The organism is Hymenobacter plasmatis, assembly GCF_020711255.1.
In the GTDB taxonomy this organism is placed as follows: Bacteria; Bacteroidota; Bacteroidia; order Cytophagales; family Hymenobacteraceae; genus Hymenobacter.
This window is the reverse complement of record NZ_JAJFAW010000025.1, coordinates 1-55,482: the sequence shown is the minus strand read 5'-3', so window position 1 is coordinate 55,482 and position 55,482 is coordinate 1. Positions and strand designations below refer to the sequence as shown.

At 62.2% G+C, this 55,482-nt stretch carries 58 protein-coding genes and 1 pseudogene (1 of these 59 only partly in view); 42 read left to right on the top strand and 17 right to left on the bottom strand.

What is annotated here, in order from left to right; genetic code table 11:
• The 11 genes from LJ738_RS21350 to LJ738_RS16870 form a co-directional block, all read left to right on the top strand.
• Positions 1-698 carry the 3' portion of an efflux RND transporter permease subunit gene (locus LJ738_RS21350; protein WP_262907723.1) on the top strand. Its footprint begins 658 nt before the window's first position, so the window shows 698 of its 1,356 coding nt (coding positions 659-1,356); the start codon falls outside the window, past its left edge; the stop codon is at positions 696-698.
• Entirely contained in the window at positions 691-2,583 is a 1,893-nt protein-coding gene (locus LJ738_RS21345) for an efflux RND transporter permease subunit (RefSeq protein ID WP_262907722.1), read from the top strand. Before LJ738_RS21350 ends, LJ738_RS21345 begins: the two co-directional genes overlap by 8 nt.
• Before the next feature lie 3 nt (positions 2,584-2,586).
• Complete coding sequence (locus LJ738_RS16910) at positions 2,587-3,852, top strand: TolC family protein (RefSeq protein ID WP_227787554.1); 1,266 nt, start codon at positions 2,587-2,589, stop codon at positions 3,850-3,852.
• Positions 3,830-5,230 carry a heavy metal-binding domain-containing protein gene (locus tag LJ738_RS16905; RefSeq protein WP_227787553.1) on the top strand — a complete coding sequence of 467 codons (1,401 nt, stop codon included), beginning with the start codon at positions 3,830-3,832 and terminating at the stop codon, positions 5,228-5,230. Before LJ738_RS16910 ends, LJ738_RS16905 begins: the two co-directional genes overlap by 23 nt.
• Entirely contained in the window at positions 5,223-6,614 is a 1,392-nt protein-coding gene (locus LJ738_RS16900; RefSeq protein WP_227787552.1) for a heavy metal-binding domain-containing protein, read from the top strand. Before LJ738_RS16905 ends, LJ738_RS16900 begins: the two co-directional genes overlap by 8 nt.
• Before the next feature lie 75 nt (positions 6,615-6,689).
• Positions 6,690-6,947, top strand: a complete 258-nt coding sequence (locus LJ738_RS16895) for a heavy metal-binding domain-containing protein (RefSeq protein WP_227787551.1) — start codon at positions 6,690-6,692, stop codon at positions 6,945-6,947.
• Positions 6,948-7,294: 347 nt separating this feature from the next.
• Positions 7,295-7,936, top strand: coding sequence for a helix-turn-helix transcriptional regulator (locus tag LJ738_RS16890; RefSeq protein WP_227787550.1), 642 nt, complete (start codon positions 7,295-7,297; stop codon positions 7,934-7,936).
• 60 nt (positions 7,937-7,996) lie between these two features.
• Complete coding sequence (locus LJ738_RS16885) at positions 7,997-8,338, top strand: four-helix bundle copper-binding protein (RefSeq protein WP_227787549.1); 342 nt, start codon at positions 7,997-7,999, stop codon at positions 8,336-8,338.
• 143 nt (positions 8,339-8,481) lie between these two features.
• Positions 8,482-8,691, top strand: a complete 210-nt coding sequence (locus LJ738_RS16880) for a heavy-metal-associated domain-containing protein (protein WP_227787548.1) — start codon at positions 8,482-8,484, stop codon at positions 8,689-8,691.
• 282 nt (positions 8,692-8,973) lie between these two features.
• On the top strand, positions 8,974-9,330 hold the full coding sequence (locus LJ738_RS16875; RefSeq protein WP_227787547.1) for a DUF6799 domain-containing protein: 357 nt from the start codon (positions 8,974-8,976) through the stop codon (positions 9,328-9,330).
• A 125-nt stretch (positions 9,331-9,455) separates the two neighbouring features.
• A complete protein-coding gene (locus tag LJ738_RS16870) occupies positions 9,456-9,683 on the top strand; it encodes a hypothetical protein (protein WP_227787546.1) in 228 nt (75 codons plus the stop codon).
• A gap of 60 nt (positions 9,684-9,743) precedes the next feature.
• Here the strand turns inward: LJ738_RS16870 and LJ738_RS16865 are convergent, their stop codons facing one another.
• Both LJ738_RS16865 and LJ738_RS16860 read right to left on the bottom strand, forming a co-directional pair.
• The gene (locus tag LJ738_RS16865; RefSeq protein WP_227787545.1) at positions 9,744-12,326 is read right to left on the bottom strand and encodes a toprim domain-containing protein; all 2,583 of its coding nucleotides are present in this window, start codon (positions 12,324-12,326) and stop codon (positions 9,744-9,746) included.
• 83 nt (positions 12,327-12,409) lie between these two features.
• The gene (locus LJ738_RS16860; protein ID WP_227787544.1) at positions 12,410-12,796 is read right to left on the bottom strand and encodes a hypothetical protein; all 387 of its coding nucleotides are present in this window, start codon (positions 12,794-12,796) and stop codon (positions 12,410-12,412) included.
• 248 nt (positions 12,797-13,044) lie between these two features.
• On the opposite strand from LJ738_RS16860, the gene LJ738_RS16855 reads away from it, so the two are divergent.
• Genes LJ738_RS16855 through LJ738_RS16800 form a run of 12 tightly spaced genes read left to right on the top strand, consistent with a single transcriptional unit; the run spans position 13,045 to position 23,954 of the window.
• Positions 13,045-13,725, top strand: a complete 681-nt coding sequence (locus tag LJ738_RS16855) for a hypothetical protein (RefSeq protein ID WP_227787543.1) — start codon at positions 13,045-13,047, stop codon at positions 13,723-13,725.
• A gap of 58 nt (positions 13,726-13,783) precedes the next feature.
• Complete coding sequence (locus LJ738_RS16850; RefSeq protein WP_227787542.1) at positions 13,784-14,203, top strand: hypothetical protein; 420 nt, start codon at positions 13,784-13,786, stop codon at positions 14,201-14,203.
• A 5-nt stretch (positions 14,204-14,208) separates the two neighbouring features.
• The gene (locus LJ738_RS16845; protein ID WP_227787541.1) at positions 14,209-14,538 is read left to right on the top strand and encodes a hypothetical protein; all 330 of its coding nucleotides are present in this window, start codon (positions 14,209-14,211) and stop codon (positions 14,536-14,538) included.
• Positions 14,507-17,122 carry a TraG/VirB4 family ATPase gene (locus LJ738_RS16840; RefSeq protein WP_227787540.1) on the top strand — a complete coding sequence of 872 codons (2,616 nt, stop codon included), beginning with the start codon at positions 14,507-14,509 and terminating at the stop codon, positions 17,120-17,122. The genes LJ738_RS16845 and LJ738_RS16840 overlap by 32 nt, the downstream gene beginning before the upstream one ends.
• Before the next feature lie 14 nt (positions 17,123-17,136).
• Positions 17,137-18,267 carry a conjugal transfer protein TraG N-terminal domain-containing protein gene (locus LJ738_RS16835; protein ID WP_227787539.1) on the top strand — a complete coding sequence of 377 codons (1,131 nt, stop codon included), beginning with the start codon at positions 17,137-17,139 and terminating at the stop codon, positions 18,265-18,267.
• Positions 18,268-18,290: 23 nt separating this feature from the next.
• Positions 18,291-18,950 (top strand): hypothetical protein, encoded by a 660-nt coding sequence (locus LJ738_RS16830; protein ID WP_227787538.1) that lies wholly within the window; start codon positions 18,291-18,293, stop codon positions 18,948-18,950.
• 49 nt (positions 18,951-18,999) lie between these two features.
• Entirely contained in the window at positions 19,000-19,749 is a 750-nt protein-coding gene (locus LJ738_RS16825; RefSeq protein WP_227787537.1) for a conjugal transfer protein TraK, read from the top strand.
• A 19-nt stretch (positions 19,750-19,768) separates the two neighbouring features.
• Positions 19,769-20,668, top strand: coding sequence for a DUF4138 domain-containing protein (locus LJ738_RS16820; RefSeq protein WP_227787536.1), 900 nt, complete (start codon positions 19,769-19,771; stop codon positions 20,666-20,668).
• A gap of 17 nt (positions 20,669-20,685) precedes the next feature.
• Positions 20,686-22,080, top strand: a complete 1,395-nt coding sequence (gene traM, locus LJ738_RS16815; protein WP_227787535.1) for a conjugative transposon protein TraM — start codon at positions 20,686-20,688, stop codon at positions 22,078-22,080.
• 30 nt (positions 22,081-22,110) lie between these two features.
• Complete coding sequence (locus LJ738_RS16810; protein ID WP_227787534.1) at positions 22,111-23,001, top strand: hypothetical protein; 891 nt, start codon at positions 22,111-22,113, stop codon at positions 22,999-23,001.
• Between the two features lie 6 nt (positions 23,002-23,007).
• Complete coding sequence (locus tag LJ738_RS16805) at positions 23,008-23,547, top strand: hypothetical protein (protein WP_227787533.1); 540 nt, start codon at positions 23,008-23,010, stop codon at positions 23,545-23,547.
• A 17-nt stretch (positions 23,548-23,564) separates the two neighbouring features.
• A complete protein-coding gene (locus tag LJ738_RS16800) occupies positions 23,565-23,954 on the top strand; it encodes a hypothetical protein (RefSeq protein WP_227787532.1) in 390 nt (129 codons plus the stop codon).
• A 105-nt stretch (positions 23,955-24,059) separates the two neighbouring features.
• Here LJ738_RS16800 and LJ738_RS16795 read toward each other — a convergent pair whose 3' ends face one another.
• A complete protein-coding gene (locus tag LJ738_RS16795; RefSeq protein ID WP_227787531.1) occupies positions 24,060-24,320 on the bottom strand; it encodes a hypothetical protein in 261 nt (86 codons plus the stop codon).
• Between the two features lie 365 nt (positions 24,321-24,685).
• A complete protein-coding gene (locus tag LJ738_RS16790; RefSeq protein ID WP_227787530.1) occupies positions 24,686-25,654 on the bottom strand; it encodes a hypothetical protein in 969 nt (322 codons plus the stop codon).
• Between the two features lie 188 nt (positions 25,655-25,842).
• Here LJ738_RS16790 and LJ738_RS16785 point away from each other — a divergent pair, with 188 nt between their 5' ends.
• The 4 genes from LJ738_RS16785 (at position 25,843) to LJ738_RS16770 (ending at position 31,089) form a co-directional block, all read left to right on the top strand.
• Positions 25,843-26,802: a site-specific integrase gene (locus LJ738_RS16785; RefSeq protein WP_187455471.1), complete on the top strand. Its 960-nt coding sequence runs from the start codon at positions 25,843-25,845 to the stop codon at positions 26,800-26,802.
• Between the two features lie 895 nt (positions 26,803-27,697).
• Complete coding sequence (locus LJ738_RS16780) at positions 27,698-28,750, top strand: ABC-three component system protein (RefSeq protein ID WP_187455470.1); 1,053 nt, start codon at positions 27,698-27,700, stop codon at positions 28,748-28,750.
• A complete protein-coding gene (locus tag LJ738_RS16775) occupies positions 28,716-29,237 on the top strand; it encodes an ABC-three component system middle component 2 (protein WP_187455469.1) in 522 nt (173 codons plus the stop codon). The genes LJ738_RS16780 and LJ738_RS16775 overlap by 35 nt, the downstream gene beginning before the upstream one ends.
• Positions 29,238-29,241: 4 nt before the next feature.
• A complete protein-coding gene (locus tag LJ738_RS16770) occupies positions 29,242-31,089 on the top strand; it encodes an AAA family ATPase (RefSeq protein WP_187455468.1) in 1,848 nt (615 codons plus the stop codon).
• A 272-nt stretch (positions 31,090-31,361) separates the two neighbouring features.
• Here LJ738_RS16770 and LJ738_RS16765 read toward each other — a convergent pair whose 3' ends face one another.
• From LJ738_RS16765 to LJ738_RS16745, 5 genes are all read right to left on the bottom strand, one after another.
• The gene (locus tag LJ738_RS16765; protein ID WP_187455467.1) at positions 31,362-32,729 is read right to left on the bottom strand and encodes a Fic/DOC family protein; all 1,368 of its coding nucleotides are present in this window, start codon (positions 32,727-32,729) and stop codon (positions 31,362-31,364) included.
• The gene (locus LJ738_RS16760; protein WP_187455466.1) at positions 32,729-33,001 is read right to left on the bottom strand and encodes an antitoxin VbhA family protein; all 273 of its coding nucleotides are present in this window, start codon (positions 32,999-33,001) and stop codon (positions 32,729-32,731) included. Before LJ738_RS16760 ends, LJ738_RS16765 begins: the two co-directional genes overlap by 1 nt.
• A gap of 80 nt (positions 33,002-33,081) precedes the next feature.
• The gene (locus tag LJ738_RS16755) at positions 33,082-35,340 is read right to left on the bottom strand and encodes a TraM recognition domain-containing protein (protein ID WP_227787529.1); all 2,259 of its coding nucleotides are present in this window, start codon (positions 35,338-35,340) and stop codon (positions 33,082-33,084) included.
• Between the two features lie 35 nt (positions 35,341-35,375).
• Positions 35,376-36,410, bottom strand: a complete 1,035-nt coding sequence (locus LJ738_RS16750; protein WP_227787528.1) for a DUF5712 family protein — start codon at positions 36,408-36,410, stop codon at positions 35,376-35,378.
• 50 nt (positions 36,411-36,460) lie between these two features.
• Entirely contained in the window at positions 36,461-36,976 is a 516-nt protein-coding gene (locus LJ738_RS16745) for a BfmA/BtgA family mobilization protein (protein WP_227787527.1), read from the bottom strand.
• Positions 36,977-37,842: 866 nt separating this feature from the next.
• Between LJ738_RS16745 and LJ738_RS16740 the strand changes: the two genes are divergently transcribed.
• Both LJ738_RS16740 and LJ738_RS16735 read left to right on the top strand, forming a co-directional pair.
• Positions 37,843-38,610, top strand: a complete 768-nt coding sequence (locus LJ738_RS16740) for a ParA family protein (RefSeq protein ID WP_227787526.1) — start codon at positions 37,843-37,845, stop codon at positions 38,608-38,610.
• The gene (locus LJ738_RS16735) at positions 38,610-39,095 is read left to right on the top strand and encodes a hypothetical protein (RefSeq protein WP_227787525.1); all 486 of its coding nucleotides are present in this window, start codon (positions 38,610-38,612) and stop codon (positions 39,093-39,095) included. Before LJ738_RS16740 ends, LJ738_RS16735 begins: the two co-directional genes overlap by 1 nt.
• Positions 39,096-39,226: 131 nt before the next feature.
• On the opposite strand, the gene LJ738_RS16730 is transcribed toward LJ738_RS16735, so the two are convergent.
• The 3 genes and pseudogenes from LJ738_RS16730 to LJ738_RS21635 form a co-directional block, all read right to left on the bottom strand.
• Positions 39,227-39,724 carry an SRPBCC family protein gene (locus tag LJ738_RS16730; RefSeq protein ID WP_227787524.1) on the bottom strand — a complete coding sequence of 166 codons (498 nt, stop codon included), beginning with the start codon at positions 39,722-39,724 and terminating at the stop codon, positions 39,227-39,229.
• Positions 39,721-40,041, bottom strand: a complete 321-nt coding sequence (locus tag LJ738_RS16725; protein ID WP_227787523.1) for an ArsR/SmtB family transcription factor — start codon at positions 40,039-40,041, stop codon at positions 39,721-39,723. Before LJ738_RS16725 ends, LJ738_RS16730 begins: the two co-directional genes overlap by 4 nt.
• A 306-nt stretch (positions 40,042-40,347) precedes the next feature.
• Positions 40,348-40,683 (bottom strand): annotated as a pseudogene (locus tag LJ738_RS21635) (recombinase family protein).
• 104 nt (positions 40,684-40,787) lie between these two features.
• Between LJ738_RS21635 and LJ738_RS16715 the strand changes: the two are divergent.
• The 13 genes from LJ738_RS16715 to LJ738_RS16655 all read left to right on the top strand — a co-directional run bounded on the left by LJ738_RS16715 (position 40,788) and on the right by LJ738_RS16655 (position 50,082).
• Positions 40,788-41,699, top strand: coding sequence for a LysR substrate-binding domain-containing protein (locus tag LJ738_RS16715; protein ID WP_227787522.1), 912 nt, complete (start codon positions 40,788-40,790; stop codon positions 41,697-41,699).
• Positions 41,700-41,825: 126 nt separating this feature from the next.
• Complete coding sequence (locus LJ738_RS16710) at positions 41,826-42,227, top strand: hypothetical protein (protein ID WP_227787521.1); 402 nt, start codon at positions 41,826-41,828, stop codon at positions 42,225-42,227.
• 227 nt (positions 42,228-42,454) lie between these two features.
• The gene (locus tag LJ738_RS16705) at positions 42,455-43,525 is read left to right on the top strand and encodes a YeiH family protein (protein ID WP_227787520.1); all 1,071 of its coding nucleotides are present in this window, start codon (positions 42,455-42,457) and stop codon (positions 43,523-43,525) included.
• A 140-nt stretch (positions 43,526-43,665) separates the two neighbouring features.
• Complete coding sequence (locus tag LJ738_RS16700) at positions 43,666-44,796, top strand: c-type cytochrome (RefSeq protein ID WP_227787519.1); 1,131 nt, start codon at positions 43,666-43,668, stop codon at positions 44,794-44,796.
• 74 nt (positions 44,797-44,870) lie between these two features.
• Positions 44,871-45,365, top strand: coding sequence for a DsrE family protein (locus tag LJ738_RS16695; RefSeq protein WP_019949221.1), 495 nt, complete (start codon positions 44,871-44,873; stop codon positions 45,363-45,365).
• Positions 45,366-45,418: 53 nt separating this feature from the next.
• Positions 45,419-46,375, top strand: coding sequence for a molybdate ABC transporter substrate-binding protein (locus LJ738_RS16690; protein ID WP_019949220.1), 957 nt, complete (start codon positions 45,419-45,421; stop codon positions 46,373-46,375).
• 13 nt (positions 46,376-46,388) lie between these two features.
• A complete protein-coding gene (locus tag LJ738_RS16685) occupies positions 46,389-47,153 on the top strand; it encodes a substrate-binding domain-containing protein (RefSeq protein WP_208133678.1) in 765 nt (254 codons plus the stop codon).
• Between the two features lie 116 nt (positions 47,154-47,269).
• The gene (locus LJ738_RS16680) at positions 47,270-47,476 is read left to right on the top strand and encodes a hypothetical protein (protein WP_073112413.1); all 207 of its coding nucleotides are present in this window, start codon (positions 47,270-47,272) and stop codon (positions 47,474-47,476) included.
• A gap of 65 nt (positions 47,477-47,541) precedes the next feature.
• The gene (locus LJ738_RS16675) at positions 47,542-47,829 is read left to right on the top strand and encodes a hypothetical protein (protein WP_019949217.1); all 288 of its coding nucleotides are present in this window, start codon (positions 47,542-47,544) and stop codon (positions 47,827-47,829) included.
• Positions 47,830-47,832: 3 nt separating this feature from the next.
• A complete protein-coding gene (locus LJ738_RS16670) occupies positions 47,833-48,483 on the top strand; it encodes a TMEM175 family protein (protein WP_019949216.1) in 651 nt (216 codons plus the stop codon).
• Positions 48,484-48,566: 83 nt separating this feature from the next.
• Positions 48,567-49,040, top strand: coding sequence for a hypothetical protein (locus tag LJ738_RS16665; protein WP_227787518.1), 474 nt, complete (start codon positions 48,567-48,569; stop codon positions 49,038-49,040).
• Between the two features lie 88 nt (positions 49,041-49,128).
• Positions 49,129-49,791: an MBL fold metallo-hydrolase gene (locus LJ738_RS16660; RefSeq protein ID WP_227787517.1), complete on the top strand. Its 663-nt coding sequence runs from the start codon at positions 49,129-49,131 to the stop codon at positions 49,789-49,791.
• Between the two features lie 9 nt (positions 49,792-49,800).
• Positions 49,801-50,082, top strand: a complete 282-nt coding sequence (locus LJ738_RS16655) for a YidH family protein (protein WP_208133673.1) — start codon at positions 49,801-49,803, stop codon at positions 50,080-50,082.
• A 102-nt stretch (positions 50,083-50,184) separates the two neighbouring features.
• Here LJ738_RS16655 and LJ738_RS16650 read toward each other — a convergent pair whose 3' ends face one another.
• The 5 genes from LJ738_RS16650 to LJ738_RS16630 all read right to left on the bottom strand — a co-directional run.
• Positions 50,185-51,657 (bottom strand): YncE family protein, encoded by a 1,473-nt coding sequence (locus LJ738_RS16650; protein WP_208133672.1) that lies wholly within the window; start codon positions 51,655-51,657, stop codon positions 50,185-50,187.
• Positions 51,658-51,764: 107 nt separating this feature from the next.
• Positions 51,765-52,994: a hypothetical protein gene (locus tag LJ738_RS16645; RefSeq protein WP_227787516.1), complete on the bottom strand. Its 1,230-nt coding sequence runs from the start codon at positions 52,992-52,994 to the stop codon at positions 51,765-51,767.
• A 111-nt stretch (positions 52,995-53,105) separates the two neighbouring features.
• Positions 53,106-54,512 carry a YncE family protein gene (locus LJ738_RS16640; RefSeq protein ID WP_227787515.1) on the bottom strand — a complete coding sequence of 469 codons (1,407 nt, stop codon included), beginning with the start codon at positions 54,510-54,512 and terminating at the stop codon, positions 53,106-53,108.
• A gap of 96 nt (positions 54,513-54,608) precedes the next feature.
• Positions 54,609-55,052: a DUF305 domain-containing protein gene (locus LJ738_RS16635; protein ID WP_051166806.1), complete on the bottom strand. Its 444-nt coding sequence runs from the start codon at positions 55,050-55,052 to the stop codon at positions 54,609-54,611.
• 129 nt (positions 55,053-55,181) lie between these two features.
• A partial coding sequence (locus LJ738_RS16630) for a LytTR family DNA-binding domain-containing protein (RefSeq protein ID WP_227787514.1) occupies positions 55,182-55,482 on the bottom strand: 301 nt, incomplete at its 5' end.

Sequence of the window (55,482 nt, the reverse complement as noted above, 5' to 3'; positions counted from 1 at the left end):
TTGAGCAGGCCAGTGTCGGCTACATCATCAAGACCAGCGGCTACATCCAGGACGTGGCCACGCTGGAAAACGTGCCGGTGCTTACCCGCGCCGGCGGGGTGCCGCTGCGGCTCAAGGACCTGGGCACGGTGCAGATGACGGGCGAGAGCCGCCTGGGCATCTTCGACCACAACGGCGAGGGCGAAGTGGTGGGCGGCATCGTGGTGATGCGCTACGGCGAAAACGCCGACGACGTGATTACCCGTGTGAAGGCCAAGATGACGGAGGTAGCCAAGGGCCTGCCGGCGGGCGTGTCGTTCAACATCGTGTACGACCGCAGTGGGCTGATTGAGGAGTCGGTGGCCAACATCCAGCACACGCTGCTGGAGGAAATGGCCGTGGTGTCGCTGGTGGTGCTGGTATTCCTCTTTCACTGGCGCAGCGCCCTGAGCATCCTGCTGCAAATCCCCATTACCATCGCCGCCAGCTTCATTCTGCTCAACGCCTTTGGCATCTCTTCCAACATCATGTCGCTCACCGGCATCGCCCTGGCCATCGGGGTCATCGTCGACAACGGCATCGTGATGGCCGAGAATGCCTACCGCAACCTGGCCCTGCACCAGGCCGCCGAAGAAGCCGCCGCGGCGGGTGCTCCGCCTGATTCTTCGCCCGTTGCCGCCGCTTCTATTTCCACCCCTGAACCCGTCCGCCATGACTAACGACGAGCGCCTCGCCATCATCGAGAAGTCCAGCCAGCAGGTCTCGCGGGGCATCTTCTTCTCCACCATCATCATCGTGGCTTCCTTCCTGCCGGTATTTTTGCTCACCGGGCAGGAGGGCAAGCTGTTTCACCCGCTGGCCTACACCAAGACCTTTATCCTGCTCATCGACGCGGTGCTGGCCGTGACGCTGGCCCCGGTACTGCTGTCTTTTTTCATGAAGGGCACCTTCAAAACCGAGGAGCAGAATCCCATCAACCGGGGCCTGGAGCGGGTGTACGCCCCGCTCATCAACTGGTGCCTGACCTGGCGCAAGACCACCATCGCCATCAACCTGTTGCTGCTGGCCATCAGCATCCCGCTGCTGCTGAGTCTGGGCACCGAGTTCATGCCCCCGCTCGACGAGGGCTCGATTCTGTTCATGCCCATCACGCAGCCCGACGTGTCGAACACGGAGGTCAAGCGCATCCTGCAGGTGCAGGACAAGATTATCAAGCAGGTGCCCGAAGTAGCCGGCGTGCTCGGCAAGGCCGGCCGGGCCAGCACGGCCACCGACAACGCCCCGCTGAGCATGATTGAAACCATCATTCAGCTCAAGCCCCGCGCCGAGTGGCGGGCGGGCATGACCAAGGCCAAGCTCATTGCCGAGCTCAACGAAAAGTTGCAGATTCCGGGCGTGGTCAACGGCTGGACGCAGCCCATCATCAACCGCATCAACATGCTGAGCACCGGCGTGCGCACCGACGTGGGCGTAAAAGTCTATGGCCAGCAGCTTGATACCATTTACCAGGTATCGCAGCGGGTGCGGGCGGCGCTCACCGGCGTGCCCGGCGTGCAGGATTTGTACGTGGACCCCATTACCGGCGGCAAGTACCTGCAGATTGATATTGACCGGCCGCAGCTGGCCCGCTACGGTCTGAGCGTGGACCAAGTGAACGAAGTGGTGGAAACGGCCATCGGCGGGGCGCCCGTCGCTACTACCGTGGAAGGCCGGCGGCGCTTCAGCATCAACGTGCGCCTGGCCGAAGACTTCCGCAACAGCGTGGCCGCGCTGGGCCGCATCCCCATCCAGACCACCGCCTATGGGCCGGTGCCGCTCTCGGCCGTGGCCAAGTTGCGCTTCGTGAACGGCCCGCCGATGATTAACTCCGAGAACGCGCAGCTGCGCGGGGCGGTGCTCTTCAACGTGCGCGACCGGGACCTGGGCGGCACCGTGAAGGAAGCCATGGAGCGGGTGCAGCGCATCCAGGGCAAGCTGCCGGCCGGCTGCTACCTGGAGTGGAGCGGGCAGTACGAGAACCTGATTAGCTCGCAGCGGACACTGCTGTTCATCCTGCCCATCGTGCTTTTGGTAATATTTGGTTGCCTGTACTTCGCCTTCCACTCGGTGCGCGAGGCGCTGCTGAGCCTGGTCACCATCCCCTTCGCCCTGATTGGCGGGGCGTACATGGTGTATTTCTACGGCGTGCACCTCTCGGTGGCGGTGGCCGTGGGCTTCATCGCCCTGTTCGGGCTGGCCGTGGAAACGGGCGTCATCATGGTCATCTACCTCAACGACGCCATGCAGCAGCTGGTGGCCGCCAAGGGCAATTCCAGCGAAACCATCACGAAACAGGATTTGCGGGACGCCGTGTTTCACGGGGCGGCCAAACGGCTGCGGCCCAAGCTGATGACCGTGTCGGTGGCCCTGTTCGGGCTGGTGCCGGTGCTCTGGGCCACGGGCACGGGCTCCGACGTGATGCTGCCCATCGTGCTGCCCATGATTGGCGGGGTGTTCACCTCCTCGACCCACATTTTGCTGGTCACGCCCCTGATTTTTCTCATGACCAAGGAGTACGAGCTCCGCAAGTTCGGCAAGCTCGACGTGCTGGCCGTGAAGCATTAAGCCATGAAAGTCATGTTCGCTAAACTTAGATACTGTGTACTGCCGGCCCTGCTGCTCCTGGCCGGGCAGCCGCTTCGGGCCCAGCAGGTGCTGCCGCTGGATTCAGTGCTGCGGGCCGTGGAGCGCCGCAACCCGGCCCTGCGCCAGTACGGCTACCGCGCCCAGGCCAAGCAGGCCGCCGTGGCGGGCGCCAGCAGCTGGGAAGCGCCCAAGGTGAGCGCCGGCTACTGGATGACGCCCTACAACCAGCGCCCCATCAAGGAAATGAACAACGGCCAAGGCGAGGGCATGCAGATGGTATCGGTGGAGCAGATGATTCCCAACCCGGTGAAGCAGCGGGCCAAGCGCGAATACCTGGCCGGCCAGGCCGCCGTGGACCAGGCCGACCAAACGGCGATGTTCAACCAGATGCGGGCGCAGGCCCGCAGCCTCTACTACGGCCGCGTGCTGCTGGAGAAGAAGCTCAAAGTGCTCGATGAAAGCGAGGAGCTGCTGGCCTTTCTGCTGAAGGTGGCGCAGGCCCGCTACCCCTACAACCAGAGCACCCTGGGCAGCATCTACCAGGCGCAGGCGCGGCTGGCCATGCACGGCAACGACCACGAGCAGCTCTACGGGCAGCTGCGGCAGAACACCATTGCCCTGAACACGCTGATGGCCCGCGACCCGGAAGGCGAGTTTGCCGTGGACACGCTGCTGCCCACCGCCTTCGCCGGTCCTTATCCCGATACGGCGGCGCTGTCCCGCCGGCGCAGCGACGTGCGCAGCCTCGACCGCTCCCTGGCCGTGCTGCGCCTCAACCAGAACGTGGAAGCCAACCGCCGCCGCCCCGACTTCGGCGTGCGCTACGACCACATGAACGGCTTGGGCGTCACGCCCAACCAATTCTCCCTCATGGGCATGGTCACGCTTCCCATCGCCCCGTGGGCCTCCCGCGAGTACAAGGCCAACACCGCCGCCCTGGGCTACGAGGCCCAGGCCGTGCAGCAGCAGCGGGCCAGCCTGCTCACCGAAGCGGCCGGCCGCATCACCACGCTGCAGTCGGATTTGCGCACTAAGCGCCAGCAGGTGGAAAACTACGAAAAGGGCATCCTGCCCGCGCTGCGCAAGAATTACCAGGTGACGCTGCTGGCCTACCAGCAGAACACGGCCCAGCTGCCGGCCGTGGTCGAAGCCCTGGAGACCTGGCTGCAAACCCGCCTGCAGTACCTCGACACCCAAACCGAACTCATGAACCTACACGTGCGCTATGACCAGGAACTGGAGCAATAAACTGCGAGCCGGCGCGCAGGTAGTGCTGCTGCTCACGCTGCTGGCCGGCTGCAAAGGCAAGGCCCATGGTCCGGCCGGGCAGGCCCCCGCACAACCGGTGGGCACGGCCGCCGCGCAGCTGTACACCTGCTCGATGCACCCGCAAATCGTGCGCGACGCGCCCGGCCAGTGCCCCATCTGCGGCATGGACCTGGTGCCCAAAGCCAGCGGCGCAACCCAAGCAGCTGCCGACACGGCCGGCGCGGGTCTGAGCCACCTGGTCACGTCACCCAACGGGTCCGTGGTGTCAGCCATCGCCACCGTGCGGCCCACTTCGGGGGCCGTTGCTGATACGCTCACCCTGCCCGGCGTGGTCGACTACGACCCGCGCCGGAGCCGGGCCGTGGCCGCCCGCGTGGGAGGCCGCATTGAGCGGCTGCTCGTGCGCTTCAACTACCAGCCCGTGCGCAAAGGCCAGACGCTGCTGGAGCTCTACAGCCCCGAACTGGTGACGGCCGAGCAGGAGTACATCTTCTTATTGGGCAACGACGCCGACAACACGGTCCTGGTCAACGGGGCCCGGCAGAAGCTGCGCCTGCTGGGGTTGAGCGAAAGCCAGCTGCGCGCCCTGGCCCGCACCCGACGCCCCGACTACCGGGTGGCCGTATTCAGTCCCTACGACGGGTACGTGGTCGAAAACGCGGTGGCCGCAGCGTCACCAGCCCCGCCGTCTCCCGCCGGCATGGGCGGAGCCAGCGCCCCGGCTGGTAGTGGCATGGGTGGTGCCTCGGCCATGGGCTCGGGCGAAGCAGCCCCCGCCACCGCATCTGCTTCCCCACCAACCACGGCGCTCACGCTGCAGGAAGGCGGCTACGTAAGCGCCGGGCAGACCCTGTTTCAGGTCATGAACACCGCGCAGGTGTGGGGCCTGTTCCAGCCCGGGCCCGGCGAGCAGGCCCAGCTGCGCCCCGGCCAGACGCTGCAGGTGCTTGTGGATGGGGACCCCACCCATCCCCTGAGCGCCCGCGTGGAGCTGGTCGAGCCCACCTACCGGAACGGGGCCAGCACGCCGGCCGTGCGCGTGTCGTTGCCCAACCCCAAGGGGCTGCTGCGGCGCGGTACCCGCCTCACCGCCCGGCTGACGAGCGCGGCCACCAGCGGCTGGTGGCTGCCGCGCGCCGCCGTCGTGGACCTCGGCACCCGCCAGGTCGCCTTTGTGCGGCGCGGCCCCACGTTCGTGCCCGTCACGGTGCTGGTCGGCCAGCGCACGGGCACGCAGGTGCAAATCCGGCAGGGCCTGAGCGGCACCGAAGACGTGGCCACCAACGGCCAGTACCTGGTCGACAGCGAAAGCTTTCTGCAAACCTCATCCGCCCCAAACTCGCCCGCCCATGACTAGCCTGCAACCCTTTTGGCGGCTTGCTACTGCCCGTTGGCTACTGGTGCTGCTGGTGGCGCTCAGCAGCGCGGCCTGCCAGAAAACCAAGCCCACCGACCAAAGGGCGGTGGGGGAGAAGGTATCCTACACCTGCTCCATGCACCCGCAGATTCACGAGGATGCCCCCGGCAAGTGTCCCATCTGCGGCATGGACCTGATAGCCGTCAAAACGGGGCCAGCAGCTAAAAAGGCTGCTACCAGCGCGGCCGTGTACACCTGCCCGATGCACCCGCAGGTCCACCAGGCCAAACCCGGCTTGTGCCCCATCTGCGGCATGGACCTCGTAAAACAGGCCGGGCAGCCGACTCCGGCGGGAAGCGCCGCGGCCAGCAGCGCGGACCTGACGCTGACCGCGCAGCAGGTAACGCTGGGCAACATTCACGCGCAGGTCATCGGTGCCAGCCCGTCCGAAATGCCCGCGCCAACCGTGCTCACCGGCACCATCACCGCCGATGCCCTGCAAACGGAGAGCGTGAGCAGCCGGGTGGCCGGGCGCATCGAGCACCTGTACGTACGCCAAACCGGGCAGCCGCTGCGGAAGGGTGCGCCCCTGTTTTCCGTGTACAGCGAGCAGCTGCAGGCTCTGCAGCAGGAGTACCTGCTCGCCCTGGCCCAAAGCCGCGAGCAGGGCGGCGCCTACCGGCAATTCGCCGAGGCTACGGCTCAAAAGCTGCGTCTCTTAGGCCTGAGTGCCACGCAGCTCCGGCAGCTGGGCGCCCGGGGCCGGCCCAACCCGGTAGTCACGTACTACAGCCCGACGACTGGCACCGTGCAGACCCTCGACGTCGTGCAGGGCCAATACGTGACCGAAGGCAGCCCCCTGGTGACGCTCACCAACCTGGCCACCGTGTGGGTCGAAGCACAGCTCTATCCGCAGGACGTGGCCCGGCTGCCGTTGGGCCAGGGCGTCACGGTGCAGGTGGCCGGGGAGTCCGGCTCCCTCCGGGGCAACGTCGTCTTTCTGAGTCCCGAGCTCAACGGCAGCAGCCAGGTCACCCTGGCCCGCATCCAGCTGGCCAACCCCGGAGGCCGCCTGCTGCCGGGGGCACAGGCCAACGTCCTGCTCGATTCCCCAACGACGGCCCCTGCCGCCCAAACCGCGTTGCGCGTGCCCGTGGAGGCCCTTATCCGCGACGGCGAGAACAGCTATCTCTGGACGCAAACCGGCGCGCGGCAGTACCGCCGCGTGCGGGTCAGCACCGGCGAGGGCTCGGCCCGCAGCGTGCCCATCACGGCGGGCCTGCCGGCCGGGACCAGGGTCGTCGTGTCGGGGGCCTACCTGCTGCAAAGCGAATATTCCCTGCGCCAGGGTGCCACCGATAGCATGAACGGCATGGCCATGTAAGCCGCCGAAAACCATTTCTTAACCCGTTGTGGTGCTGCGGTTCAGCACTTTTCTTAATCACCTTTCTCAACATTCATGAAAAAGCTCCTTTTCCTCGGCCTGGTGCTCACCAGCCTTTCCACCACTCTCTCGTCCTGCTCCGACAACAAGGGCACGGCCGAAACCAGCACGGCAACCGGCACCAGCACCGCCGCCGATAGCACCGCCCAGCCGGCGGGTAACCCCGGCCCGGGCGTAGCCGCCGAAACCTATACCTGCACCATGCACCCGGAAGTCATTACCAACGCGCCCGGCAAGTGCCCCAAGTGCGGCATGGACCTGGTAAAGAAATAGAGCCCCGGACTAAGCCACTGGTGGCCTTTTCCCGGAGCTAAACAGGCCCTTACTTCGGCACCATATCGGCTCGTTAAATGCGGTCGGTACGGTGCCGAAGTATAGGAATCACATTAAGGGATTCCGGCCACGGCGGGCGGGACCTGGCCAATCTTACTTCCTTTTTCCTGGTTTTCCTCCTCAATCAGGGAGCGTGGTTGACAGTAGGCCCTGCTCTGCCTAGCCTGCATTACGCGCTGGCTGCCGTGCTATTCTGCGCGCTCAAACAGTCCGCCCCAGGGTCGAACTCTACCGAGCTCCAACCACCCTTAGGCCGGGATACCCCACCCTTACTTAAACCGTTGCCCATGCCCACCCTATCAGCTATTGCGTCGGACGAGAAGCGCTGTGTACTATACATCAAACACATGGTCTGCTCGCGGGGTATTCGGGTAGTAAGGCGAGAGTTGGAAAGCATCGGCCTGCGGGTGCTGGAGGTGCGGCTGGGCGCGGCGATAGTCGCAGGCCCAGCCGAGCAGCTGGAATGGGAGTGCATTCGCCAGGCGCTGGCCACTGCCGGCTTTGCGCTGCTGGAAAGCCCCGCGCAAGCGCTGGTTGACCGGGTGAAGCTGGCCGTGCCCGGGCTGCTGCGGCGCTCCGACACGCTGCGGCACCGCGAATTCATTCCTGCCCTGGCCCGGGAAATGAGTCTGGCCAGCCGCGACCTGCACGCGGCTTTTGCCCAGCTGCCTGGCCACGAAAGCCTCATTAGCTACATCACCGGGCAACGCCTGGCTTACGCGCAGGAATTGCTGGCTACTTCCCGGCTTGACATCGGACATATTGCCCGGCAATTGGGCTACGGTAGCCTGGCGCACTTTTCCGGCCAGTTTCGGCGGTTCGCGCAGTGCTCACCCTCGGCCTTCCGGCAGCAGCTAGGAGAGGACACTGCTTTGCTGTTAGCGCCAAATGATGCAAGCCACGGGGCAATTGATGCAAAACCAGCGTAGACTTAGGGGGTATAAGGTGGAGTTGTAAAGCATTGCCATCCACTTCTAACCCGCTGAACCATGCACGCTCAGAACCAATCCCTCCTCGACGCCCTCAACGCCTGCATCGCCGCCTGCGAGCACTGCGCCACTGCCTGCCTCAAAGAAGAAGACGTCAAAATGATGGCCCGCTGCATTAGCCTCGACCGCGACTGCGCCGATGTCTGCGCCCTGACGGCCCGCCTGATTGCCCGTGGCTCGGAGCACGGCCCGCATTTGCTGCGCGAGTGCGCCGAAGTGTGCAAGGCCTGCGGCGACGAGTGCGAAAAGCACGGTGCCCACATGCAGCATTGCAAGGAGTGCGCCGAGGCCTGCCGCCGCTGCGAAGCAGCCTGCCGCGCGGGGATGAAAGTAGCCGCCTAAGCCTATTGTTCTGCTGACGGCCGGGTGACGGGAAATCATGCAAGTCCCCTGCGCAATTCTATACCCCTGGCGTGCCACTCTGGCCGCAGCTTTGCGTGTTGTATTGGCACGAACCCGGTGCGGGTTCCTTAACTCAACTCGTCATGAAAACCCTGCAATTCAAAACCAACATCAACTGCGGTGGCTGCATCAAAGCCGTCACGCCCGCCCTCAACCAGCAAGCCGGAGCCGGCAACTGGCAGGTCGACACGGCCAACCCCGATAAGATTCTGACCGTCAGTTCCGACCAGCTCACTTCGGAACAAGTCGTGCAGGCCGTGGAAAATGCCGGCTTTAAAATTCAAGCGGCCTAATCCTTTGCTAAACCAAAAACGCCCGGCTGAGCCGGGCGTTTTTGGTTTAATGAGGTTTCACCTGCTGAATTCCATCGATTTCGCAACAAGCACCGCCGGGTCGGCTAACATGACAAAGCTCACGCATTAGCCCCGCGCTTGTCATGGCATCCCATCCAGCCCCGGCGGACCTTTGACACGGCTGGTTCCGCGCCTGCACCTTGCGCTACTCTTGGTGAACGAGTAGCTCGTGGTCCGGCCAGTTACGCACCCGTTCCCCCATAACAATCATTTCCCCCTCCCATGAAAAAGCTCCCTTATCTGCTGGCCACCCTCCTGATTGCCGGCCTGACCAATGTAACGCTCGCCCAGACTGCCCCGAAGGCCGCCCACGCGCATTCCGCCACCAAGTCGTCGCACCAGGACTGTTGTATGATGAAGGACGGCAAGATGACGATGATGAAAGGCGGCAAGATGATGCCGATGACCGCCGACATGACCATGGCCGATGGCACCGTGTGCATGACCGATGGCACCTGCAAAATGAAGGATGGCACCACCATGAAAATGAAGGACGGCCAGTGCATGATGATGAGCGGCAAGATGAAAATGCCCGCCGGCTCGAAAGGCCACCACAAAATGGACGGCATGAAAATGTAGTCGGCAGGTCCGGTTTCGGTGGTCGCGGCTAACCGCCGCGAGCGTTGAAACTACTTCTTTGACTAGCGGACTCGCGGCTGGCCGCGAGTCCGCTTTTTTTTACTCTTCGCCTAGCTCCCCACCGGATGATTCACTCCCACGACCCCGCCATGGCCCAACGCCCCCTGTCCGCGCCTGCGCCCACTACCGCAGGCGACGGCCCGCAGCCGATGGACCACAACAAAATGGACCACAGCCAGATGGACCACGGAAAAATGGACCATAGCCCGGCGGGCGGCCACGACGCTGCGCCAAAGCCGGTCGGAAACTGCGGCGCACTAAGCTGGCGGGCACCGCGTCGGCGCTACGCATAGGCTTTCAGCCCTCAAGCCAAGCCATTATCAGGCGGTCAATTCGTTGCTAGCCCACGACCATTACCGCTCCAACTGCTGCGGAGCTGGCCGACCTTCCTGACTGTGGCGGGCAGCCTCCTGCCGCTCGGCCCGGTCGCTGCCGTGCTCAAGCACGTGGTTGCCGCTCTGCCGGGCCACGGCGTCGAGCGCCTGGCTCACCTGGGCAAGCTCAGGCTGGTCGGTGCGGTAAGAGACCTTCATCTCCGAGTGCCGGATGCCTGCGGCGTCAACCGCACTATGTAGTTCGCCGGCTTTCGCGCCGCTGGCAGTAAGGGCCGCTTGCACCGCTTCGGCCTGGCCCCGCTCGCCGCGTGCTACGGCCGGCTCGTCCACTTTGATAACTACCAGCTTCTCGCTGCCCGCGGCCGCGGGGCGGGCGGCCTCCTTTTCTGCCGTCGGGGTATCGATATCGGGCTTGGCAGCCACATCCAGGCTCCGGTCCCGGTTGTGGGGCTGAATAGCGGCGGCTGCCGCGGCCTGCTGCCGGGCGGCCCGGTCCGCCTCGGACTCGACTACGTTCACGCCGGCATACTTTTCATGGCCGGCCTCCGCGCGGGCCGTGGTGTTGGTCACGATGGCGTGAATGATGGCAATATCCGGCTGGTCGTTGCGGTAGGTGATGTCAAATTCTGCCCGCCGGATGCCCTGCTCATCCACGGTGCTGCGGACCGCACTCGTTTGCATGGAGTAGCCGGAATTATCCAGAATTGCTTTCCAGGCCTCCGCGCGCCCGCTGGTGTCGGGCTGCAGCTCATCCACCTTCCACGTCACGGTTTTCTCCCCGGTGACTGCTGCCGTGGGCGAGTTGACGCCCACGGCGGCCTCGGCGTGGCGGGCGCGGGCGAGCAGCTCTTCCCGCTCGGCTTCATCGACTTTGCGGCCCGCCGGCGGGGGATTGTCGTGGATGTACTCTTTCAGCAGTACCAGGCCGGCGTCCCGGGCGTACACGAACTGCGCGGTGTGCTCCGCTGCCTCCTGCTCGCTGCGGTAGGAGCGGGTGGGGCGGTTTTCCTCGGTGGCGGCGCCCACCACCGCCTGCGTAAACCGCTGGTCAGCCTGCGCCCGCTCCTGCTGCGCTTCCGGGCTGCTTTCCCGCTCGCGCCGGGCTTGGCGCTCGGCTTCCCGCTGTTCTTTTTCCTGGCGCTGGGCCTCGGCCAGCCGCTGCTGGCGCTCCGATTCGCGCTGCTGCTCTTCGCGCTGGGCGGCGGCCCGAATCTGGTCGGCGCTCAGGCCTTGGTTGGTATACTCCAGCTCTTTGCTGAAGTCTTTGGCCAGTGGATAATCCACCCGTAGAAAGATTCCCGGCTGGCGCTCCGGCAATGGCCGCAGCTGCTCCCGTTGCCGGTAAAGCTCCTGGGCTACTACTTCCAGCTGCATGACATCGGCGCGCGCCACGCTCATTCGCACGACCGTCAGGCGGTCCGTGCTGCGCGTCACCTCAGCGGCCAGCGAAGGGCCCGCTTCCTGGGTGCTGTTGATTTTAGCGACCCGCTCGCTGAGCTGCTGCACCTGCTGGTCACCCTGCGCGGGCGTGTCGTGGTGGAAGCTCACTTTCAGACTCACGTGATACTTGTCGGAAGTGGCGTGCCACTCGATGGGCCGGGTGGGCTCCTTGTAAGCATCCTGCTCGCCCACTGGCGCGAAGGGGCGGGCCGGCTGCAACTCATTGAGGTAATTGATGTTAAACTGCCGGCCGCCGGCGTCGCGGTCATTGGCCAGCACCACCTCTTTCGGCTCCTGCTTGTCAATCACCCGCTGAATGAGCGCCACCTGCGCCTCAGTGGGCGTACCGCTGGTGGCGATGTAAAGCGTGTTCTTAGAGTCCTGTCCGTGCTTGAGCTGGAAATGCGAAAGCGAGTCAATGGCCGACTCGCTCACCACCACGCGCTCCACCGGGGTGTCCTTGCCGTCGGTGGGGTGGGACACCCAGATGCCGTTTTTAGGCAGCGGCAGCAGGCTTTTGTAGTGCTCGTTCTTCTGCTCGACGCTGGCCAGCCCGTTTTCATTATAGAGCGGAAAGGCCGTGTTCCTGTGCTCGTTCTGCTGCGCCGTGAAGATGCGCCCCTGGAAAGCCGGGCTGTCGAGCGTCGCATCGGTAATGCCGCGCCCGTGCAGGTAGCTGCGGTCGGTGAGCTCTTTTTTGACGCCCAGCACCTCGGAAATCAGGCGGGTGCGGCGCTCTTCCTCGGCCTGCCGGGCCGCCTGCTCCGGGTCGCCCACGGGCAGGTTGCTCAGCCGCGCGGTTTCGGGCGGGGTGGCGTACTGAGTCGCATACTGGCGGGCCGGGGCCGGGGCGCCGTCCAGGTACTCGCGCAGCTGCTGGCGCACCTGGCCGAGGTTGAGGCCGTGGCCGTCGCCGCCCCTGGTCTTGGCAAAGTCGATGATGGAGCCCGCGTCGCGGTCGTCGCCGGTATTCAGGTACACCTGGTGGTCGCCCTTGCGGGTGACGATGACGTGCTCGTCATCCTTGACCAGGTGGTGCCAGTCGCCGCGCCGGCTTTCCTTCTTGATGGTGTAGCCCTGGCGCTGGGCGTAGTCAACCAGGTCAATGTCGCGCTTGAAGCGGTCGAGCTCGGTGGGGTCGTTTTCCCGGGGTGCGTTCATGGGGTGGGCTGGGGGAGTGGAGCCGGACAGCTCCGACTCCTCCCCGCACCCCAAGCGGGCCCGAGCAGGAAAGCTATCCGGGGTTAGGTTGTCGGCGGCGGGGTACCGGCCCGCTGCGCGGCCGCGTCGAAGAAGGCCAGCTGCTCGCGGAACTGGGCCAGGAGCTCGGCGCTGCCGAACACGTACTGGTTGGCGCCGCTGCCAATGTCGATGCGCACGATTTCCGTGGGCAGGGCCAGGGCGCGCAGCACGCGCTGCACCAGCCGGGGCTCGTCGCGCTTGAGCTTGCCGTTCTTCAGGTTGACGACGTTGGTATAAGTCAGGCCATGCTGGGCACAAAAGGAGGTTAAATCACCCTGGGCAAGGGCTTTGAGACGGAACTGCACGTAGCGCAGGCACTCACTGTAGGGCGCGGACAGGCTAAGGTCAGGAAAGCCCAACGGGGCGGATAGGTGGTCAGAAGGTACCATGCGAAGGAGGGCACACTGCGGGGGCAGTGGGGGTGAAGTATCGGAGCAATACCCCAAAGGACGCATATCGGGCTTAGAAGCCGCAACGCCATCGGGGAAAAACTCAAATCTTCTGCCTCCCCACAAATCCGAAGAGGAAATCAGCAGGATGCTGCTTCGCTGGTAGCCGCTTCATACGACCAAGTGTTCTTTAAGTTTTCACTAACTTTTTGCTAACACTGTTGCGCTTCTTGCCGTAAGGGGCCGGTATGCGTTCCGGAATACTCTTATTGGTGGTGATACTGGCCCTGGGTGCCCTGGCCGCGCTGCTGTGGTGGCGCTTCAAGGGCAGCGGCAAGCCGGCCGCTCCGGTTGCCGTGCTGGCCACCCACAACCATCATTCCCTGCGCTCCTTCCACTACGGCACTGCCGCCACCGCCAAGCCGGCCGGGAAAGCAGCAGCTGCCACCGAAGTCGGGGAGGCCCTGGCCCGGCTCCTTCCCCGGGAAGACCTGCCTGCCCCGGAGCCCGCGCACGCTGCCGAGGAAGAGCAAGCAGCACTCCCTGCCGCGAGTCCACAGCCTGCTATTGAGGAACCAGCTGAAGTCGGCCCCGAAGCGCCAGCTGAAGAAGCGCCCCGTCCGGCCTCCATTCGCCACGCGGCCGGCGCCCTGGCCTCCCTGCTGGATGCCCAGGAAGATGCAGCGGCGCCTGCGCCAACCCCTGAGCCCTTACCGGAAGCTGATGAGGAGCCGGCGGAAGCCCTCTTCCACAACCCTATCACCGCACCGGCACCCACGCCCAACGACCAGGCCAACCGCGCCGCCGAAATCGCCCTGCGCCAGCAGCGGCGGGCCCGCATGTGTACCGATGCTTCGGCCCAGCGCGCCGCTCTGAGCGGCCTGTTTCCCGGCGCCGGCAGCCCCATCCCCACGGCCCAACCCTCCTGACTGCCACACCTGCTTCTCGGGGAGATAAGCACCCTGTTTTCACCAATTACCCCTTTCTATGATAACCAATTTGCTGTCCCGAGCCCGTACCCACGCCGCCACGGCCACTGAAACCCTGCACACGCTGGCCGCCGCCGGCCAGACCTACCAGCCTTCCAAAGCCGAGCAGCGTGCGGCCGCCCTACTAACCACCCTGGCCCTGGCCACCAGCCCGGCCCGTGCCCAGCGCGGCGGCGGGGGCGCCGCGGCCGCGCTCGAAGGCGTGCAGGAAACCGTGGTGAGCATCGTGCAGGTGATTTTCGCCATTGTGCTCATCGTGGGCCTGATTCGCGTGGTGATGAAGTTCGTGCAGGGCGCGCCGGATGCGCTGGGCTCCCTGGGCTGGCTGGTGGGCGGCGTGATTCTGTGGTTCGGCTTCCAGCTCTTCAAGGACGATTTGGTCAGCGCCGTGGGCGGTGGCGACGGAGGCGTACGCTAACGGCCATGCGCTCCTACAAATCCATCGAGCGGCCCGCGCAGGTGCTGGGCATGAACATTCAGGACCTGGGCATCATGGTCGGCCTGTTCATCGGCTCGGTGCTGCTGCTGGGCTTTCTGGGCATGGCCGTCAAGATTCCGCGCCTGGTGTACCTGCTTGTCATCGTGGTGGAGCTGGGCCTGATTCTGGGCCTGCGCTACCTGAGCAAGCGGCAGGCGCCCGGCTTTTTGATGGGCTGGCTCTCCTTCACCTTCATCCAGCCCCGCCGCCTGGCAGTGGGGCCCATTCCCACTCCTTTCACCCATGACCAAACAGCCCAAAACGGCCGCGTTTAACGCCGTGATGCCCGTGCACAGCTTCGAGGGCGACAAGGTGGTCTTCAAGGACGGCCGCGTCGCGGTGGGCTTCCGCGTGGAGCCCGCCGAGATGGAAAGCTGGACCTCGGACGACTACGAGACCTTCCAGACCGCGCTGGTGGGCGTGCTGCGCCCGCTGCCGGTAGGCACCATCGTCCAGAAAACCGACATCTACTACGACCGGCCCTACCGCGAGGACAAAACCCAGCAGACCTACTTCGAGAACAAGATGAACAAGCACTTCTTCGAGCGGCTGGTGCTGTTCCAGAAGTCCTACCTGTTCCTCTCCTTCGCGCCGGTGGCCGTCAAGTCACCCAAGACCAACGCGGTGAATGCGCTGGTGGCCCGCGCCGGCGAGGCCGTGCTCAAGAACCCCTTTGCCCAGCTCGTGCACACGCTCGAAGCCGCGGAAAGCGGTGCCGTGGAATTCATTCAGGGCATCAAGAACCTGGGCGGTGTGACGTTCGAGCGGCTGCAAAGCGCGGAGATTCACCAGCTCTACCTGCAGTACTTCAACCTGAACTTCGACGGCCAGCCCACCCGGCAGGAGCGCGAAATCGGCAACGACCTAGGCACCTTCAGCGTGGGCGAGCACAAAGTGAACGTGCTGTCGATGGTGGGGCAGGGCTCGGATGCCTACCCGGCCGTGCGCAACGGGTACGGGGTGACGGCGCCAATGCTCTACCCGCTCACCCACATCCTGCAGTGCCCGCACGTGCTTACCCAGGCCCTGCTCATTCAGGATACCCGCGCCGAGCTCAGCTCGCTCGATACCGACCGCAAGCTTAATGCCTCCCTCTCGTTTCTGGCCACCCAGGACAACCACCTGCGCGCGGCCGAAGTAGAGGAGTTCACGGCCGAGGTGCGGGCCGAAAACAAGCAGATTGTGGGCCTGCACCTCTCGTGCGTGCTCTGGGACACCAACGACACCAGCCGGCGCGAGAACGTGGAGCGGGCCACCGCCGCCTTCCGCTACATGTTCGGCACGGAAAGCGTGGTCGAAAGCTACCTGGCTTTGCCGGTGTTTTTCGGCCTGCTGCCCGGCAACGCCTGGCAGGTGCCGGACCGCTGGCTGACCAGCACCGCCGACCGCGGCTCCTGCTACACCCACTGGACGGCCACCTATAAAACCGACCCGGTGGGGGAATTCCTGACCGATAGGTTCCGCAACCTGGTGCAGGTAAACCTGTTCAACACGGCCCTGGACAACCAGAACGCCATTGTCATCGGCCCCTCGGGCTCGGGCAAGAGCTACACCTTCGGCAACCTGATTGTGCAGCGCTTCGAGAAGGGCGCCCGCCAGATTATCATGGACGTGGGCGGCACCTACCGCAACGTGCTGCAGTCGCTCAACGGCGAGGACTTCGATAACACCTACTTCGAGTACGACCCACAGCGGCCCATTGAGTTCAACCCTTTCGTGGTCCCGCGCGACGCCGCGGGCAAGTGGCTCTACAACGACGAAAAAACCAACTTCCACCTGGCCCTGCTCGCCGCGCTCTGGAAGGGCGGCAAGGACACGGCGCTGGACAAGTCGGAGCGCACCATACTCTCGCGCTTTCTGATTGAGTACTACGCCTGCCTCAACGAGAGCCCGCGCCTGAACCAGAAGGACGAGGAGTTTCCCGGCATGGAAAGCTTCTACCGCTTTGTCGAGCAATACGACCAGGAAATGCAGAAACCGGTGGCGCAGCCCGGCGACGGGGTGGAGCCGGACCCGCTGGATGGGGCCCGCCGGCAGTACCAGAAAAACCTGAAGTACATCGACATGCACCAGTTCTTCCTGGTGCTGGGCCAGTACATCACCGGCGGCCGCTACGAGCGGGTGCTCAACGCCCAGCGCGACGTGGACTTGAGCGAGTACCGGCTCATTTGCTTTGACCTAGCGAAGGTGCAGGCCGACCCCGACCTCTACCCGGTGGTGGCCATGCTCATCACCGAGCTGAGTCTGGATTTGTTCCGCAGGTTCCCCGACGACATCAAGTACATCGCCCTGGACGAGGCCTGGACCATGCTTTCGGGGGTGCTGTCAGAATTCATCGAATCGATGTACCGCACCATCCGCAAAACCAACGGCTCGGTCACCATCATCACCCAGGGCATTACCGAGATTACCAGCAGCAAAATCGGGCCGGCTATCATCAACAACTCGGCCACCAAGATTATCCTGCGCCACGTCAACCCTGACTCGCTCACCCAGCTGCAAGCCCCGCTGGGCCTGACCGGCCACGAGATGGATTTGATTAAGTCGGTGCGCTCCACCGAAGCGCTGCGGGAGTTCTTCATCAAGCAGGGCGCCAAGGGCAAGGTCTTCGCCCTGGAAGCCTCCCCGCAGCTCGATGCCATCCTGACATCCAAGCCCGTGGAGCGCAACCACCTCAACAAGCTGGTGAAGTTCTACCAGCAGACCCAGCAGCGGCCCCGGACTGACAAGAACGGGCACGTGCTGCTCAACGACGAGGGGCAGATGGAGTACGAGCCCGTGCGGGTGCAGCGCCTGGACTACGCCGTGGACCAGTTTGTGGAAGATAAACAGGCCCGGAAGGGGGCCCTGGCATCATGACTATGCTGGGGAGTATGCTCGGGATGGTCGCCTACGGCATCGACCCGGGCTTTCTGCGGGCCTGCGACCAGACCCTGCAGGTCGTGCTCACCGCCTGCCGCTTCATCACGCCCAGCCTGATGGGCATTGCCCTGCTCTACACCATCGGGCGGGGCTTCATCTCCGGCAGCGGCCTGGCCATGGACTGGGGGCCGATTATCAAGGCCACCTGGATATTCTTCCTGCTCTTCTTCTACCAGACGCTAATGGATACGCTGGGGGCGGGGCTGGCGGCCTTTACGGCCATGTTCTCCACCGACAAGTCGGCCGCCGAAGCCATCCGCGACCTGACCACGCCGGCCTCGGTGGCCGCCGCGGCGCGCAACGACTCCATGGGCATCGGCGACATCGTGGCGGGTGCCAGCTCGCTGATGACCAGCATTTCGCAGACGCTGAGCTCGTTCACGCTCTCGGGCATCCTGACCCGCCTGTTTACGGCCACGGCGGTGCTCATCATCCGCCACATCATGCAGTTTATCCAGCAGTTCATCCTGGGCTTTCTGTACGTGTGCGGGCCGATTGCCATGACGCTGTCAGTGATTCCGGCCTTTGGGCAGCTGGCCATGAAGTGGCTGCAGAACTTCCTGGCCGTGCAGCTCTGGGGCCTCACGTTCGTGCTGCTCGACACCATCTACGGCTTTTACGCCGAGACGGCGCAGGCCCCCAACGGCCTGTTCGGCGGGCTCACCAATGGCCCGCAGCAGTCGGTGGACGACGAGAAGTTCATGGTCATGTCCGTGGCCTTCGTGCTGCTCTACGTGATGGTGCCCTACCTCACCTCGATGTTCATCGGCTCCTCGGCGGTGCAGGGCTTCGTGGGCTCCATGGTTGGCTCGGCCGTGGGTGCCGCGACGGCTGCGGCCGGCGTGGCCTCGCCCGGTGGCGGGGGCCTGTCGAGTGCCGTGGGCCGCGCCCTGGGCAACGGCGGCAGCCGCGGCGGAGGAGGAAGCCACGGCACCGGTGGGGGCGGCGGTGGTACCGGTGCTAGCAGCGAGGCGGGCGAATCAGCCGCCTCCTCTGCTTCCTCGGGCCTGCCCACCATCACCATGTCGGAAGCGCTGAACCCGTCTTATCGCCAGCGGGCCTCGGGCATCTGGACCAAATAACCCATCCTTCTGACTTCCTATCCATGAAGAATCTTCCCTCATTCATCGTAGCCGGCTTTACCCTGGGCCTGACCGCGGCCTGCCAGTCTAACCAGACGCCGGAAGCTGCTACCACCCCGGACGCGCCGGCCGCCACCCGGCCCACTACTCCGCCCACTACTGCCCGACCGGCCCCCCTGCCCATCACGGCCGTGGACCTCAGGCCCGGCGTAGCCGAGCAAACTCCCCGCGAGGGCTACCTGCAGGTCGTTTCCGCCAAGGTGCTGCAAGCCGAGCCCATGCAGCTGCGGCTGCCGGCTATGTGGCAGTCGGACCCGGACCGGGCCGACGGCGTGAAAGCCGCGCCCGGCTACCGCATTTCCTACGAGGCCGTGTTGCAGTGGATACCGCAGGGCTTCGGCCGCCAGCAGGTACCGGCCTCGCTGCCGCTGTACTCACCCAACGGCCGTGACACCCTGGCCTCCTTTCGCGTCGGCGGCCTCAACCTGAATGTCCCGGGCCGGGAGCGATACTCGGTCACGCCGATTGCGCCCCGCAAGCCGCTGACCGTGCGCGGCACGCTCTACGCCTTCCTGGGCCAGAACGAGCAGAAGCAGCCCGCCCTGGTCGTGTACCCGTACCGCGGCCAGGCCGGCGGGTTTGATGACTCCTTCAAAAAGGTGCTGCTGCCCATCAGCCAGTAAGGGCAGTGGAGAGAAAACGCACCATTTACCACAACCAGACTCTCAATCAATGGATACCGCCAAAGACTTAAGTACCTCCTTTTCCACCATGCGCAACCTGGCGCTGGGCAGCGTGCTGGCCCTGCTGCTCGTGGCCCTGGCCTCGGGCTTTCTCGTCTACCGGGCCTACGAAAACAGCGGCCGGCGCGTGTACGTCGTCTCACAAACCGGCTCGGTGGCGGCCCTTTCGGCCGGCAACGACGCCCACACCCCCTACGAGGCCCGCAACCTGGTGCGCCAGTTCATGCAAACCATGTTCGGCCACGACCAATACACCTACAAGGCCAACCTGGACGCGGCCCTGCCCCTGATTGAGGGCCGGGGTGGCCGGCGCATCTACGAGGGCTTCACCCGCGGGCAGGTGCTGCAGAACTACGAGCGCTACGCCGCCCGCAACGTCGTGACCGTGGACAGCGTGCTCGTGGACATGAGCAAGCGCCCCTGGTCGGGTGCGGTCTACATCAAGCAGCGCATTTTCATCGGCGGCCAGCAGAAGGAGCCGCTGCCGTTGGCCGCCAAGTTCAACCTGGTGGAAACCAACCGCTCGGATGCCAACCCCTACGGATTGCTCATCACCAACTTCGACTACATCCCCTACTCCCCGCAGCTGACGCGGGAAGAGCAGGAGCTGCTGCAGTCCCAGGAAGCCGACCGGCAGCGCCGCCTGCAGGAAGCCGAGCGCGGCCTGGCGCCGGCCGGCCCATCCACGGCCCCGACGGCCCCCGCCGCGACTCCGGCCCCTACTACCCCGGCTAAGTAACCCTTTATCCTTCTCACTCATGCGTTTTCACACCCTTCCGGCCCTGTTGGGGCTGCTCACACTAGTTTTCCAAACTGCGCCTGTTCACGCACAAGGCGCCGCCACTTCTCCGGCCACTGCCGTCGTGGCCAGCGATAACCTGCTGGACGTGGCCGTGTCCGACTCTTCCACTACCTACCTGGTCTTTGGCGGGCCGGTGTCGCTGGTCGACGTGGGCATGGCCAACAACTACCTGGTCAAGATTGAGGCCAACGCCGTGTTTGTGCGCGCCAGGCGCAAGCACGCCCCGCCCACGCCCATCCTCATCCGCTACGGCTCGAAGTACTGGATGGGCCGGCTCGTGTACGTGAACCGCCCGGTGCTGCAGCTCTACGACTTTCAAAAGGACGGCACGCTGAGCATCAACGGCAAAAACGCCTCCTCCACGGGTGCGGCCCCGGAAAACGAGCTGGCCCTGGACAAGGAGCGGGAAAAGAAAGCCGTCGTCGAGGGCAAGCTCCAGAAGCTGCGCAAAGTCCGCGAAGAGCACCAGGCGGTGGCCGTGGTCGACAACGACCTGGTGCTTACGCTGGCCAACGTGCGCAACGACAAGGATTTCACCTACCTGCGCTTCAAAGTCATCAACAAGACCAACATCGACTACAACGTGGACTTCACCGACTTCCAGCTGGTGGAAAACGCCCAGAAGAAGTTTCTGGCCCGCAAAAAGAACGAGGCCCGGCGCCCGCTGGCTCCCTCCGGCGGCGGACCCAACCAGGTTATTACCGGGCGCACTACCGGCTACCTGACCTACGCCATTCCCCTGTACGCGGCCACCGAGCGCGGCTACCTGGAAGTCACTCTGCGGGAGCTCAACGGGGCCCGGGTGCTGGTGCTGCCCGTGCCCTCCCGCGTGATTAACCGCGCCGCTACCATCTAACGCTGCCCGCTATTACTATGGAACCCATCACTCCCCCTACCCAACCAGCCGCCCCGGTTGTCCGCCCGGAAAGCGAGCAGCCGGCCCCGGCGGTCGCGCCCGTAAAGCGCACCCCCACGGAAATACTGCGCGCGAACTGGATGGCCTTCGCCGGCCTGCTGCTGGTGCTCGTCATCGGCGGCCTGTTTCTGTGGCTGAAATCGGCCAAGGAAGCCGCTCAGCAGCAGCGCGAGCCGGTGGCGGCCGCCTCGGCCAACATCGAGCCCGAAATCCCCTCGGTGGAAAATACGCCCCCGGAGCCGACCACTTCCCCTTCGGCCCAGATTGAAGCCCAGCGCCGCGCGGAGCAGGATGCCCAGAGCGCCCCGGCCCGGGCCACGGACCAGGATGTCGTGGACGTGTTTGCGGTCGACACCACCGGCCTGGCCCTGCGCAAGCGGCGCCGGGCGCAGGCGGCCGCCCAAGCGGCAGCCCGCCGCACCGAAGCCGCCCGCCTGGCCGCGGCCGACGTGGACACGATTGAAACCACGATTCAGGACCCTGCCACGGGCTCCTACCGGGCGCAGACCCTGGTGGTGCCGCGCCGGCGCCTCATCGCCAGTGGCGGAGGCCGCCCCCGGCCGGTTACTAGCCGAAGCGGGCGCAGCCTGGTACCAACCCGCGACGTGGACGGCACCCCGTTTGAAACCGACCCGGACGTGCTGGCCATGCTGGGCTCCTCGCCGCCGGAAACCCGCGCCGCCTACGAGCGCATGACCGGCAAGCGCTACCGCGACCCCAACCAGACCGCGCAGCTGCTGGCCAACCGGATGAGCGCGCCCGGCATGGATGGCTTCAATACGGTGAAGGTGGGCAATGCCACCCGGATGATGGCCCAGGGCAGCCAGCGCGAGCAGCAGTTGGCCCCGGACGTGTTTTTCAAGTGCGTCATCAACGGCGAGCAGAAGGTGCGCACCGGCTCGGTGGTCATCCTGCGCCTGCTGGAGGATGCCGTGGTTTCCGGGGTCACCTTCCCCAAGAACATGGTCTTTGCCGGCGTGGCCACCGTGGGCACCAACAACGTGACGCTGGAAGTCAACCGCCTGGGCCCGACGCGGGTGCAGGCCGACATCTACGACTTCAACTACATGCCGGGCATCATGATTGACCCGGTGAAGCGCGTAGCCCGGGAAGCCGGCATGGCCGGCAACGAGCTGCAGCAGCAGACCACCCAGGAAATCAGCACGGCCATCGACCGCTCGGCTTCGGCCGCTAACTCCGTGGTGGGCGTGGGCGGCCGGGTTGCCGCCTCGGTACTCGCCCGGCCCAAAACCCGCACCAAGCTGCGCGACGTGCTGCTGCCCGATGGCTACCCCATCCTGATTACCACGGCGGCCGCCGGCCGGCTGGGCCCGGAAGCGGTGGCGCGCTAATCCTTTCCTTTCACCTAACCGGATAAGACGATGAAAAAGATGCTTTTGCCGGCCCTCGTGGCTCTGGCCCTGACGCTGGCTACCGCTGCTGAGTCAAAGGCCCAGATGGTGGTGAATGACCCGCTGCACATGGGCGTGCAGATTGGGGAGTTTGCCAAGCGCCTCGCGCAGTGGACCGAAACAGTCAAAAACTACCAGGTCATCAAGGATGCCAGGCAGATTGCGGGCGTCACCAAGGACATTACCGGGGAGGTCAAGAACATCACCGATGAGACCCTCCAGCTGCAGCGCCAGGTGCAGGCCGACCTGCGCAAGGTGCAGAGCGTTCAGGACCTGCGCCTCTCCAACCCGCAGGAGCTGTTTGCCCGTGCCCTGGCCATGTCGGGCCGGGGGCAGAGCAACCAGTACATGCCCGTGTTTCAGAAGGCCGAGCGCCTGCGCCAGGCCCTGCAGATGGGCAACCCCCAGCAGGATTTGAACACGGTGTACGACGTGTTTTCCCGCTTCGGCTCGGGCGCCACGGCGGGCAACAACCGCATGAGCTCCCAGCAGTACCAGCAGAAGCGGGAAGAAGCGGCCGTCTCCACGTTTGCCTACGAGGAGATGATGCAGAAAAAGAAGATTGCCACCGCTTTCGGCTACTACAAGATTGCCGACGAGATGACCCAGCAGAGCATCGAGATGAATGCCACGCTGAAGAACCCCGGCCGCTACGCCATGACCGAAGGCGAGCGGATTGTGGCCCTGAATACCTCGAACGACAACATGATTAAAGCCATGCAGCTGCGCCAGGAAGCCGACCGGCTGCTGGCCGAAGCCTCCCAGCCCGGCCCCTCGCGGCAGGCGGCTGAAATGGTCTATTCCGACATCCTGGTGCAAAACGCCCTTATCAAAGCGGACCGGGCCCGTCCCCGCAACTAACCCCTTATGAAGAACCTATTGCTAGTGGCCCTGCTGCTGGCGGGGGCCGGCGCCGTGCCGGCCTCCGCCCAGCGCCACGTCCAACACATTTCCAGCTGGGGCGCCCACCTGGGCCGCTCCGAGAAGGGCAACTTCTACGAGCTGAGCTACACCAGCATGCTCACTAACCGCCTGGCTCTGCACGTCAGCGGGCTGCGCGAATCCGGCACCCTGAACGGCCGCGGCGAATACTCCAGCTACGTGGGCCGGGTGCTGCTCGCCCCGCAGCTTTTCCGACTGGGCGAAATAGCCTACGTGCACCTGCTGCTGGGTGCCGGCGCCGGCTATGAGCGCACCGGGGAGAACGGAACCGCCGAATTGGCTGCCGACGCCAAGGCGCCGCAGCGCTTTACCTACGGCCCGCAGGCCGGGGCGGAAGTCGACTGCTTCCTGGGCAACCGGCTTTCGCTGGTAGCCACCGCCACCAAAGGCTACTTGTTCAACAACCCGCTTATCGACCAATGGCCGGGCTACGCCAGCGCTGGCCTGCGATATCACTTTCGCTAACCCTGCTTTTCTGACCTATGAAACGACTGACTTATCTGCTGCTGAGCGGCCTGACCCTGACTACCGTAGCCAGCTGCTCCAAAGACGACGCGACGCCCGCCGGCCCCAAGGAATACCAGGTGGAGTATCGCATTTCTTCCCCCACCGCCCCGCTATCCGACTACCTCAGCTACGATAACGAAAGCGGCGGCACGACTACGCTCAATAATGTCCCGCTGCCGGCCACTTACCGCTTCAAGCGCACGATGAAGCAGGGAGACCACCTCAGCCTGCTGGCCAGCCTCGACGGGGGCACAGCCGCGTCGGAAATCACGGCCGCCATCCTGCTCGACGGCCGGGAAGTGAAGAAGGAAACCGGTCGCGGCACCGATGCCCAGGCCGTGCCGGTGTACGTGCTTGGGCAGTAGGGAAGAAAGCTGTACGCAGCTCAGTGTTCACCCTAAGCCTTACCTGCACCAAAGAGAAAGCCCGACCAGATTCCTGGCCGGGCTTTTCTTATGGGATGGGGCATTCTACTCCGCCCTGGTCAGCTCGCGTTGCAGCAATGCCTGCAGCTGCTGGTAGGACTCCGGGCAGATGCGAATGGCAGGTTCGGCGGCGGTGCAGTACAGGAAAGTAGGGTCGGCCAGCGCCACGGCGCGGGCCCAGGCAGCCTCGGAAACGTCAGCGGAAAGAGATAGTAAGGGGGTGAATTCTTCTTGTATGAGCCGAATGACCAGCTTCTGCACGGTAGGGCAAATGCTGGAAAAGCGGCTATAAGGACTCGCGGCCATAGAAAATGTCAACGAAAAGGATGGGAAACGCCCCGCCTGCAGCCGCAGCACGCGGCCGGGCAGGAATCAGCTTATCAGTACCGCCGGCCGCTTAAAGGTCCAGCAGAGTACCGATTTCAGAAAGTAGGGAGCGTTACCCGAGAGAGCCGACAAACAGGGCGGGCCGCTGCTGGATGGGCAGCGGCTGCTGGTGAGCCCAGCGCAGCCAGTTCGCAGAGTGAACCGCTGACGAGGGGCAGCTATGCAAAGCGTAGGATTTCTGGGCTAGCATACTCGGCTATCAGTTTGGCAGGCAAAGCTAGCCAATACGGTCAAAACAAGCAGTTGTTGAACTCTGACAATAGCTTGCCCTACGTTAAATCAACCTAGAAGTAGAATTGATTATCCAACCATGAAATGGCAATCTGGTGCTCGTTTGACTGAGGCTTCCATTTTTTGAAAAGAAGAGGGAAGTCAACAGGGAATCTATCATAACTATACATATGCCTAAAGAGGTCATGCATGACCAACTCGGAGCTTGAAAAGCCAAAATCGTTATCGAGTTTCACAGGCCGAACCATCGAACCGTCAATGATTGTCCACGCTTGGTCAAACTTAACCCGTCGATTCAGGCAAGTCGCCTCCCACATTTGTTTGAAAACATAGCTTTTAGTTGAATCAGCATATTTGCTAGGCAACGCATCTCTTATGTCGGTGATGAAACGAGTAAACGTTGCTACTGAGGAGTGAAAATATGCAAGAGTGGTATCCAGCTTTTCGCCGTTTCTGGACACCCGTGCCTGCTGACCGGCCTTTCCAAAATATTGGTCGTTGGCTTTGCCATCAGAGTGGATGATACAGTCTCTAGTACACTTCACTTCATTGACATTCCCTATAATCTCATGGCTCAAGGGGGCCGTTAGTTCCACCGTTTCTGAAAATTGTCTAACAAACCGTTCAAACTTGCCATATGCTAAATCCAACACTTTTTGGTTAGCTTTTTTGTAGAACAACTCCAAAATCGAGCCTTCGTCCAGCAATTCATCAACAGCGAATTGCTTGCTACCCAACTTCTTGGGATAAGAAATTAGGACACGGTATAATATTTCATTTAGCAAGTGCTCTGAAATGCTAGTCAACCCAATTATAGAAAAATTGCGATTTTGAGCCTTCTCATCAGTTGTAAACTCTGCGGACCCATCAATCTTATCTGCTAGCGCTTCAATTTGTGAAATCTTAGACAAGGCATTTGTGAAAGAGTTGGTAATAGTTAAGCTCAGGGTGGCCCGCTGAGCTATAGTCAGTAAGTTCAAGTCCATTTTTTCGAAAGTTTGTTCTCTAAGATTTTCCTGCAAATAGCTAATAAAACGCGCTAGGACTATTGCGAAGGTTCATCCTCCCGTAAGCACCTTGTTTCGGTCATTTGTTAAGGGGGCCATTTTCTTCAAATTATAGGTAGCGATTAGTAAGTTTTATCGCTACCTATCTACTATCTTGCTTGCCCAACCCAAAACCGGGCAAGTATACCTTATATATAGACTGCATGGAAAACGACGTCGCACTCACTGTGAATCCCGTGGGTCACGGGTTGGCGCACCACACCGGCGCGGCCGCCCGCTACGTCGAGGCCGGACTGACCGGCGCGCCCAACACGGCCCGGTCCTACGCGGCCCACCTGAAGCGCTTCAGTGCCTGGTGCACCGAACATGGCTTCTTAGCATTGCCAGCACCCGTCGATGCCCTGGTTGGCTTTTGTACCCACCTGGCCGAAACGGGCAAAAAGGTCGGCACCCTGGAACAGCACTGCGCGGCCATCAGCAAGGCCCACGCCGTCCGGGGCGTTGACTCGCCGACGGATGACAAGCAGTTTAAGATTTTCATGGACGGCGTGCGCCGGGTGCACGGCGTGCGACAAAAGCAGGCACCGGCGTTTTCGCTGGTGCAGCTCAAACAACTGGTTCGCAGCCTGGATGTGAAGACACTGACCGGGCTGCGAGACCGGGCCATTCTGCTGCTCGGGTTTACGGGGGCATTTCGCCGCTCCGAGCTGACGGCGCTCAATGTGCAGGACTTGCGCTTTACCGAAGAGTGCCTCGTCGTGTCGCTAGGCAAGAGCAAAACTAACCAGCTGGGTGACTACGAGGAAAAGGCCATTTTCTACTCCCCTGAGCCAGCCGTCTGCCCTATTCGCTCCTTAAAAGCTTGGCTGGAGCAACTGGAACGCAGTGAAGGTCCCGTATTCGTGATGTTGCGCAAGGGCAACCGACTCACCACGAACCGCCTGTCGGACCAGACCATCAATACGTTGGTGCAGCGCTACCTAGGGCCGGGTTATACAGCTCACTCATTGCGGGCTTCCTTTGTCACGGTGGCCAAGCTCAACGGGGCCGATGACAGCAAAATCATGAATCAGACCAAGCATAAGACTAGTGCGATGATTCGCCGCTACACTCGTTTGGACAACGTGCAGCAACACAATGCCGCTAAAGAATTAGGATTATAACAGCCTATAAACGCTCGTTTACAACATGTAAAATCGCAGTTCTGCTCCCCTACCCCAGTAAACATGGTTAGCATGTTCTACAACCTCGAAGGTGTCCATCCTGAGCCGACATGATGAGAAGGCATAGAAGCATGTTTGCTGGGGTTGGGCTATCCAGCAAGGGCTAGATTATCAATCATGTCAAGTGGTTGTGGTTTAATACGGGCTGGGCTCCGGCTATACAACTCCGCCTTTCGTGCCTCTTTTCGTTACCACGGCCAAACCGAGTGGCGCGGATGACAGCATAAAATCTGAACCAGACCAAGCACAAGACGAGCGCTGTGATTCGCCGTCACGCCCGCCTCGACAACGCACGCGAACACAACTCCGCGAAGGCGTTGGGTTTCTAATGGCGTGCCCATGACATGTTAGAATTGTCGTGCTTTCCGCTACTTTTGGCTAGGTGCGCCGGGTTTGCGCCGAAATTCAATGCGTATCCGCTCGCCGAACATCTTAACCCGGCCTTGTCCATCAAACGGGCCCGGGTAACACCCAAACCGTGCACCTGAAGCCGGTGCAGCGGCTGCGCCCGTGCCGGGCCGGCTGCGAGGCGCGCACGCGGGAGTTACCTTGCGACAGACACTGGTGGCGGCCAAAGAGGAGATGCTGGTGCTGCTGCGAGGAAGTAGTGACTAGGCCGAGCTAAATGCTCACCGCCTGCTCATCTACTCGTAGGACGGAGCCATCAATCAATGAGCTTATCGTTTTAGCTAGCTGTACAAATCCTTAATCAATCAATCCGTTGGCCCAGCTTACAATACCTCTGATGTCGTCGCTAACAGTACTTCCCCAACCACAGGCTTGGCCTAATGGCAATAGAACTCGGTTGTTGGGCAGCGCTGCAATCGGAGATTTCATGACACCTGAAGAACGACTGTCAACATTTGATAGTAAGAAATTTGAAACCTTTGTTCTTCAGTGGGCTGATGAATACTTGCGCAGCCGATACGATTTGGTAGAATGCCGTGGGGGAGCTAATGATAAAGGACGTGATGTTGTGGCTTGGATAGACCCACCCGGCACTCCAAATCGCCGCTATGACACCTATCAGTGTAAGTACTATGGAGATAAGTTAACGCCGGGAGAGTTTTGGGAAGAATTAGCGAAGCTTTGTCACTACACTTACACGGGAGAAATCAACATACCAAATAGGTATGTACTTATGACATCCAAAGGTGTCGGCTCATCACTATCAGAACTCATTGATGCTCCGCATAGACTTCGTAAAGAACTTTTGCAACGGTGGGAGGGAAAGGGCATCAAAGGCGCTGGTAAACATATACCAGAAATATTATCAGGCGATTTCAAAAAGTACGTTGAAGCCTTCGATTTTTCCATTGTCGAAAGTGTTCCTCCAGGGGAATTTATCAAGCAACACCAGACCACAAAGTATCATGCACACGTTTTTGGTATAGTAACGGAAAAAGAGAGGCCAGTTCTACAGCCTCCTGCGGAAATTGACGAGACAAGAGAATCAATCTATATAAAGCTAGCACTCGAAGCCTATGGAGATGCGTGTAACAAAGCAGGATACACGCAGACTGATTTGGATTCTTTTCCGCATTTCAAAGACCATCTCGCGCAAACCAGAATTGATTTCTATTCCGCAGAAGCCCTAAAAGAATTCAGTAGAGACAACTATATAGAAACTGCTTTTGACAGTTTACTTACTCAGTTTGAGGCTGGGATTAAGCCGACTTATACTCGAAGCCACGCAAATGCTTTTGAGCGCCTACTAAACGTCACTCAGACGGCATCTCTGCTACCCATTAACCATAGCTTGCTTCAAAATGAAGTATCTGCCAACGATAGAATTGGCATTTGTCATCATTTAGCAAATAACGGTCGGATAACATCTTGGATTTTTAGCTACTATGGAACAAATCAAATCTCTAGCACCTCCAAATAATATTCCGAGGCCATTTAATCAGCCACTTGAGCTAGGCTTACGGGCTCTGTATATACTAGGCGCATTACGACCGCTGAAAACAGACCTTCAAAGGCTTCTTTTTTTAGATTATATCCTTGTACACTCTGCTGACATAGAAGGCGGGCCGGAGAGCCTGCATGCAGCTGTGCCATATCGAACAGGAGAGTGGCTTGCACACAAAACAAATTTGGAAAAAGGACTTTTGATGTTTGCAGCAAAAGAGCTAGTTACCAAAGAGTTTTCGAGCGAAGGTATCGTTTATTTCGCTTCTGACCTGACGATTCCATTCACTGACCATTTAAGTTCCAGCTATTCTAAAGCGCTAAAATCACGCGCACGATGGCTGGTTGAAAGGTTTGGTCAAACCTCGCTAGAAAGCATGTCTAAGCTAATGCTTTCGAATATCTCTGTCTGGGGTAGCGAAATGCAGCAGATGAGCAACGCACGAAACAAGATTACTCCATAAGGCGATGTTGGGATTTAGAATTACAAAATTGGTTGTCACAGGTGAAAATATGGCACCAGCCTCTCTTGATTTCGGACCTGGCCTGAATATTATTACTGGCCCTACAGACACTGGTAAGAGTTGGGTATTTGAATGCATCGCCTTTTTACTCGGGAGTAGCAATAAGCCCAGAGAAATAGCTCAATCTAAAGGCTATACAGAAGCTTACTTAGAACTACTCGCTTTCCCTACGATGCAGTACACTCTTAAACGAAAGTTTGAGGATACAGACACCTTGCTTTTTAGAGGGGCTTATCAAGCTATTTCAGAGCTAAAATCTACTTTATTAAAGCAAAAAGAGCCAAGCAAGAAACATCCACATACCATATCCTCTTTTCTGCTCCAGTTGTGCGGTTTTGGGGAGGCAACCCATCTACCCAAGAACGAGGAAGGAATAACGGAGAAATTTTCGTTTCATACACTTCGCCCCTTACTATTAGCTGATGAAGTAGGTATTATCGAAAAGAATAGCCCGCTCACGGTAAAAGGTTTTGCAAATTCAACGAAAGCAGCTTCGCTTTTCAATCTGCTCCTTACCGGGATTGGTGCTGCCGAACCTGTTAAAAAGCTTAAAAAAGAAGTAGTATCAGCGGGACGTAATGGAGAGTTGAAGATGATTTCAACCCTTATCAAACGTCTCGAAGATGAACTAGCTGCATTACTTGAACTCGAGTCAGCAGATGTTGAAAATGAAATAGGTCAAACCAATATCAGATTGAACCGGGCGTTATCAATGCTAAACACTCTTGATAGCGAACGCAGAACCCTATTAAATCGAGCTTCGGACATAGAAACGAAAGCGCTTACACTTTCAGAAATAAGGATTCGGTTTGACACCCTTAAAGAGCATTATTATTCTGATGTCCAGCGTCTAGAATTTATCTCTGAAGGACTTTTTCTTTTCGACGACTTACATTACATCGCCTGCCCTTTCTGCGCTACACCTCTAGGAAGCGACCATCGCAGGGCAGTCTGCGAAAGAGACTCCTTATCCAATGAACTAGTTCAACAAGCCTGCCAGCAGGAAGCAGCAAACATCAGAAGACAACTTTCTGAACTAGAGCTAGCCTTAGGTAATATTTCTACTCAGCAGGAAGAATTATCCACTGAAAGCAACACTATTTCAGCTCAGTATCAAGAAATTGATAATCGTATTGCACAAGGCATTGTTCCAGAAATCGAGTCATTACGCTATCAGTTATCGTCATTCGCTGAAAAGCGGACGCAAGCTTTTGAAAGAGAGCTATTGGTCAGAAGGCTTGAGCAGTTTCGGGATTTAGAAGACAGCTTGTCAATTACTTCTGGTGAAAAGGCCACCAAGCTGGATAGGTCTCTTGCACCAATGGCAATAGCCTCCTTTTGTCAGCAAGTAGAATACTTGCTGACAGAATGGAAAATAGAATTTTCCCCACCTATTACATTTGACCAATCCCCTAAAGTTCTCGATATAGTTTTGGGAGGAGAACCCCGCACAAACTCGGGTAAAGGAACGCGGGCTATTACTTACTCAGCTTTCTTGTTGGGACTTTTGATGCATTGCAAGGTGTCGCAGATACCTCACAGTAATTGTATAGTCCTTGACTCTCCACTCACAACACGGCAAAACCCTGAGCAGACTACTGATGACAAATTACTGCCTCAGGAAGTCCAAGCCAGTGTTTTGCGTATAATAGCCGAGGTTTTCAGCAATGAGCAAGTCATTGTTATTGAAAATAAGATACCTCATTTCGAATCTAAAGCCCCTGTACACTACAATATTTTTACAAAGAACCCGAATAATGGTCGTTATGGGTTTTTTCCGTATTTACAATAAGTAAATGAAACTCGCCCGCCAGCTTCGCCTCGACGCCTTGGCCGCTGACGGCACCGCCCCCATCCAGCTCACCATTACCTGGCAGGGTGGCCACAATAGCCTTAACGCAATTGGATAATCCTCTTGAACTCTGTTTACAAAGGTTTCCTTTGCTGAATAAGGTTCGATAAACTACCATTTTCCGAATAGTAATTCTATCCTCGTCCAAGGCCTAAAAACCCATATTTCTATGCTATTTTTTTCGTAGGTTTTTCGAACCCTGTCTTTGATGCCTATCGTTCTATACCTCTGACATCGCGGCCATACGCTTCCATCTTGGCTGTGCCAAGTTCCAATTCTTTAGGGGGCTTTTCCATTATACCTACCGCGCTTTTCAACTCGTCCAGTTGTCGACTGCCATTCAGCGCCGCAATCTTATCCGCTGCGTCGATGGATTTACCGATGTTTTCCCGATTCAACCCGCCAATAAACGGCGTACGCTCTACGTGCCGGGACACTTCCTGCAGTCGGGTCGCTTCCAGTCCTTTTCCGTGCTCGCGTAGGCCCTGGGCCACCTGCCTGGCAGCGTCCTTAAAAACGGTCTGGGCTTCCGCGTGAGTTTGGGGTAGCGGCCGTTGGGCACTAGCTGCTTCTCTAGTCACTGCTATTACCTGCACCTGTTCGGCCGCCGCGCGAAACCGCCGCGCGTCCCGCTGGTCCTGCGCGGCATCGGGCCCCTGCAAAGCCGGATGCTTGCTGATTTTCTCCGCCGCCTGCTGAAACTGCCCCAAGTGGGTCTGAATAGCCGCCGGATTCAGGTTAGTAGCCTCTACCCCCTTCCCGACCGCGACGCCCTTCTCATAATTGCCGGCCCCGGGCATGTTGGCCACAATGTCCATTACCCGATAGCCCGTCACCTCAAATTCGCGGCGCGCATCCATGGCTTGCATCTGCGCGGATAAGGCAGCTAATGGCCGCGCCTGGCTGGGGTCACGCAGCTTTTCAGCTTCGAGGCCCGGCGCCGGGCTGATGACCTGCTCAAACATGGCCTTCAGCGCCTGCAGGTTCTTCTCTGCTTCCTGGGGCGCATGTGGGCGCACCATCGCCAGGTCGCGGGCCCGGTTGAGCGTGGCCGGGTCGATGCGGGCAAAGTCAACCTGGTAGCCGGCTTCCTTGCCCAGCTGCACAAACGTGGCCTGCAGCGTCCGTCCGTTGCCGTCCCGAAAGGCATGGGCATGGTTATACTGGTCGAGGTAGTAGGCCGCCCGTTCGGCAAACTTCTCTTCCGGCAGCCCTTTCAGGTAGTTCTCTTTGCCCAGCTGCTCACCGATGGCGTTCAGGCGCGGCTCTATCTCCTTGTAGGGCGCGTAGGTCATCGTTTCCTTGAAGCCGGTGACGTACGTGGGTTTGTGCCCCTGAAACTCCCGGTCGGCCCGGGTTTCGCCGGCCCACTGGTAGACGCCCTCAAACAGCTTCTCGTGCACCTGCTTGAGATGGGCGTGGTCATAGCGCCCGCCGGGTATGCCACCCTGCATATTAAGCCGCTGCAGGCGCAGCAGCGAGGAATCGGTTTCGGCCTGGGCCAGTTGCTGAGAGTCGGTAATGCCCAGCCGGTTTATCCGCACCCCGTTCTCGTCGCTGAATCGGTCGCCGGCTACCATCAGCGCGCGGGGTTAGGCTCGGAGGTAGCGGAGTCGGCTGCCGGCCGGTAGCGGGCCAGCAGCATGGCGTCAGTCAGCTCAATGGCCTCCTCGATGCTTATATCCCCGTCCACGTGTCGCTGCATGATGGCCAGGGCCTCCGGGCTGGGCGCGGGCCCGTTGCTCATCAGGATGGCAATGGAGTTGTTGGCGTGCCGCTCGCGCTCCTGGCGGGCGGTCAGCTGCTCGGGGGTGAGGCCGGCCGGGGCGGGCGTGAAAAAGGTCTTCATCATAAGGTTCTGGGTGTGGATACTCGGGTACTTACTTAACAGTAAAAAGGGCTTAAACGTCGCTTTTAACGGTCTTTTTGAGGCTAATCCACCTCATTCTTTGTGCCTCCTGCTAAGGTGTTTACATGCAGGGCCAGCGTTTCTTTTACCTGCTGGCTGACCCGCCGGTAGTTCTCCTGCACCACCGTCGACAATACGGCGGCGCTGTCCTCTTCGCCAGTCCCGAACGTGGCCACGGGGTGCAGCGGAAACCGCTCCTGTGTGGCGTCGGCCCGGGAGATGACGCCCTGGAAGAAGGTGCGCTCGGTTTCCACCGTCTGCCCGATAAACTCGCCCTGCTGCAGGCCGATGGCGTCCTGCACCCGCACCAGGTTGCGCTCCTGGTAGCTGGTGCTCAGGTTGGAGCTGTGGCTGCCGTGGCCCCCTCCCCCGCCCTGGCTCTTGCCCGTGCTGGTGCTGTGCATCTGCTTGTCCTCGCGGCCCACGAGCTCCGAGATGAACTTGGCCGTATCGAGCGAGTTGACCTTGCCGAAAAACTGGTTGTTGAGGTTGCTCACCATAACCTTCATCTTTTCAGGGCCATAGGCATCGGTCATTTGAGCTAAGTCCTGGGTCATGTAGATGGTGGCCACCTTGTTGCTGCGGGCCGTGGCCGGCAGCAGCTCCAGTCCCGGCACGTACACCGTGGCGGCCTCGTCGAGGAACACGTAGCTGCGGTGCTTGTGCTGCTGGTTCATGAGCTTGATGGCAACCGTGATGATGCAGCTGACCACCGGCGAGAAGGTTTCCTTAAGCGTGGGGTCGTTGCCGATGCACAGCAGCGCGGGCTGCTTCGGGTCATTCAGATTAAGCGAGAACCCCTCCCCTTTCGCCTCGTCGGGCGTGAGCACCCACACGATTTCCGGCGAGTTAATGCGGTTCAGAATCACCTGCAGCGTGCCCACCACGGCCGCCACCTGCTTCTCGGCCCGCTGCTCCACGGCCGTCACGATGCTGCGCACCATGCCGGCGCACTCCGGGTCCGTTTCCAGCATGCTCAGCACGTGCTTGAAGTCCTTGTGCACGGCCGTGGCCACCACGTGGGGAATAGTGCAGTAGCGGGAAAAGTGCTTTTTGTAAAACCAGATGATGCCCGTCAGGTAAGCCACCGCGCTGATATCGAAGAACTCCATCTTGCGGATGCTGGCCGGGTTGAGGTTGTTGATGATGGCCCGCGAGTACTCCTCGGCGAAAGCTACCACCGGCATGTCCTCGGCCCGCAGCGGGTTCACCCGCTCGCTGCGGGTCAGGTCGCGGAAGTTGATGACGTGCAGCACCACCGCCGGCTCGGGCTCTCCGTTGGCCAGCAGCCGCGGCGGATTCTGTCGGCGCCCGGCCAGCTCCAGCGCTTTCTGCGCCGTTTCGGCCAGCACCGGAAACTTGAAGTCGTAGATGAGCCCGGCAAAGTTCTTGGCCGCCAGCTGCTCGATGAGCGGCTCCCCGATGGAGTAGGTCTTGCCCGCGCCAGCACCGCCCAGCACCAGCACGCCGCGGTAGGGATTGGGCACGTTCACCCAACCGCCCCCTTCCGTGGGCAGGTTGAACCCATCCGGCGTCTCCAGCTTCTTACGCTCCACGCTCAGCCCGAACTCCGGGCTCCTGGTCGCGGCCCGTAGCAGCCCCACCACAAAGCCGCTGGCCAGCACCATGGTCACTGCGACGGGGTAGCCCACCCGGATAAAGCCCGGCGGGTAGGAAGCCATGGTGAGCAGCCCGTAGGCGCTAAGCAGAAACAGCCCCGCGCAGCTGGCCACGACGACGCGCACGGCCTCGGGCCGCAGCGGCTTGCGCCGGGCTGGCCCGCCGGGTTTGCGCTCGGGTGCGGGCAGCACGAATACCAGCACTCCGGCCATGAGCAGCACCAGCCCCCGCAGATAGCCGCCGGCGGCTTCATAGAACCGGCCCGCCTTGACCAGCAGCTTGCCTTTAAACCCCTGGCCGGCCGATGCCACGCTCAGCGCGGCCGCCCCTCCCCTACTCACTACCTGGTCGCCGGCCCGGCTCGTGGCCGTGGCCAGTTCGGCAGCTGGCTGGCCTACTACCGGCCCCGCCTGCCGCTGCAGCCGTGCCCGGCGGGCTTCCGCCCGTTGCTGATTGATGACGGCCATCCGGGCCGCCAGGCGCTGGCCGGGCGTCAGGCCTGGGGTCTGCACGGCGTGATGCTGGGCCGCCCGGGCTGCCGCTAGTTTCGCCGGATGCTGCAGCACGTACCATTCGCCGGCCAGCAAGGCCAGCAGCAGCAGGCCGATGAGCAAGCCGATAGATTGGGACTGGGCCGCCGGCCGGGGAGGTGAACTGGTCATAGGATACAGGGAAAGGGGGTAGATTGCTGGGGTACTTACATCTCGATGTCGAGCTCTGCCCCGCGCCGCCCGGGCTTCTCGGCCACGTGCTCGGTACGCTCGTCTTGGGTGTTCCGGGCGCGGCGTATCAGGTGCTGCACCGCGTGCAGAGCAGTGGTGGCCTGGCGCTGTGGAGCCGCCGCCTGCTCCCGCCCCGTACTAAGCAGCTGCAGGGCATTGTCAATGGGACGTCCGTCGCGGGCCCGCTCTTCCACCCGGGCCAGCATCCGGTAAAAGGTCTTGTCAAATTCCCGGGCCACCGCGATGCCCTGCACCGTGTCCGGCGCCAGGCGCTGCTCACGGGGCACCAGCAGGTTGATGCGCGCCACGCGCTCGGCAATCTTTTCCAGCCGGCCGGCGTCGTGGGTACTGTCCCGCTGCCGGGTGGCCTGGGGCCGTAGCTTCTCATGCTCCTGGGCCACGTAGCCGAACTGCCGCTCGAAGTGCCGGCCCGAAGCCGCCTGCCAGCGCATCAAATCAAACCGCTGCCGGCGCCCGCCGGGGTTGAGGGTTATCTGTTGCTCCGCGTCGCGGGCGCTGACAATGACGTGCACGTGGGCCTGCCGGCCCGTGCGCTTCTCCCCGGCTTTGGCCGTGCCGGCCACGACTTCGGGGTCGGTGCCCCGGTGGGTGCGGTCCTGGTGGAGCACGGCGCCCCACACGATATCCTGGCTGCCCAGCTTTCGGCCGCCGGGCAGGTTGAAGTTCTGCGCGTACTGCTGCATCACTTCCCGCGTGTAGGCCCTGAGCTTCTCCGGGTCGCCGCCGATGTGAGCCAGCTCCTGCTCACTCGGGCTCAGCACCAGGGAGTAGAATTTGGCCTCGCCGGCCCGCAGCCCTTTCACATTGGTATCGATGGCCTGCCGCACCTGCGCGGCGTTCAACTGGTCCGCGTCGGCGCTGAAAAATGCGGCTTCCTGCCCCTCCCCTACCGCTTCGTGCTGCAGGTACTGGAGCGTCTGCGCGCTGCTGCCGGTGTTGGTATAGGCCGCTTTGCCGTGCGTTTTGGGGTTGATTAATTTGACGTACATCGGAAGGTATACCGGTTTTTTTACTCGCGTATTGTGGGTGCTTTCCCGCCCTATTGCCCCTGCCCTGCTGCTGCTTCGGCTGTCTTACTGCGCTTGCCGGGCCCCTCCTTTCGTGCCGCTTCCAATGCTTCTTTCACCTGCTTTTCCACCGCTTCCTCGTTGCGCTGACGCAGCAGCTGGAGCGCCTGCTGCTGCCGTTGCAGCTGCGCCTCGCTGAGCGTTTCCAGCTGGGCATTGAGGTTGCTCACCAGGATTTCGTTCAGGCGCAGCAGCCGGTCCAGGGTGATGCGGGTGCACAGCATCTCCTCCAGCATGGCCGTGAGCAGGGTGCGCTCCTGCTCCTGCAGAAACCCGAATACCCGGTCCCCGAGCTTCTTTATCTGCTGCATGATGAGCTGCCCTTCGCGGGCCTCCGTCTCGCGGGGGTCCAGGCCCCGGGTAGCAAAGTATTCCACCGCCGCGCTGGCATATACTCCCAGGCTGGTGCCCACTTCCGTCGCGGCCGCTTCGGCCTTCCGGTGGGCGTTGTTGTCCAGCGTGACCCGCTTGCGTAGCTCCGTGTTCATCGTGCTGTTTCCGGTTTAGCGGCCTTGTGGGCCATTTTTCAATCTTTAAATCAGGCACTTAGCTTCCCATGGCCCATAAATCAGCTTTGCTGGTTTATAAACCACTCAAGACTAAGGCATTAGCCGCAGGAGTGGGTTGTTCTTCTTGCTAAGACTAATCTACACTTAGTAAAAAGTTAGTCAGAAGCTAGTACGCAGCTTTCCGCTTCCGTGTTAGAAGCTGCCGCCTTTTTCTTCACTGCCCGCTATTCCTTCTCCTTTGCTGGCTTCCGGCTTAGCCCGCCTTTCCCGGATACGGAACTATAATACCCTGCTAGCCGGCCACCATCAGACACGCACCTTGTTTCCCATCAATCGCTGCCTATAGCCCAGCAGCGACGTTTCCGTGAAACAGGCTGTTACTGCATTTCAGCAATTCTGTTTTTCTGTTGTCAGTAGTTATCAAAGTCCGCCGGGTGAGGTAGGGCTACACTGTATTTCTGCTTTTCTGTAGTTCTGTGTTTCTGTTCTCTGAATCCTGCTGCTGGCAGTTGACTAATTCTGCTTTTATATAATTCTGTTGTTCTGCATTTCTGTTTCGACAATACAGGTATGTCCACTTCATGCTCGTGCAGAACCGCAGTCCTCCAACTCTGCAGTTCAGCAAAAGTGCATTTCTGCTTAAATGCTTTTATACAATTCTGTTGTTTTACATTTCTGTTTATTAACTATGCAACAGAACTATTTTCCTGTTTAATTGCGTAAAAACATTTCTGCATTTCAGCAGAAGTGATGTTCTGTTTTTCTGCTTTTCTATTATATTTGGGCTTCTGTCCCGCTGGTCCTCGTGACCGGCAGCTACTCACGCCCGCAACCCCGCACCAACTATGTCCAAGGTTATCAGCTTTGCCACCCAGAAGGGGGGCTCCGGTAAATCCACCCTGGCCCTCGTGCTCGCCGCCCCGCTGGCCACCGAGTACGGCCTGCGCATCGCCGTGCTCGACTGCGACTACCAGCAGAGCATCGTCAAGACCCGCGAGCAGGTGGACGCCGCCAACTTCGCCAAGCTGCGCGAGGCCAACCCCGACGCCCAGTACCCCTACGACGTGTATCCCTGGCAGCTGAACCGGATTTTCGACTTCATCGATAACCCCGAGCACAACTACGACCTCATCATCATCGACGTGCCGGGCCGCGCTGACGGCGACGACGTGTTCAACGCCCTGACGGCCTGCGACGCGGTGATTGTGCCCCTGGTGTCGGATTACCTGGACCGGGCCTCCACGGCCGAGTTTATGACTATTCTGGAGGCCATCAAGAAAGCGGCCGACGACGCGCAGATTGACTTTCAGTACTACGGCCTGCCCACCAAGCGGGTGGCGGGGCAGCGGGAAGAGAAGGAGATGGACGACTACATCGACGGACTGGGCCTTTCGCGCTTCAATTCCTCCCTGGGCCACCGCAAGGCCTACACCCGTGCGTCGACCCTCTACAGCCTGCTTAACCCGGCCTGGGCGCGCTACGCCGGCGGCACCAAGGATACCTCGGACGAAATCCGCCGCGTCTGCGAGGAGCTCATCGAGCGCCTGGGCCTGCCCGACCGCCGCGCCACGGCCGCAGCTTCTGTCTCCACCACTTCAACCTCCGCGAAATAATGGGCTTCGAGAAACCACAAATCACGCCGCGCCGCCGCATTGAAGTGCCCGAAGAAGCCCGCCAGCAGGCCCGGGCCGGGATGGGAGGGGAGGCCACCCGCACGGCCACGGCGCCGCCCGCACCGGTAGAACCCATCGCACCGCCCGCCGCGGCAGCCGCTCCGGCTACCCCAGCACCGGCGCCCGCTCCGGTGGCGGCCCCCGCGCCAGTTGCGGCAGCCCCGTTAGCCCCGGCGGCTGCGCCCGTACGCGCCTCCACCCGGGGCCGTAAGCCCGCCGTGGCAGCTGCGCCCGCGCCGGAGATAGAAGTACCGCTGCACACGGTCCAAATCGCTAAATCCGTGGTGCAGGAGATTAAGATGAGCCTGCTGCTGGCCACGCCCGGCCCGGATACGCCCACCACCATCAAAAACTATCTGGAAGCCGCCCACCGGCACTACGACGCGCACCTGCGCAAAACCGGCAAGCTGCCGCCGGCCAAGTAGGGGAGGGGTAGAAAGTGCTGAATCAGCAAAGCCAGCCTCTTTGGGGGCTGGCTTTGTTTTTTGGGCGGTGGGGGAGGGGAGGGGCTAGCCGTCCCCGATTGAAGTGGCCGCTGGCTCTTTTTGAGATGGGATTACCTGCCCGTTAGGGTTGCTAGCAGGTTCTCCAGGTTGCTCAGAGACATCTTCATGCCCGTGGTGAAGCCCTCGAGGATTCTTTCCATCCGTTCAAGGGATTCATTGTACACCGCAATGCGCACCGTGGTGGTGCCGTTTTGCTCGCTGAATGTATGATTCCATTCCGAGCCGGGCAGTTCGACGTTTTCATCTTTGTCGGCAAACGCATTGTACATGCTGAAGTGGGTCTTGGGCGTAATGGCGGTGTATTCCTGCAGGGCCCAGCGCTCCTCGCCTGTGGGGCTGACCATGGCATAAAAGCGTTTGCCCCCCACGTGGAAGTCCTGGTATTTGGTTTTGGCGGTCATGGGGTGCGGGGGCAGCCATTGGTCCAACAGGTCGGCCTTGGTAAACGCATCCCACACCAAGGACAGGTCCGCGTCAAATTCCCGGGTGATGGTGACGGTTTTGGCGGCTTTGTCGACCGCAAACTCAAATGCTACAGCGTCGCTCATTTCTTCTGGTTTTTTAGGGTTGATAATACCTGGTCCAATTGATTGAATCGCGTTTCCCACAGCTTCCGGTAGTCGCTTAGCCAGTGGTCCACTTCTTGCAGCCGCTCCAGTTGCAGGGAATAGTAAATTTCCCGGCCGTGTTGCTGCTGGGTCACCAGTTCACATTCCGTTAGCACACGAAGGTGTTTGGACACCGCTTGCCGGCTGGTCTGGAAGTGTTCGGCTATAGTGTTGGGGGTCATTGCCTGCACGGCAATCAAAGCGATGATAGCTCGCCTGGTCGGGTCGGCTATGGCTTGAAAAATATCTCTGCGCATGGGTCAAGGAATTTTATGAAACCAACTGGTTGCAAATGTATGTGCAACCAGTTGGTTTCGCAAACAGCTTCGCAGTCAATTTTGGCCTTGGTTAAAAGTTTGGTACAAAGGTTAAACGGGCGGGGCCGCAGGAGACTCCCAGTCGAAGGCAAAAAGGGCCTCCAAATCGAAGGGGAGTGAATCTTTTAGGGCGTCGTCCGAGAAATCGAACTCGCCGTTCAGATTGATGTGCTGCCAGCTCGCCCGTGAGCTGGCAGTACATCAATCTGCCACGGACTAGCGCTCGGCCGCCGGGGCATGAAGCAGCTACTGGTTGGGACAAAGGCAATTCCAACAGACGATTACGTTCTGCACCAGCCGTTTGCAAGGGCCTGCTTGCGTGGGTGGTCGCATGCCCGCCGTCGCCCGCTCATGGATACTCTCGCGGCCATACCCAGCCAGCGCGGCGAAGAGGCCCAAGACCGCCCGCCCGGCCGGGGTGGCCGTATCGATGCCTAGGTCCAGAGCGACGAAGCGGACCTGCCGGGCGTGCAGAGCGGCCACCACCTACATGATGTGGGTGCTGTTGCGGCCCAGCCGGTTCAGGCGGGCTAAAGTCACCGTGTCCCCGGCACGCAACGTGGCCAGCCGCTCGGTGAGCACCGGGCGCTGTGAGCGTGCCGCTGATTTTTTCCCAAATCAGGCGGTCTACGCCCGCGACCTTTAGTTGTCCATATCAAAATGTCACATCTGCGTACTTTGCCGCCATGTCCGATTTCCGTCTGCGCGTATTTGCCGCTGTGGCCCGGCACCTGAGCCTGACCAAGGCCGGCCAGGAGCTGTTTGTGAGCCAGCCGGCCGTTACCAAGCACATCCGGGAGCTGGAAGCACAGTACGGCCAGCGCCTGCTGGAGCGGCGCGGCAACCGCGTGACCCTCACCGAGGCCGGCCGCCTGCTGCACGCCCACGCCGATGCCGCCGCCGCCGCTCAGCAGCAGCTGGAGGACCAGCTGCTGGCCCTGCGCGACCCCGACGAGGCCGCCGGCCGCCTGCGCCTGGGGGCCAGCACCACGCTGGCCCAGTACGTGCTGCCGGGCCTGCTGCCCGCCTTCCAGGCCCGCTACCCGCAGGTGCAGCTCTCGTTTCTGAACGCCAACTCCGAGCGCATTGCCGAGGCCCTGCTGCGCGGCGAGCTGGACCTAGGCTTCGTGGAGGGCCGCACCAAGAGCCACGACCTGCACTACGAGCTGCTGCTGCCCGACGAGCTGGTGGCCGTGCGCCGCGCCACACCCGGCGGCCCGCCCGCCGCGCCGCTGCTCCTGGCCGAGGCGCTGGCCCACCCGCTGGTGCTGCGCGAGCGGGGCTCGGGCACGCTGGAAATCCTCGAATTTGCCCTGCGGGCGCAGCACATCAAGCTCAGCGCCCTGCCCGTGGCCATCTACCTGGACAATACGGAGGCCATCAAGCGCTACCTCGAAGCCGCGCCCACCGCCCTGGGCTTCGTGTCGCGCCGGGCCCTGGACCGCGAGCTGGCGGCCGGGCTGCTCGAAATCGTGCCCATTGCCGGGCTGCACCTGGCCCGGCAGTTTGAGGCGGTATCGGTGCAGGGGCAGCCACTGGCCCGGCCGGCGCAGCGGTTCCTGAGCTTCGTGCAGGGGCAGCTGAAGGGGGGCAAATAAAAAATGGTGATGCCGGATAACCATTCGGTATCCGCTGAAAGCACCACTTTATGAGCAGCTTACGTACCATTGCAGCGTAGTGCGGACCGGGTGGTTCGCCCATCTTCACCCTACTTGCTTATACTCATGGAAAACACTCCGCAGCCCGCCCCAACCGATGCGCAACCCGCCGCCGAACCGGCCGCCCACGATGGCACCCCGCACTACGGCGACTTCGGCCACCCCGCCGACCCCACCGCGCCCCGCCACTACCAAGCCCCGACCAACGACGGCACGAACGACAACCCCGACGAGTTCAGCGAATTTCGCGGCAAGCACGCCGCCGCCACCGAGCACTACTGCATGCCCGAAGCCATTGCCGACCCCCACCAGCAGCGCGGGCACGTGGAGCAGAATCAGGCCGTCGCGGCCGTGCAGGCCAGCGCGGACGGCACGCCCGGCGAGCAGAAGGCTGCCTACGCCCTCGACGACCCCCGCATGGCCGGCGGCGACGTGTTCGACCTGAAAGACGAGCAAACCGGCTTCTAAGCCCTCAGGCCAGTAGTTCATCCGTCCAGCGGCCGGCTCGTACACCACGAGCCGGCCGCTGGCGTTTCCAGCCCTCGCGGCGGCCGGCTTGGCCACGCAAAACGGACGCGCCACCCTGGCTCGGCCCGGGCAATCAATAACCTTTGGTTATGCAGGATAATACTATTGGATAATCCAATCGGTGGGCAACGCCGTATATTTGCCTCAGAAACAAACCCCTCCCGCTCATGGCCCTCCCAGTTCAGCCCACGCCGCTTCAAGCTTCCACCCCGCTGCCCGCCCCTGCCCCGGCCGGGGAAACCGCCGCCCCCGAATTCAACGAAACCACCGGCTTCTTCCGCCACCTGCACACGCCCCGGGTGGTGTTCGGGCAGGACTTCACCTTGAAGCAGGTGGTGTTCGTGCTGTTCTTCGTGTTCTGCCTCACGCCCTGGGCCTCGCCGCCCATTGCCCTGGCGCTGGGCCTGCTGCTGGCCCAAACCATCGGCAACCCCTTCACCACGCAAACCAAGCAGGCCACGGCCAAGCTGCTCCAGTTTTCGGTTATCGGGCTGGGCTTTGGGATGAATGCCCACGCGGCGGTGCAGGCCGGCAAGGAAGGCATCCTGTTTACGGTAGTGTCCATCTTCGGCACGCTGCTGCTGGGCTTGGTCGTGGGCCGGTGGCTGGGTCTGGGCAAGCACGTGGTGCACTTGATTTCGTGCGGCACCGCCATTTGCGGGGGCTCGGCCATTGCGGCCATCGGGCCGGTGCTGCGGGCCAAGGACGAGGAAATGTCGGTGGCGCTGGGCACGGTGTTCGTGCTCAATGCCGTGGCCCTGTTCGCCTTCCCGCCCATCGGCCACGCCCTGGCCATGACGCAGAACCAGTTCGGCCTGTGGTGCGCCATTGCCATCCACGACACCAGTTCGGTGGTGGGCGCGGCGGCGGCCTACGGCAACCAGGCCCTGGAAGTGGCCACCACCGTGAAGCTGGCCCGCGCCCTCTGGATTATCCCGGTGGCCATCGGCACGGCCATGATTTTCAAGCAAAAGGGCGTGAAAATCACCATTCCCTACTTCATCTTCGGCTTCATCGCCGCGATGCTGGTCAACACCTTCGTGCCAGCGGCCAAGCCCCTGGGCCCGGTGATGGTGAACCTAGCCAAAATCGGCCTCACGGTCACGCTGTTTTTTATCGGGGCGGGTTTGTCAGCGCGGGTGGTGCGCTCGGTGGGCATGAAGCCCTACGTGCTGGGCATCCTGCTCTGGGTGGTGATTTCGACCGGCTCGCTCTACGTGATTCTACACACGGTATAGATGCTTGGTCGGGGCAGAGCGACCGAATGGTAGCGCTTGCTTTGCCCGATTTAACTAATTGACTGTCTGCATTCCGCAAAACAAGTTGTTTTGCGCGCTGGCTGGCCTTTGCCGCCTGTTTCACCTCTCTCCTTGGCCTCATGGAAACCACTCCCGACCCCTCGCCTCGGCTGCAGCCGGAAGACAAGCAGGCCTTCATCAAAATCGCCGGCCTGCTGACCTGGGTGATTGCCCTGATGGTGCTGGTAGTAGCCGTGACGGCCTACATCGTCGTCTTCAACCCTAAAACGCCCGACCTGCTGGCCGATGCCCCGGCCACGACGGCCGCCGCTGCGAGTGGGCCTGCGGCGGGCTTGCCTGACGTTGCCGGGGGGGCTGTGGGGAGCAAAACCAACTTCTTCCAGCCCGCCCGCTTCGTGCTCGACAGCGTGAAGCCCGACCCGGAGGGCCAGCTCATCCGCTACGGCCACGAGCTGATTGCCCACACCCCCCACTACCTCGGCCCGCAAGTGGCCAACCCGGCCCTGCGGCTGGCCGGCAGCAACCTGGCCTGCCAGAACTGCCACCTACAGGCCGGCCAGAAGGCGTTTTCGGCCCCCTACGTGGGCATCTGGGGCATTTACCCCACCTACAAAGGGCGCGAGGATGCCATCAGCACCCTGGAGGACCGCATCAATGGGTGCATGACGCGCAGCCTCAACGGCCGGCCCCTGCCGGTGGACGGCAAGGAGATGAAGGCCATCATCACCTACATGAAATGGCTGGGCCGCCAGGTGCCAGTGGGGGAGAAGGTGAAGGGCCAGGGTTTTGTTAAGTTCACCATGCCCAACCGCGAGGCGAATCTCGGGCAGGGCAAAATCGTCTTCGCCCAGCAGTGCACCAGCTGCCACGGAGCCAATGGCCAGGGCCGCCTCAACGGCACGCTGGCCGCCGATGGCTACCAGTACCCGCCGCTGTGGGGGCCCGACAGCTACAACGACGGGGCCGGCATGCACCGCCTGCAAACGGCGGCCCGCTTTATCAAGGCCAACATGCCTTTCGGCGCCACGGCCGAGCACAGCATCCTCACCGATGACGCCGCCTACGACGTGGCGGCCTACATCAACTCGCTGCCCCGCCCGCGCATGGCCCACCTGGAAAAGGACTACCCCAACCTGAAAAAGAAGCCCGCCGACTGCCCTTACCCGCCTTACGCCGACCGGTTTACGCAGCACCAGCACCAGTTTGGTCCCTACGCGGCGATGGAAGCGGGCAAAAAGGGCGGCGAGTAGCCCCGCACCGATTTCCAGTTTCACCCCTTTCGTTTTCACCGCGCTGCTTCGGTGGTGCCCTTTCCCCAGTTGCCATGAAACACCTGCTGCTGACCGCCGCGCTGCTCGCCGGCCTCACCCTCTCGGCCCGCGCCCAGACGCCCGCCACCCGCAACGCCACCGCCATGCATGACCGCGAAGCTTTTCAAAAAGGTGCCTTCCAAGGGGCCACGGCCGACCAGGCCCAGTACCATGTCATCTACCAGCTCGACAGCGACGACCCCAAGCTCATCCAGCAGACGCTGCGTAACATCGGCAACGCGCTGGAGGACAGCCGGCTTAAAGGCAAGCTCACCGTGGAGCTGATTGCCTTCGGCGGGGGCACCACGCTCTACCGCAAGGACCAGCCCTACGAGGCCCAGCTCACGGCCCTCAAGCAGAAAGGCGTGATTCTGGCCCAGTGCCTGAACACGCTGAAGGAAAGGAAAATGAGCAAGGACGAGCTGCTGCCGCTGATTTCCTACGTGCCCAGCGGCAACGGCGAGCTTATTATCCGGCAGGCCCAGGGCTGGTCGCTGGTGCATCCGTAGCGCCGGGCTCTCCGCTGCTTTCGTGCTTTTCTCCGCTTTCCTTACCCAACCCCATGAAACCCCTTCCGCACCTGCTGCTGGCGCTGGCACTGGCCGCCCCGGCCGCCCTTTTCGCCCAGACCATGCCTATCCAAAAGCCCACGCCGCCCGAGCCGGCCCACCGCTTTGACCCGCCCTGGAACGCGCCGTTTCAGGCTGGAGTGCCCTTCACGGTGCCGGGCATCGACAACGCGCCCGACCTCTACGGCGACGTGGTGGACCCGCAGTTGGTGGTGTTTTTCGGGGGCAACCAGTTCATGGTGCTCGATGATTTGCTGAAGGAGTTCCGCAAGGCCCACCCCGAGTACGTGCGCATTTTCGTGGAAACGCTGCCGCCCGGCATCCTGGCTAAGCAGATTACGCAGGGCAGCCTGGTAGTAGGCAACCTGCGCATCGAGCTGAAGCCCGACGTGTACGCGGCCGGCAAAAACCGCATGGATATGACGCCGGAGTGGTTTGCCCGCACCACCAGCTACGCCCAGAACCGGCTGGCCATCCTCGTGCGCCAGGGCAACCCCAAGAAGGTGACCAGCCTGCGCGATTTGGGCCGGCCCGAGGTGCGCGTGAGCATGCCTAACCCCGAATGGGAAGGCATCGGCAAGCGCATCGAGGAATCGTACGAGAAGGCCGGGGGCGCGGCCTTGAAAACGGCCGTGATGACGACCAAAGTGAAAGCCGGCAGCACTTACCTGACCCAGATTCACCACCGCCAGTCGCCCCTGAGGGTGCTCTACGACCAGTCCGACGCGGCCCCGGTGTGGTACACGGAGGCCTTTTATCAGAAAATGCTGGGCCACCCGGTGGAAAGCGTGGCCATCCCGGCCAAGGAAAACATCATGGCCAACTACGTGGCCGGGGTGATGAAAGCCGCGCCCCACGCCAAGGCCGCCGAAGACTTTGTGGCCTTCCTTAACAGCCCAGACGGGCAGGCCGTGTACCAGAAATACGGCTTTTTGCCGCCCGTTAAGTAACGCGCTAATACCCATGAAAACATCCCCGCTTACCCGGCTCCGCCGCTTCGCTCTATTGCTCATGTCTCCTGCTCTGCTCGCGGCCGCGCCGGCCGCCGCCCAAACCCTGCACGTGTACGGCCCCGGCGGCCCGGCCACGGCCATGAAGGAATGCGCCGCCGCCTTCACCAAACAAACCGGCCTGGACGTGGCCGTCACGGCCGGCCCCGAGCCCAAGTGGCTGGCCCAGGCGCAGCAGGACGCCGACCTGGTGTACGGCGGGGCCGAGTACATGCTCACCCAAACGGAGCTGGCCCACCCCGGCTTTATCGACGAAGCCAGCCGTACCAGCCTGTATGCCCGCGAGTCGGCGGTGCTGGTACGCCCGGGCAATCCGCTGCACATCAAGCGGCTCGAAGACCTGGCCCGGCCCGGCGTGCGCCTGCTCGACGTGAACGGGGCCGGCCAGATGGGCATGACCGAGGACATGGCCCGCACCCCGGCCCTCATCAGCAACCTGCAGCACAACACCAAAACGTCGGTCAAAACCAGCGCCGAGGCCGTGGCCCTCTGGCAGCAAAAGCCCCAGGACTACGACGCCTGGATAACCTATGCCTCCTGGCAGCCGCGCCTGCCCGGCTCGGCCCTCGTGCGCCTGCCCCGCGACCAGCGCGTGAGTCGGGGCACGCCCATTGCCCTCACCCAGCGCACCACGCAGGCCGCCGCGGCCCGGCAGTTCGTGGCCTTTCTGCAGTCGGCCGACGGGCACGCCATTTTCCGCCGCAACGGCTGGGAATAGGCCGGGCGTTGGCGGCCGGAAAGCAAACACGAAGAACGTCCTGCTTCGGCTGCGCTCAGCAGGACGGGCAAATGGCTCTTGGTTTTCACTATTCCACCTTGCTTTCCCGCATTCGCATGGCTATTCCTTCGCTTCCGATGCCGGTGCCTAGCACCCCGTTGCCCGCCGCCCCCCCGGCCGACCACGAAACGCCGCACTGGCTGTTTCGCTACGTATTCAGCCAGGACCCCAAGACCATTGCCAAACAGTACCTGCTTACGGGCATGGCCTGGGCTCTGGTGGCGGGCACGCTTTCCACGCTGTTTCGCTTGCAGCTGGGCTAACAAAGCAAGTTTGAAAATACGGGCCGCCGTACCTGCGGCAACCGCTTCTCCATCATCCAAACCCCATGACCCGTCTCGCTCAACTCCCCGGCCTGCTCGCCCTGACCGGCCTGCTGCTCACCGCCATCAACCCACCGGGTCACGGCCAGGAAGGCGGCAAAATGCTCAAAAAAGAAGGCAAAACCGACGACAAGTTGCTGCGCGAAAACCGCCGCATGATGCGCGACGGCCGCGTGAACCACGGCCAAAGCCTGAGCAAAGAGCCCAAGCTCGTTCGGGAGGAAGACCGGCTGGACCATCGCCAGGCCCCCGCCCCGCGCAAAACCCGGCGGGCGGGCGGTTCGCCGCGCTAGCCGATGGCCCAGTCTTCGTCCCACGCACCGCCCCTGGCCTACACTGAAGTAGCGGGCCAGAGCCTGCGCCGCATCGAGTCGCTCAGCGACGGCGTGTTTTCCATCGCCATGACCCTGCTCGTGCTCAACCTGCGGGTGCCGGCCGCCGCCCTGGTGCGCACCGAGGCCGACGTGGGGCCGGCCCTGCGGGCGCTGCTGCCCAGCATCGGGGGCTACGTGCTGGGGTTTCTCTCGCTGGGCATTTTCTGGGTGTGCCAGAGCACGCAGTTCACCTACCTGGCGCGCAGCGACCGCCGGCTGGCCTGGTGGCACATTGCCTTTCTGCTGGTGGTGGGGCTGCTGCCCTTTTCCACGGCGTTTCTCACCACCCATTTCCCCCTGCGCGGGGCCGTGCTGGTGTACTGGGCCAACCTGCTGCTGCTGGGCGGGGCGTTGCTGGGCAGCTACCGCTACGCCCAGCGCCACGGACTGCTGCGGCCCGAGCACGCGGCCGTGGGCCGGGCCCTGGTGCGCCGCCTGGGCCTGATGCAGGTGCAGTACGCGGCAGCGGCGGGCCTGTGCTTGCTCAGCGTGCCGGCCGGGGCGGGGCTGCTGCTGCTGGTGCAGCTTAACTACGCGTTGGGCCTGGTGGCCGACCGCTGGCTGGGCGACTGAAGAACCCATCGGGGCCAAATGGTGCCGCGTGGGTGGCCGTATACTCCCCCATTGCCTGTCCTATTTCCTTTCTGCTCCCTCCCATGAAAAAACACCCCCGCCTGTACCTGGGCCTGCTGGCCGGCGTGGTCGCCATCACCGCCAATACTCTGGGGCTGAAAGCGGCCCCGCTGATGGCCGTCAACGCCGAAAGCGGTGGCCTGCTCAAGCTTGTACTGCTGCATACCACGCCGGTGTTGCCGGCCGGGGGGCTGCCCGAGGGCTTCAAGCTGCTGTTTCATTACCTCACGGGGCTGGGCATGGTGGGGCTGTACGTGCTGGTGTTCGAACCCCGGCTGCCGGGCAATGGCTGGGTAAAAGGCGGCCTGTTTTCGCTGCTGCCCTGGGTCCTCAACGGCTTCGTGGTGCTGCCGCTGCTGGGGCAGGGCTTGGCGGGCGGGCACGTGCTGACGGCCGGCGGCATGGCGTACTTTTTTGTTGCCAACGCGGTGTTTGGGCTGGTGCTGGGCGGGCTGTATGCGTACCTGCGCCAGCAGCAGGAGGCGGCAGGGGTCTAGCAGCGCTGGTTTCCGTAAGCGTTTGCCTGTTAAATTTCCGCTCTTCTCGGCGCGCATTTCCGTCCTTCCCCACTATTTAAGTCTGGTCATGAAAATCACCAAATACATCCATTCCTGCCTGCTGTTTGAGCTCGACGGCCAACAAATTCTCTTCGACCCCGGCAAGTTTTCCTTCAACGAAGGCCTGGTGCAACCGGAGGTTTTTAAGGACGTCTCGGTCGTCCTCATTACCCACGACCACCCCGACCACCTTGATGTGGTGGCGCTAAAGAAAATCGTGGCCCTGCACCAGGCCGTCATCATTTCCAATCGTGAAGTGGCGGCCGAATTGAAAAAGCACGGCCTGGCCGTGCAAATCCACGAGGAAGGCCCCCTGGAGTTGGGCGCGTTTCAGCTGCAAGCCATTCCGGTGCAGCACGAGGCCATTCTCGACAGCCCCTTGCCACAGATGACGGCCTGGCTGGTGAATGGCAAGGTGCTGAACCCGGCCGACTCTTTTGCGCACAACCTGCTGCAATTCGCGGGCGTGGAGCTGCTCATTCTGCCCGTCACCGCGCCTTTTCTCACGGAGCTGGTGGTGGCCGATTTCGCCCTGAAAATGCGGCCGCAGCAGATTCTGCCAGTGCACGACGGCTACATCAAGCCCTTCTTCGTGCAGCAGCGCTACGAGAACTACGGGCCGTACTTTGAGAAGCACGGCATCACGTTTCACCGGCTGGCCGAACCGGGCGCGGCCATTACCCTCCCGTAGCCCACCCCCATGCCGCTTACCCCCACCAACCCCCTCGCCCTGTCGGACCGGCTGGCCCTGCAACGGACCCGGCTGGCCAATGAGCGGACCTTGCTCACCTACGTGCGCACCAGCCTGGCACTGGTGGGCTTCGGGTTGGCGCTCCTTCAATTTCACCCCGAGCGGGGCGGCCGGTTGGGGTACTCCGCGCTGGCCGTGGCGGGATTGGTGCTGGCGGTAGGGCTGCTGCGCTTTCGGGCGCACCGCCGGGAGCTGGCGGCCTGCCAGCTCCCGGCTGGCGGCGGTGGTTGAGCAACCAACACCCCCGGTGCTACCCGAGCCAAAAGCGTTTGCACCCATAAAAAAGGCCCCTGCTGCGTCATGCACCAGGGGCCTTTTTGGTCAGCAGCCGGCTTACGGCTGCGTGAGCGTGACCGCGCCGGCCGGGTTCTTGTCGCCGAGCACCACCACGGCAAAGCGCCCCGCCAGCCGCAGCCGAATCTGGTAGTAGGCGTTGACTTCGACCGCCCCGCCATCATCGGTTTTGAAAGAAATGACGGGTTCCGGGGCCACCAGCGCGGTTTTGCTGTCCGACAGGTACAGCGTGTAGGTGGTGTTGGCGGCCAGCTGCTTGAGGGCCAGCACCATTTCGTCGAGGTCTTCGGTGGGGCGGATGGTGGCCCCGCCGCCCACGCCGGGCACTGGCTGCGTACCCAGGGGCACCAGCCGAATATTCACTGGCGTCACCGGCGTGAAGGCTTCGAGGTTGCCCGTGCCGGGGCTGCCGCCCCCGGCTTTCACCACGTAGAGCAGGGCCTGCGGGGCCTGGCCGCTGCCGGTTTCGGTGAGTTTGGTATTCGTTTTGGTGTCGATGCTGACCAGCGCGTCGCCGTTTTCCAGGCCCACGTAGAGCTTGCTGCCGTCGCCGTTGGGCCACACGCCGTGGGGGTTGGGGCCCACCGGAATGGTGGCCACCAGCTGGCGCTGCCGCGAGTACACTTTCACCACGTTTTCGCCGCCCACCGTCACATAGGCGAAGTCGCCGGCGCTGGCCCCGCTGAAGCGGGTGCCGCCGCCGGGGCCGGCCATGTTTACGTGGTTGGTGCCGGGGCCGGTGTCAATCACGCCTTCCACGGCGTAGGTCTGGGCATTCACCACGGTCACCTTGCCCACGTCTTTGTGCGTCATCCACACCTGCTGGCCGTCCTCGGTCACCACCAGATTGGGCGAAAACTTGCTCACCACCGGCACCCGGGCAATCACCGCGCGGGTCTTCACGTCAATCACGTCGAGCATCGCCGTTTGGGAGTGGTCCACGAACGCCACCTTGCCATCGGGCCGGAACACGACCATGCTGGGCTCGTGCTCGGTGGCGATGTTTTTCACCACCTGCAGCTTCTCCACGTCAATCACCGTCACGTAATCCTTGCCGCGCACCGCCACCCAGAACTGCTTGCCGTCGGGCGTGAAAAAGCCCTCGTGGGGGTTGCGGTCCACGTACACCTTGCCTTTCACGGTGTTGGTGGCCAGGTCAATGAAGATAACGGCGTTGGTGAGCGTGGCAATCACGCCCAGCGTCTTGCCGTCGGGCGACACGCCCAGCCCGTGCACGTTGGACTCCATATCATAGAGCGGGCTCAGGAACTCGGGCCGGCCCTTGCCCAGGCGAATCACGCCCAGCAGCCGGTTGGTGCTCGGGTCGTGCACCGACACCGTGTTCGACGACTGGTCGGCCAGGTACACCCGGTCGGCGGCGCTGGCCGCGACGGGGCCGGGGTCGGGCGGCACCACCATGTCGGGCAGGGTCTCCTCACTGTTCTTTTTCGAGCAGGCCCCGAGCAGCAGGGTGGCCGCGAGGGCCCAGGTGGATAAGTTAGTAATGCGCATGGAAGAATAAAATGGAGTGGAAGGGATGCTAAAAAACGAAGGCTGGCTCGTCGTGAAACGGGCCAGCCTTCGGACCGTTGCGGGGCTACGGCCTAAAATTCGGGGCCTTAGCGCGGGGCCGGGGTCAGCAGCTGGCCGTTGGCCACGGGGCTGATTTGCACGACTTGCGTGGTGCTGCCGGTTTTGCCGGCCGCGTCGGTTACGGCGGCTTTGATGGTGACGCTGGTTTTGCCGCCCAGCTGCAGGGTGCCGCCCACGCTCCAGCCGAAGGTGGTGCGCACGAAGCCGCTCGGGTCCAGCTCGCTGCCGGCTGTGTTGAACACCGGGGCCAGGTTGCCGCCGGCCGGAATCACGTTGCCGTTGGGCTGGAGCAGGGGCACGTCGAAGGTGACTTTCAGGCCCGGCACGTAGCGGTTCACGCCGGCGTTGGATTGCGTCTTGTCCTCAATCGTGCCGCGGTCGGCGGCGGGCTTGCCGAAGGTGCCGTCCCCGTTTTCGGCCACGTTGATGCCGTTGCGCGACTTATCGAGCGCCGACACCTGGATGAAAAACAGCGCGCCGCTGGTGGGCGGGACCGGCAGCACGCCGGCCGTCTGGATGCCGGGGCTGACGCTGCTGGGCGTGCGCGGGGCAATCATGGTCACCGTGGGGCCGTCGGGGTTGTCCACCGTGCCGTATGTGATGGGTTTGGGGGCGGGCGTCAGGGCCTCACCGCTGAGGGCCCCGTTGGGTCCGGGGCCTACTTTCAGCAAGCGGGTGGCCGTGACCTTGCGGCCGGCGCGGTCCGTTACCGAAGTCGTGAGTGTGAAGCTGCTGGTGCCGGCGGGCACGGCCTCCAGCACGTGCCAGCTCACCCAGATGGTGACACCCGGGCCGGGCGTGTCGTCGGTGCCCGCAATGTTGAAGAGCGAGGCCAGGTTGGTACCCTTCGGGATGGTGCCGCCGTCGGGCTTAATCAGGTCCACGTCGAGACTGGCCGCGAAGCCGGGCAGGTTCACGTTGGGCTGGCCCAGGGCGGCGGTGTTGCGGATGTTGAGGCTTTCCTTGGTGGGGATGGTGACGGTGTCCTTGGTCACGATTTCCAGGTTGATGGCGAAGCCCGTGCCGTTGTAGTCGGCCGTGGTGGCGTTGCCTAGCCGCCCGCCGGGCATGATGGTCGCGCCCTCCACCGGCGAGACGATGTTGAGCACCGGCGGCGCGCTGGTGTCGGCGATGGCCTCGTTGTCCTTCTTGCAGCCGCCGAGCAGCAGCGCACACGCCGCCACCGGCAGCAGAAACCGCTTGAGCGACTGCGCCCGCGAGCTGACGCCAGTGTGTTGATTGAAAATGGATTGCATGTTATAGGGTTGTGGTTACAAGTGAATTCAGTTTAGATTAGCTCGGCATTGCAGCAGGAATGGTTGCCCCGGCGGCCATTAATGGCCTTTGGGTGGCCGTCCAAAGGCGGACTATTCGGCCACCAAAACGGGTTCGCTGTCAGCGGCTTTGGGCGCGACGATTACCCGCGAAAACGTTTTGCCGGATGGATTCAAATCCCCGCCCGCGATGCGCTGCACCGGCCCCAGCGCCTGGCCCATGGCCCCGCCTTTGGCGTCGGTGCGCACGGTGGTCAGGGCGTAGTCGCGGGGGTAGGGTGCCTTGGTGCCGCTGGTCAGGAAGATGTCGTAGTCGGTGTTGGGCGTCAGGCCGCGCAGGGCGAAAGTGGCCAAATCCACCAGCCCTTCCGAGCGCAGGGTCATGGTGCCGGTGGCGGGGCCGGGCGTGGGCGGCTTCAGGGTGCGGACGAGGGCGGGCTGGTCCACCAGCTGCCGGCCCAGGCCGGTGGCGCCGGCCGCGCCGGCCGGCACGGCGTTGGGCACGTACATCAGGGCCATCGGGGCCTGCCCGACTTTTATTTTGGCCAGCACTTTATTGCTCGCGGTGCTGATGGCCACGGCCGAGTCGCCGTTTTCCAGGCCCACGTACACCCGGCTGCCATCGCCCGAGGGCCAGATGCCGTGCGGCAGCGCCCCCACCGGAATGGTGGCCAGCTGCTTAAAACCCGGGGCGCGGCTGTACACCTTCACCACGTCCTCGCCGCCCACCGTCACGTAGGCCAGCTTGCCGGCAGCCACGTCCACCGTGGCTACGTGGTTGGAGATGGGGCCGGTCGTCAGCACGCCGCTGATGGTGAGCGTCTTGGTATCCAGCACCGACACCTTGCCCACGTCCTTGTGCGTGAACCAGATTTGCTGGCCGTCCCGGGTAGGGAAGATATTGGGCGAGAAGGGGCTCACCACGGGGACCTTTTTGATGACTTTGTAGGTGGCCACGTCCACCACCGCCAGCTCGGGCGAAAAGCTGGAACACACGAAGGCGCGCTTGCCGTCGGGGCTGAAGGCAATCTGGCCGGGGCCGTTGGGCACGGGCACACGGCGGGTTTCGCGCAGCGTGGCCACGTCGATGACGGAGAGGTAGTCCTCGCCGCGCACCGTTATCCAGGCCTCCTTGCCGTCGGGCCGGAACGTAGCCTCGTGCGGGGCGCGGCCCACGTACACGCTGCCCCGGATGGCATTCGTAGCCGTCTCGATGAAAGTGACGTTATTGGAGCCCACCGACACCACGGCCAGCAATTTGTGGTCGGGCGAAGCGCCCAGGCCGTGCACCAGCGCCTGCCCTTTGTAGAGCGCCGACAGCAAATCGGGCTGCGGCTTGCCCAGCACAATCTGGCCCAGCAGCTGGTTGTCGGCGGGGTCGATGACCGAAACGGTGTTGGAAATCTGGTCGGCGGTGTACACCCGGTCGCGGTGGCTCACGGCCTGGGCCGCAGCGGCGCTGGTAATAAGCAGCAGGCCGGGGAGAAGGGGAAATTTCATTTGGGATTGGGGAAAAGAACGTCATGCTGAGCATGTGGCGCATCAAGCCAGGAGCGCAGCCGTAGTCGAAGCATGACGGTTCTGATTGATTGGGCGCTATTTGCCAGAACTCTGGCTCGCCACCGGATGCTGCTTCAGCCAGGCGGCCATCTGCTGAATCTCGACCTGCTGCTCGGCGATGATGCTTTGGGCGAGGCGGCGCAGGGCCGGGTCTTTGCCGTATAGCAGTTGCAGGCGGGCCATGTCCACGGCACCCTGGTGGTGGGGCAGCATCATGGCCGCGAAGCTGGCGTCGATGTCGTTGGGGTTGGCGCCGGTCATGCGGCGCATGCCCTCGTCCATCACCACCATCACCGAATCCATGCCGTGCTGGAAGGCGGCGACCGGGGTGCCCGGGGCGGCCATGCCGTGGTTCATGTGCATGCCGGCCATCCCGGCCATGCCCGGCATCGGTTTCGTGCCCGCCGGGTTATGTTGGGCGTGGGCTGTCAGGGCTCCGATGAAGGTGAGTGCTAGTAAAAAGAGGAAGGGTTTGGTCATGTCGTGCGCCGTTGCCACCTCATGAGCGGGGGGCTGGTGCGCTAACGGGCAACTCCAGAAGATGAACGCCCGACACGGGCCAACTGGACCTATTCCGGGGTGAACCGGCCTTTTGCGGCCCGGCCCGGCTCAGGCGAAGCGCTTGAGCAGCTGCTGCACCCCGGCGCTGTAGCTGCGCGAGGAGGTGACGTGCTGCCCGTTGGCCATGCGAAACAGGTACTCGCCGTGCGACCAATGCTTAAAATCCACGATGTGGGCCGGGTTGACGATGCACGAGCGGTGAATGCGCAGGAACACGGCCGGGTCGAGCCGCTCGGCCAGCTGGCCCAGGGCCGTGCGCAGCGGGTAGTGCCTGCCGGCCGCGTGCAGCAGCACGCCGTTGCCGGTGGCTTCGAAGTAGCACACCTCGGCGGCCGGCACGAAGAAGCTG

Coding starts and splice junctions, on each gene's coding strand:
- LJ738_RS21345 (WP_262907722.1), top strand. CDS start 691: ATGACTAACGACGAGCGCCTCGCCATCATCGAGAAGTCCAGCCAGCAG.
- LJ738_RS16910 (WP_227787554.1), top strand. CDS start 2,587: ATGAAAGTCATGTTCGCTAAACTTAGATACTGTGTACTGCCGGCCCTG.
- LJ738_RS16905 (WP_227787553.1), top strand. CDS start 3,830: ATGACCAGGAACTGGAGCAATAAACTGCGAGCCGGCGCGCAGGTAGTG.
- LJ738_RS16900 (WP_227787552.1), top strand. CDS start 5,223: ATGACTAGCCTGCAACCCTTTTGGCGGCTTGCTACTGCCCGTTGGCTA.
- LJ738_RS16895 (WP_227787551.1), top strand. CDS start 6,690: ATGAAAAAGCTCCTTTTCCTCGGCCTGGTGCTCACCAGCCTTTCCACC.
- LJ738_RS16890 (WP_227787550.1), top strand. CDS start 7,295: ATGCCCACCCTATCAGCTATTGCGTCGGACGAGAAGCGCTGTGTACTA.
- LJ738_RS16885 (WP_227787549.1), top strand. CDS start 7,997: ATGCACGCTCAGAACCAATCCCTCCTCGACGCCCTCAACGCCTGCATC.
- LJ738_RS16880 (WP_227787548.1), top strand. CDS start 8,482: ATGAAAACCCTGCAATTCAAAACCAACATCAACTGCGGTGGCTGCATC.
- LJ738_RS16875 (WP_227787547.1), top strand. CDS start 8,974: ATGAAAAAGCTCCCTTATCTGCTGGCCACCCTCCTGATTGCCGGCCTG.
- LJ738_RS16870 (WP_227787546.1), top strand. CDS start 9,456: ATGATTCACTCCCACGACCCCGCCATGGCCCAACGCCCCCTGTCCGCG.
- LJ738_RS16865 (WP_227787545.1), bottom strand. CDS start 12,326: ATGAACGCACCCCGGGAAAACGACCCCACCGAGCTCGACCGCTTCAAG.
- LJ738_RS16860 (WP_227787544.1), bottom strand. CDS start 12,796: ATGGTACCTTCTGACCACCTATCCGCCCCGTTGGGCTTTCCTGACCTT.
- LJ738_RS16855 (WP_227787543.1), top strand. CDS start 13,045: ATGCGTTCCGGAATACTCTTATTGGTGGTGATACTGGCCCTGGGTGCC.
- LJ738_RS16850 (WP_227787542.1), top strand. CDS start 13,784: ATGATAACCAATTTGCTGTCCCGAGCCCGTACCCACGCCGCCACGGCC.
- LJ738_RS16845 (WP_227787541.1), top strand. CDS start 14,209: ATGCGCTCCTACAAATCCATCGAGCGGCCCGCGCAGGTGCTGGGCATG.
- LJ738_RS16840 (WP_227787540.1), top strand. CDS start 14,507: ATGACCAAACAGCCCAAAACGGCCGCGTTTAACGCCGTGATGCCCGTG.
- LJ738_RS16835 (WP_227787539.1), top strand. CDS start 17,137: ATGCTCGGGATGGTCGCCTACGGCATCGACCCGGGCTTTCTGCGGGCC.
- LJ738_RS16830 (WP_227787538.1), top strand. CDS start 18,291: ATGAAGAATCTTCCCTCATTCATCGTAGCCGGCTTTACCCTGGGCCTG.
- LJ738_RS16825 (WP_227787537.1), top strand. CDS start 19,000: ATGGATACCGCCAAAGACTTAAGTACCTCCTTTTCCACCATGCGCAAC.
- LJ738_RS16820 (WP_227787536.1), top strand. CDS start 19,769: ATGCGTTTTCACACCCTTCCGGCCCTGTTGGGGCTGCTCACACTAGTT.
- traM (WP_227787535.1), top strand. CDS start 20,686: ATGGAACCCATCACTCCCCCTACCCAACCAGCCGCCCCGGTTGTCCGC.
- LJ738_RS16810 (WP_227787534.1), top strand. CDS start 22,111: ATGAAAAAGATGCTTTTGCCGGCCCTCGTGGCTCTGGCCCTGACGCTG.
- LJ738_RS16805 (WP_227787533.1), top strand. CDS start 23,008: ATGAAGAACCTATTGCTAGTGGCCCTGCTGCTGGCGGGGGCCGGCGCC.
- LJ738_RS16800 (WP_227787532.1), top strand. CDS start 23,565: ATGAAACGACTGACTTATCTGCTGCTGAGCGGCCTGACCCTGACTACC.
- LJ738_RS16795 (WP_227787531.1), bottom strand. CDS start 24,320: ATGGCCGCGAGTCCTTATAGCCGCTTTTCCAGCATTTGCCCTACCGTG.
- LJ738_RS16785 (WP_187455471.1), top strand. CDS start 25,843: ATGGAAAACGACGTCGCACTCACTGTGAATCCCGTGGGTCACGGGTTG.
- LJ738_RS16780 (WP_187455470.1), top strand. CDS start 27,698: ATGACACCTGAAGAACGACTGTCAACATTTGATAGTAAGAAATTTGAA.
- LJ738_RS16775 (WP_187455469.1), top strand. CDS start 28,716: ATGGAACAAATCAAATCTCTAGCACCTCCAAATAATATTCCGAGGCCA.
- LJ738_RS16770 (WP_187455468.1), top strand. CDS start 29,242: ATGTTGGGATTTAGAATTACAAAATTGGTTGTCACAGGTGAAAATATG.
- LJ738_RS16765 (WP_187455467.1), bottom strand. CDS start 32,729: ATGGTAGCCGGCGACCGATTCAGCGACGAGAACGGGGTGCGGATAAAC.
- LJ738_RS16760 (WP_187455466.1), bottom strand. CDS start 33,001: ATGATGAAGACCTTTTTCACGCCCGCCCCGGCCGGCCTCACCCCCGAG.
- LJ738_RS16755 (WP_227787529.1), bottom strand. CDS start 35,340: ATGACCAGTTCACCTCCCCGGCCGGCGGCCCAGTCCCAATCTATCGGC.
- LJ738_RS16750 (WP_227787528.1), bottom strand. CDS start 36,410: ATGTACGTCAAATTAATCAACCCCAAAACGCACGGCAAAGCGGCCTAT.
- LJ738_RS16745 (WP_227787527.1), bottom strand. CDS start 36,976: ATGAACACGGAGCTACGCAAGCGGGTCACGCTGGACAACAACGCCCAC.
- LJ738_RS16740 (WP_227787526.1), top strand. CDS start 37,843: ATGTCCAAGGTTATCAGCTTTGCCACCCAGAAGGGGGGCTCCGGTAAA.
- LJ738_RS16735 (WP_227787525.1), top strand. CDS start 38,610: ATGGGCTTCGAGAAACCACAAATCACGCCGCGCCGCCGCATTGAAGTG.
- LJ738_RS16730 (WP_227787524.1), bottom strand. CDS start 39,724: ATGAGCGACGCTGTAGCATTTGAGTTTGCGGTCGACAAAGCCGCCAAA.
- LJ738_RS16725 (WP_227787523.1), bottom strand. CDS start 40,041: ATGCGCAGAGATATTTTTCAAGCCATAGCCGACCCGACCAGGCGAGCT.
- LJ738_RS16715 (WP_227787522.1), top strand. CDS start 40,788: ATGTCCGATTTCCGTCTGCGCGTATTTGCCGCTGTGGCCCGGCACCTG.
- LJ738_RS16710 (WP_227787521.1), top strand. CDS start 41,826: ATGGAAAACACTCCGCAGCCCGCCCCAACCGATGCGCAACCCGCCGCC.
- LJ738_RS16705 (WP_227787520.1), top strand. CDS start 42,455: ATGGCCCTCCCAGTTCAGCCCACGCCGCTTCAAGCTTCCACCCCGCTG.
- LJ738_RS16700 (WP_227787519.1), top strand. CDS start 43,666: ATGGAAACCACTCCCGACCCCTCGCCTCGGCTGCAGCCGGAAGACAAG.
- LJ738_RS16695 (WP_019949221.1), top strand. CDS start 44,871: ATGAAACACCTGCTGCTGACCGCCGCGCTGCTCGCCGGCCTCACCCTC.
- LJ738_RS16690 (WP_019949220.1), top strand. CDS start 45,419: ATGAAACCCCTTCCGCACCTGCTGCTGGCGCTGGCACTGGCCGCCCCG.
- LJ738_RS16685 (WP_208133678.1), top strand. CDS start 46,389: ATGAAAACATCCCCGCTTACCCGGCTCCGCCGCTTCGCTCTATTGCTC.
- LJ738_RS16680 (WP_073112413.1), top strand. CDS start 47,270: ATGGCTATTCCTTCGCTTCCGATGCCGGTGCCTAGCACCCCGTTGCCC.
- LJ738_RS16675 (WP_019949217.1), top strand. CDS start 47,542: ATGACCCGTCTCGCTCAACTCCCCGGCCTGCTCGCCCTGACCGGCCTG.
- LJ738_RS16670 (WP_019949216.1), top strand. CDS start 47,833: ATGGCCCAGTCTTCGTCCCACGCACCGCCCCTGGCCTACACTGAAGTA.
- LJ738_RS16665 (WP_227787518.1), top strand. CDS start 48,567: ATGAAAAAACACCCCCGCCTGTACCTGGGCCTGCTGGCCGGCGTGGTC.
- LJ738_RS16660 (WP_227787517.1), top strand. CDS start 49,129: ATGAAAATCACCAAATACATCCATTCCTGCCTGCTGTTTGAGCTCGAC.
- LJ738_RS16655 (WP_208133673.1), top strand. CDS start 49,801: ATGCCGCTTACCCCCACCAACCCCCTCGCCCTGTCGGACCGGCTGGCC.
- LJ738_RS16650 (WP_208133672.1), bottom strand. CDS start 51,657: ATGCGCATTACTAACTTATCCACCTGGGCCCTCGCGGCCACCCTGCTG.
- LJ738_RS16645 (WP_227787516.1), bottom strand. CDS start 52,994: ATGCAATCCATTTTCAATCAACACACTGGCGTCAGCTCGCGGGCGCAG.
- LJ738_RS16640 (WP_227787515.1), bottom strand. CDS start 54,512: ATGAAATTTCCCCTTCTCCCCGGCCTGCTGCTTATTACCAGCGCCGCT.
- LJ738_RS16635 (WP_051166806.1), bottom strand. CDS start 55,052: ATGACCAAACCCTTCCTCTTTTTACTAGCACTCACCTTCATCGGAGCC.